General features: G+C 68.8%; 54 protein-coding genes. 25 read left to right on the forward strand and 29 right to left on the reverse strand.

Features of this window, described 5'->3' with window-relative positions; all coding sequences use genetic code 11:
• Positions 1-879: AAA family ATPase (locus ACTMTF_RS37245; protein WP_441114871.1), on the reverse strand; the 879-nt coding region annotated here is incomplete at its 3' end.
• 30 nt (positions 880-909) lie between these two features.
• On the opposite strand from ACTMTF_RS37245, the gene ACTMTF_RS37250 reads away from it, so the two are divergent.
• A complete protein-coding gene (locus ACTMTF_RS37250) occupies positions 910-1,350 on the forward strand; it encodes a glutaredoxin domain-containing protein (RefSeq protein WP_441114872.1) in 441 nt (146 codons plus the stop codon).
• A 66-nt stretch (positions 1,351-1,416) separates the two neighbouring features.
• Here ACTMTF_RS37250 and ACTMTF_RS37255 read toward each other — a convergent pair whose 3' ends face one another.
• Positions 1,417-2,064, reverse strand: a complete 648-nt coding sequence (locus ACTMTF_RS37255; RefSeq protein ID WP_441114873.1) for an NAD(P)-dependent oxidoreductase — start codon at positions 2,062-2,064, stop codon at positions 1,417-1,419.
• A gap of 88 nt (positions 2,065-2,152) precedes the next feature.
• On the opposite strand from ACTMTF_RS37255, the gene ACTMTF_RS37260 reads away from it, so the two are divergent.
• The gene (locus tag ACTMTF_RS37260; RefSeq protein ID WP_441114874.1) at positions 2,153-2,578 is read left to right on the forward strand and encodes a winged helix-turn-helix transcriptional regulator; all 426 of its coding nucleotides are present in this window, start codon (positions 2,153-2,155) and stop codon (positions 2,576-2,578) included.
• A 129-nt stretch (positions 2,579-2,707) separates the two neighbouring features.
• On the opposite strand, the gene ACTMTF_RS37265 is transcribed toward ACTMTF_RS37260, so the two are convergent.
• The 3 genes from ACTMTF_RS37265 to ACTMTF_RS37275 form a co-directional block, all read right to left on the reverse strand.
• Entirely contained in the window at positions 2,708-8,896 is a 6,189-nt protein-coding gene (locus tag ACTMTF_RS37265; protein WP_441114875.1) for an RHS repeat-associated core domain-containing protein, read from the reverse strand.
• 76 nt (positions 8,897-8,972) lie between these two features.
• The gene (locus ACTMTF_RS37270) at positions 8,973-12,230 is read right to left on the reverse strand and encodes a LamG-like jellyroll fold domain-containing protein (RefSeq protein ID WP_441114876.1); all 3,258 of its coding nucleotides are present in this window, start codon (positions 12,228-12,230) and stop codon (positions 8,973-8,975) included.
• Between the two features lie 297 nt (positions 12,231-12,527).
• Positions 12,528-13,070 carry a TIGR03086 family metal-binding protein gene (locus ACTMTF_RS37275; protein ID WP_441114877.1) on the reverse strand — a complete coding sequence of 181 codons (543 nt, stop codon included), beginning with the start codon at positions 13,068-13,070 and terminating at the stop codon, positions 12,528-12,530.
• On the opposite strand from ACTMTF_RS37275, the gene ACTMTF_RS37280 reads away from it, so the two are divergent.
• The 4 genes from ACTMTF_RS37280 (at position 13,069) to katG (ending at position 17,204) form a co-directional block, all read left to right on the forward strand.
• Complete coding sequence (locus tag ACTMTF_RS37280) at positions 13,069-13,896, forward strand: AraC family transcriptional regulator (protein WP_441114878.1); 828 nt, start codon at positions 13,069-13,071, stop codon at positions 13,894-13,896. The genes ACTMTF_RS37275 and ACTMTF_RS37280 overlap by 2 nt on opposite strands.
• A gap of 104 nt (positions 13,897-14,000) precedes the next feature.
• The gene (locus ACTMTF_RS37285) at positions 14,001-14,345 is read left to right on the forward strand and encodes a DUF5946 family protein (protein WP_441114879.1); all 345 of its coding nucleotides are present in this window, start codon (positions 14,001-14,003) and stop codon (positions 14,343-14,345) included.
• A gap of 179 nt (positions 14,346-14,524) precedes the next feature.
• Positions 14,525-14,962 carry a Fur family transcriptional regulator gene (locus ACTMTF_RS37290; RefSeq protein ID WP_397013625.1) on the forward strand — a complete coding sequence of 146 codons (438 nt, stop codon included), beginning with the start codon at positions 14,525-14,527 and terminating at the stop codon, positions 14,960-14,962.
• Positions 14,963-14,987: 25 nt separating this feature from the next.
• Entirely contained in the window at positions 14,988-17,204 is a 2,217-nt protein-coding gene (gene katG / locus ACTMTF_RS37295; RefSeq protein WP_441114880.1) for a catalase/peroxidase HPI, read from the forward strand.
• Positions 17,205-17,250: 46 nt separating this feature from the next.
• On the opposite strand, the gene ACTMTF_RS37300 is transcribed toward katG, so the two are convergent.
• Positions 17,251-17,625, reverse strand: a complete 375-nt coding sequence (locus tag ACTMTF_RS37300; protein ID WP_441114881.1) for a hypothetical protein — start codon at positions 17,623-17,625, stop codon at positions 17,251-17,253.
• 20 nt (positions 17,626-17,645) lie between these two features.
• Positions 17,646-18,122: a hypothetical protein gene (locus ACTMTF_RS37305; protein WP_441114882.1), complete on the reverse strand. Its 477-nt coding sequence runs from the start codon at positions 18,120-18,122 to the stop codon at positions 17,646-17,648.
• Between the two features lie 206 nt (positions 18,123-18,328).
• Between ACTMTF_RS37305 and ACTMTF_RS37310 the strand changes: the two genes are divergently transcribed.
• Complete coding sequence (locus ACTMTF_RS37310; protein ID WP_441114883.1) at positions 18,329-19,621, forward strand: leucine-rich repeat domain-containing protein; 1,293 nt, start codon at positions 18,329-18,331, stop codon at positions 19,619-19,621.
• Positions 19,622-19,633: 12 nt separating this feature from the next.
• On the opposite strand, the gene ACTMTF_RS37315 is transcribed toward ACTMTF_RS37310, so the two are convergent.
• Positions 19,634-20,110, reverse strand: a complete 477-nt coding sequence (locus ACTMTF_RS37315) for a hypothetical protein (RefSeq protein ID WP_441114884.1) — start codon at positions 20,108-20,110, stop codon at positions 19,634-19,636.
• 82 nt (positions 20,111-20,192) lie between these two features.
• Positions 20,193-21,122: a CPBP family glutamic-type intramembrane protease gene (locus ACTMTF_RS37320; RefSeq protein WP_441114885.1), complete on the reverse strand. Its 930-nt coding sequence runs from the start codon at positions 21,120-21,122 to the stop codon at positions 20,193-20,195.
• A 260-nt stretch (positions 21,123-21,382) separates the two neighbouring features.
• On the opposite strand from ACTMTF_RS37320, the gene ACTMTF_RS37325 reads away from it, so the two are divergent.
• The 4 genes from ACTMTF_RS37325 to ACTMTF_RS37340 are packed head-to-tail and all read left to right on the forward strand — an operon-like array spanning position 21,383 to position 24,080.
• Positions 21,383-21,739: a YciI family protein gene (locus tag ACTMTF_RS37325; RefSeq protein WP_441114886.1), complete on the forward strand. Its 357-nt coding sequence runs from the start codon at positions 21,383-21,385 to the stop codon at positions 21,737-21,739.
• Positions 21,740-21,745: 6 nt separating this feature from the next.
• A complete protein-coding gene (locus ACTMTF_RS37330) occupies positions 21,746-22,954 on the forward strand; it encodes an RNA polymerase sigma factor (protein WP_441114887.1) in 1,209 nt (402 codons plus the stop codon).
• Positions 22,955-22,961: 7 nt separating this feature from the next.
• Positions 22,962-23,483, forward strand: coding sequence for an SRPBCC family protein (locus tag ACTMTF_RS37335; RefSeq protein ID WP_441114888.1), 522 nt, complete (start codon positions 22,962-22,964; stop codon positions 23,481-23,483).
• An 18-nt stretch (positions 23,484-23,501) separates the two neighbouring features.
• Entirely contained in the window at positions 23,502-24,080 is a 579-nt protein-coding gene (locus ACTMTF_RS37340; RefSeq protein ID WP_441114889.1) for a dihydrofolate reductase family protein, read from the forward strand.
• A gap of 188 nt (positions 24,081-24,268) precedes the next feature.
• Here the strand turns inward: ACTMTF_RS37340 and ACTMTF_RS37345 are convergent, their stop codons facing one another.
• The 6 genes from ACTMTF_RS37345 to ACTMTF_RS37370 all read right to left on the reverse strand — a co-directional run bounded on the left by ACTMTF_RS37345 (position 24,269) and on the right by ACTMTF_RS37370 (position 29,583).
• The gene (locus ACTMTF_RS37345; protein WP_441114890.1) at positions 24,269-25,141 is read right to left on the reverse strand and encodes a 5'-nucleotidase C-terminal domain-containing protein; all 873 of its coding nucleotides are present in this window, start codon (positions 25,139-25,141) and stop codon (positions 24,269-24,271) included.
• 215 nt (positions 25,142-25,356) lie between these two features.
• A complete protein-coding gene (locus tag ACTMTF_RS37350; RefSeq protein ID WP_441114891.1) occupies positions 25,357-26,085 on the reverse strand; it encodes a glyoxalase in 729 nt (242 codons plus the stop codon).
• 385 nt (positions 26,086-26,470) lie between these two features.
• Positions 26,471-27,073 (reverse strand): flavoprotein, encoded by a 603-nt coding sequence (locus ACTMTF_RS37355; RefSeq protein WP_441114892.1) that lies wholly within the window; start codon positions 27,071-27,073, stop codon positions 26,471-26,473.
• Positions 27,074-27,554: 481 nt separating this feature from the next.
• Entirely contained in the window at positions 27,555-28,214 is a 660-nt protein-coding gene (locus ACTMTF_RS37360; RefSeq protein WP_397013608.1) for a response regulator, read from the reverse strand.
• Positions 28,211-29,365 (reverse strand): sensor histidine kinase, encoded by a 1,155-nt coding sequence (locus ACTMTF_RS37365; RefSeq protein WP_441114893.1) that lies wholly within the window; start codon positions 29,363-29,365, stop codon positions 28,211-28,213. Before ACTMTF_RS37365 ends, ACTMTF_RS37360 begins: the two co-directional genes overlap by 4 nt.
• Positions 29,362-29,583: a hypothetical protein gene (locus ACTMTF_RS37370; protein ID WP_441114894.1), complete on the reverse strand. Its 222-nt coding sequence runs from the start codon at positions 29,581-29,583 to the stop codon at positions 29,362-29,364. The genes ACTMTF_RS37365 and ACTMTF_RS37370 overlap by 4 nt, the downstream gene beginning before the upstream one ends.
• Positions 29,584-29,832: 249 nt before the next feature.
• On the opposite strand from ACTMTF_RS37370, the gene ACTMTF_RS37375 reads away from it, so the two are divergent.
• The gene (locus ACTMTF_RS37375; protein ID WP_441114895.1) at positions 29,833-30,675 is read left to right on the forward strand and encodes a M23 family metallopeptidase; all 843 of its coding nucleotides are present in this window, start codon (positions 29,833-29,835) and stop codon (positions 30,673-30,675) included.
• A 48-nt stretch (positions 30,676-30,723) separates the two neighbouring features.
• Here the strand turns inward: ACTMTF_RS37375 and ACTMTF_RS37380 are convergent, their stop codons facing one another.
• Positions 30,724-31,731 carry a LacI family DNA-binding transcriptional regulator gene (locus ACTMTF_RS37380; RefSeq protein WP_441114896.1) on the reverse strand — a complete coding sequence of 336 codons (1,008 nt, stop codon included), beginning with the start codon at positions 31,729-31,731 and terminating at the stop codon, positions 30,724-30,726.
• 248 nt (positions 31,732-31,979) lie between these two features.
• Here ACTMTF_RS37380 and ACTMTF_RS37385 point away from each other — a divergent pair, with 248 nt between their 5' ends.
• The 5 genes from ACTMTF_RS37385 to ACTMTF_RS37405 all read left to right on the forward strand — a co-directional run bounded on the left by ACTMTF_RS37385 (position 31,980) and on the right by ACTMTF_RS37405 (position 37,498).
• Entirely contained in the window at positions 31,980-33,257 is a 1,278-nt protein-coding gene (locus ACTMTF_RS37385) for an ABC transporter substrate-binding protein (protein ID WP_441114897.1), read from the forward strand.
• Positions 33,258-33,338: 81 nt separating this feature from the next.
• Positions 33,339-34,265: a carbohydrate ABC transporter permease gene (locus ACTMTF_RS37390; protein WP_397013599.1), complete on the forward strand. Its 927-nt coding sequence runs from the start codon at positions 33,339-33,341 to the stop codon at positions 34,263-34,265.
• Position 34,266: 1 nt separating this feature from the next.
• Positions 34,267-35,118: a carbohydrate ABC transporter permease gene (locus ACTMTF_RS37395; protein WP_441114898.1), complete on the forward strand. Its 852-nt coding sequence runs from the start codon at positions 34,267-34,269 to the stop codon at positions 35,116-35,118.
• The gene (locus ACTMTF_RS37400) at positions 35,115-36,476 is read left to right on the forward strand and encodes a GH1 family beta-glucosidase (RefSeq protein WP_441114899.1); all 1,362 of its coding nucleotides are present in this window, start codon (positions 35,115-35,117) and stop codon (positions 36,474-36,476) included. Before ACTMTF_RS37395 ends, ACTMTF_RS37400 begins: the two co-directional genes overlap by 4 nt.
• Before the next feature lie 131 nt (positions 36,477-36,607).
• The gene (locus ACTMTF_RS37405) at positions 36,608-37,498 is read left to right on the forward strand and encodes an aminoglycoside phosphotransferase family protein (RefSeq protein WP_441114900.1); all 891 of its coding nucleotides are present in this window, start codon (positions 36,608-36,610) and stop codon (positions 37,496-37,498) included.
• Positions 37,499-37,532: 34 nt separating this feature from the next.
• Here ACTMTF_RS37405 and ACTMTF_RS37410 read toward each other — a convergent pair whose 3' ends face one another.
• Together ACTMTF_RS37410 and ACTMTF_RS37415 are read right to left on the reverse strand one after the other, a co-directional pair.
• A complete protein-coding gene (locus tag ACTMTF_RS37410) occupies positions 37,533-38,708 on the reverse strand; it encodes an alpha/beta hydrolase family protein (RefSeq protein ID WP_441114901.1) in 1,176 nt (391 codons plus the stop codon).
• Between the two features lie 70 nt (positions 38,709-38,778).
• Positions 38,779-39,192 (reverse strand): hypothetical protein, encoded by a 414-nt coding sequence (locus tag ACTMTF_RS37415; RefSeq protein ID WP_441114902.1) that lies wholly within the window; start codon positions 39,190-39,192, stop codon positions 38,779-38,781.
• Positions 39,193-39,362: 170 nt separating this feature from the next.
• Between ACTMTF_RS37415 and ACTMTF_RS37420 the strand changes: the two genes are divergently transcribed.
• Entirely contained in the window at positions 39,363-40,388 is a 1,026-nt protein-coding gene (locus ACTMTF_RS37420) for an ATP-binding cassette domain-containing protein (RefSeq protein WP_441114903.1), read from the forward strand.
• Positions 40,385-41,221 carry an ABC transporter permease gene (locus tag ACTMTF_RS37425; RefSeq protein ID WP_441114904.1) on the forward strand — a complete coding sequence of 279 codons (837 nt, stop codon included), beginning with the start codon at positions 40,385-40,387 and terminating at the stop codon, positions 41,219-41,221. The genes ACTMTF_RS37420 and ACTMTF_RS37425 overlap by 4 nt, the downstream gene beginning before the upstream one ends.
• Before the next feature lie 10 nt (positions 41,222-41,231).
• Here the strand turns inward: ACTMTF_RS37425 and ACTMTF_RS37430 are convergent, their stop codons facing one another.
• From ACTMTF_RS37430 to ACTMTF_RS37440, 3 genes are all read right to left on the reverse strand, one after another.
• Positions 41,232-44,372: a BTAD domain-containing putative transcriptional regulator gene (locus tag ACTMTF_RS37430; protein WP_441114905.1), complete on the reverse strand. Its 3,141-nt coding sequence runs from the start codon at positions 44,370-44,372 to the stop codon at positions 41,232-41,234.
• A gap of 142 nt (positions 44,373-44,514) precedes the next feature.
• Positions 44,515-44,766: a hypothetical protein gene (locus ACTMTF_RS37435; protein ID WP_441114906.1), complete on the reverse strand. Its 252-nt coding sequence runs from the start codon at positions 44,764-44,766 to the stop codon at positions 44,515-44,517.
• Between the two features lie 10 nt (positions 44,767-44,776).
• On the reverse strand, positions 44,777-45,385 hold the full coding sequence (locus tag ACTMTF_RS37440; protein ID WP_441114907.1) for a TetR/AcrR family transcriptional regulator: 609 nt from the start codon (positions 45,383-45,385) through the stop codon (positions 44,777-44,779).
• A 104-nt stretch (positions 45,386-45,489) separates the two neighbouring features.
• Here ACTMTF_RS37440 and ACTMTF_RS37445 point away from each other — a divergent pair, with 104 nt between their 5' ends.
• From ACTMTF_RS37445 to ACTMTF_RS37455, 3 genes are all read left to right on the forward strand, one after another.
• Complete coding sequence (locus ACTMTF_RS37445) at positions 45,490-45,867, forward strand: DUF4267 domain-containing protein (RefSeq protein ID WP_441114908.1); 378 nt, start codon at positions 45,490-45,492, stop codon at positions 45,865-45,867.
• A 536-nt stretch (positions 45,868-46,403) separates the two neighbouring features.
• Positions 46,404-46,550: a hypothetical protein gene (locus tag ACTMTF_RS37450; RefSeq protein ID WP_441114909.1), complete on the forward strand. Its 147-nt coding sequence runs from the start codon at positions 46,404-46,406 to the stop codon at positions 46,548-46,550.
• 105 nt (positions 46,551-46,655) lie between these two features.
• The gene (locus tag ACTMTF_RS37455) at positions 46,656-47,381 is read left to right on the forward strand and encodes a uridine kinase (protein ID WP_441114910.1); all 726 of its coding nucleotides are present in this window, start codon (positions 46,656-46,658) and stop codon (positions 47,379-47,381) included.
• A 135-nt stretch (positions 47,382-47,516) separates the two neighbouring features.
• Here the strand turns inward: ACTMTF_RS37455 and ACTMTF_RS37460 are convergent, their stop codons facing one another.
• From ACTMTF_RS37460 to ACTMTF_RS37480, 5 genes are all read right to left on the reverse strand, one after another.
• Positions 47,517-47,858, reverse strand: a complete 342-nt coding sequence (locus ACTMTF_RS37460; RefSeq protein WP_441114911.1) for a DoxX family protein — start codon at positions 47,856-47,858, stop codon at positions 47,517-47,519.
• A gap of 179 nt (positions 47,859-48,037) precedes the next feature.
• Positions 48,038-48,919 carry a sigma-70 family RNA polymerase sigma factor gene (locus ACTMTF_RS37465; RefSeq protein ID WP_441114912.1) on the reverse strand — a complete coding sequence of 294 codons (882 nt, stop codon included), beginning with the start codon at positions 48,917-48,919 and terminating at the stop codon, positions 48,038-48,040.
• A gap of 638 nt (positions 48,920-49,557) precedes the next feature.
• Positions 49,558-50,100 (reverse strand): DUF6368 family protein, encoded by a 543-nt coding sequence (locus ACTMTF_RS37470; RefSeq protein ID WP_441114913.1) that lies wholly within the window; start codon positions 50,098-50,100, stop codon positions 49,558-49,560.
• Between the two features lie 790 nt (positions 50,101-50,890).
• Positions 50,891-51,208: a helix-turn-helix domain-containing protein gene (locus tag ACTMTF_RS37475; protein ID WP_441114914.1), complete on the reverse strand. Its 318-nt coding sequence runs from the start codon at positions 51,206-51,208 to the stop codon at positions 50,891-50,893.
• The gene (locus ACTMTF_RS37480; RefSeq protein WP_441114915.1) at positions 51,205-51,564 is read right to left on the reverse strand and encodes a type II toxin-antitoxin system RelE/ParE family toxin; all 360 of its coding nucleotides are present in this window, start codon (positions 51,562-51,564) and stop codon (positions 51,205-51,207) included. Before ACTMTF_RS37480 ends, ACTMTF_RS37475 begins: the two co-directional genes overlap by 4 nt.
• 502 nt (positions 51,565-52,066) lie before the next feature.
• On the opposite strand from ACTMTF_RS37480, the gene ACTMTF_RS37485 reads away from it, so the two are divergent.
• Together ACTMTF_RS37485 and ACTMTF_RS37490 are read left to right on the forward strand one after the other, a co-directional pair.
• Complete coding sequence (locus ACTMTF_RS37485) at positions 52,067-52,198, forward strand: hypothetical protein (protein WP_441114916.1); 132 nt, start codon at positions 52,067-52,069, stop codon at positions 52,196-52,198.
• Positions 52,199-52,738: 540 nt separating this feature from the next.
• Positions 52,739-53,260, forward strand: a complete 522-nt coding sequence (locus ACTMTF_RS37490) for a hypothetical protein (RefSeq protein ID WP_441114917.1) — start codon at positions 52,739-52,741, stop codon at positions 53,258-53,260.
• Positions 53,261-53,724: 464 nt separating this feature from the next.
• Here the strand turns inward: ACTMTF_RS37490 and ACTMTF_RS37495 are convergent, their stop codons facing one another.
• Genes ACTMTF_RS37495 through ACTMTF_RS37505 form a run of 3 tightly spaced genes read right to left on the reverse strand, consistent with a single transcriptional unit; the run spans position 53,725 to position 56,337 of the window.
• Positions 53,725-54,192: a deaminase gene (locus ACTMTF_RS37495; RefSeq protein ID WP_441114918.1), complete on the reverse strand. Its 468-nt coding sequence runs from the start codon at positions 54,190-54,192 to the stop codon at positions 53,725-53,727.
• Entirely contained in the window at positions 54,189-54,881 is a 693-nt protein-coding gene (locus ACTMTF_RS37500) for a RibD family protein (RefSeq protein ID WP_441114919.1), read from the reverse strand. Before ACTMTF_RS37500 ends, ACTMTF_RS37495 begins: the two co-directional genes overlap by 4 nt.
• A 22-nt stretch (positions 54,882-54,903) precedes the next feature.
• Positions 54,904-56,337: a hypothetical protein gene (locus ACTMTF_RS37505; RefSeq protein WP_441114920.1), complete on the reverse strand. Its 1,434-nt coding sequence runs from the start codon at positions 56,335-56,337 to the stop codon at positions 54,904-54,906.
• Between the two features lie 350 nt (positions 56,338-56,687).
• On the opposite strand from ACTMTF_RS37505, the gene ACTMTF_RS37510 reads away from it, so the two are divergent.
• On the forward strand, positions 56,688-56,969 hold the full coding sequence (locus ACTMTF_RS37510; protein WP_441114921.1) for a hypothetical protein: 282 nt from the start codon (positions 56,688-56,690) through the stop codon (positions 56,967-56,969).
• Positions 56,970-56,972: the final 3 nt, after the last annotated feature.

Here is a 56,972-nt window from a genome sequence, read left to right on the forward strand (position 1 = left end):
GGTGGCGCGCGCCCGGATCAACCGCTCCTTGGCCGCATCCACCTGCCCGGAGGTGATGGTGCCGGTCACTCCCATCTCGAAGGTGATCTCGTGGGCGAGGGCGTTGACCAGCCACGGTTGTCCCTGCGTCAGCTCGAAGACCCGGTCCACCGCGTCCTTGGTGAGCTCCTGCCCGGTCGCCTCGGTGTGCCGGCCGTAGAGCTCGGCGATCTGGTCGGCGGTGAAGTCTCCCAGCCGCAGCGACTCGGCGACGATGTTGAATGGGCTGGCCGGGTTGGACCGGCCAGGGTCGCCGCCTGAGGCGACCTTGTAGTCACGGACGTCGCGCAACCCGCACAGCACCACGGACGCGGGGAACGGACGGCCCCCCGGCCGCGCGTTGTGACCGTCGCGGAGCTGGCTGAGGATGCTGACCATGCTGTTGCCCTGCAGGGCGTCGATCTCGTCGAGGAACAGCCCGACCCGGCGCGGGCTGCGACGGCACCACTCGGTCAGCGCCGAACCGAACCGGCTGCCCGGTGTGACCTGCGGCCAGGGATCCGGCGGCAGCAATTCCTCTGACCATCCCGCCCACTCGGCGGCGTCGCGGAGGGAATCCAGCAGAAGTGACTCCGCGGCGGCGTAGTCGTCACCGGCCGACTTGGCCCGCTCGCAGGAGAACATCAGGGCGGCGATGTCGCCCTCGGCGGTGAGCTCGGACGCAAGGGTGCCCAGCGTGGTCGTCTTCCCGGTTTGTCGTGGTGCGTGCAGGACGAAGTATCGGTCCATCTCGATGAGGACGCGCGCCTGCGGGAGCCGCTGCGTGGGGGACAGCATGTGGTGGCGCTGAGGGTCACATGGGCCGGTGGTGTTGAAATATTTCGCTCGGGGTGGGCGCATGGTTACATAGTGTCATTATGTGCTGCGCCGGTGGCGAGGCAGCAGGAAATCCGCTCAGCAGACGGCCATCGTTGCAGGACCCTGGGATACGGTCCTTGGGTGTCGGCGGTCTCTGATGTGCTCTCCATCGCGGCGATCTGTTTCCTGGTGGCCTACGGGCTATGGATGTTGATCGCGAACCTGCCTCGCCGAGGTTACGGCCGGTCGTTCCAGGAGGCCGATCACGCAGGCGTGGTCCTCTACTGGCGGCCCGGCTGCCGCTTCTGCATGCGACTCCGTCTCCGCCTGCGCTTCACCGATGTGCGTTACCACGAGGTCAACATCTGGAAGGACCGGGAAGCGGCGCAGTTCGTGCGCTCTGTCGCCGACGGGAACGAAACGGTCCCTACGGTGACCGTGGACGGAAAGGCCCTGGTGAACCCCTCGCTCAAGCAGTTGATCGACACCGTCGAGGGCGGCGAGAAGCCGTAACGACCGCGACCGGGATCCCGCCTTGCTGGGCGCGCCCTCGATGGTCGACCCCGGAAACTTCCGGAGTCAGTGGCCGAGGTTGACCTGGGCCCTGTGGTGTTCGCCTTTCTCGATCAGGTCGACGAACCCGAGGGCGTAGTCCGCGGCGGAGATCCCGCCGCCGTCCTCGGGCTGAACCGCGACGTCGTCGCCGAGCCGATAACGGCCGAGTCGTTCGCGGGGCATCCGTGCGCCGAACCTGAGCGCCGGGCTCACAAAGACCCAGTCGAGTGTCGCGGGCGTGGCCGGGAGGTCCTCGATGATGAGCGCCGCCCCGGCGCGGATCTCGTCGTGGAGCTCTGCGGGGATGTGGCTGAGGTCGGTGACGAAGCGATCCGCCCCGGGCGCAGGACGCAGCGAGGAGTAACCGCCGACGACGAACAGGGGTACGCCTGCGGCATCGGCCAGACGCGCGATGGTGCTGTAGACGTCGCGGAAGGTGCCGGCCAGCGGGCCGCGTGGGGCGAGCGCGCCCACTACGACGTCCGCGCCCTCGATGGGTGCCGAAAGCGTTGCTTCGTCGGCGGCGTCGCCTTGGACGTAGGTCACGTTCGGGATCGGCGCGTCGGGAAGCGAGCGGCTCAGCACGGTGACCTGGTGACCGCGAGCAGCGGCCTCCGCGACGATGGCCGAACCGGCATAACCGGTGCCGCCGATGACGGTGATGCGAGACACGAGGTGCCCTTCTACGGGATGGGTGGCGTCGGGCGACGCGCTGCGATTACCGTATGAGTGCAGCTCTCTAATGGGAAGTAGGCACTTTGTGGTAACCACTCAGGCCGAGTCGGTGCTCCGCGGCAGCCCCTACCGCGCGGACTGCCCGACTCGCCGCATCCTGGATCGCATCGGCGACCGTTGGACGGTGCTCATCGTGGGCGCCCTCTGGGACGGCAGCGCCCGCTTCTCGGAGTTGCGCCGACGGATTGAGGGCATCTCGCAGAAGATGCTCACCCAGACTCTCCGCGGGCTCGAACGCGACGGGCTCGTGCGCCGCACCGTCTACCCCGAAGTTCCGGTCCGCGTGGAGTACACGCTCACCGAGGCGGGCCGTACCCTGCGCGAGCCGCTGCGCGCGCTGGAAGAATGGTCGATCGCGCACCTCGGCGACGTGTCAGCGTCGCAGGAAGCCTACGACCGTGCGGATCGAATGCCTCCTGACTCCACGGATCGTCCATCTCCTGCGTCATAGGTGGCACCATGCGGGCGTCAGCCCGCGCGCCCTCGGACTGGCAAGGGGTGGGTGGCCGGGGCTCTGTGGACGGTCCCCCAAGGGGGCCCGGTCCGGCAGGGGTGACCTGCCGGACCGGGTGGGCGTTCGTCAGTCGGGGCCGCTGCGCGGTCTGAGCACTTGCCAGATGAACCAGAGGACCGTCCTGGCTCCCTTCCCGGTGCGTGGCGTGTCCGACTGGTACCGGGTGTAGCCGGGGCTGTTCCCGGTGCCCTGGTGGGGCACGTACTCCGTCGCCGGGCGCTGGGTCCGGCTGTACGAGCTCAGCTCGCTGGAGTCGTACCGGCGCACTCCCATCTGTTCGTCGATCGAGCGTTTCTGCGAGTCGGACAGCCCTCTCCGTGGCTGGACCTGGTTGTTCGTCGAGGGATTTCGCTGGGCCTTGGGCGGGGTCGAGCGCTGTTGGGCGCGGCGGGTGGTGGGCCGGTGGTTGGGTCTGGCCCGGGCGGGTTTGGCGCGCCGGGTGACCGCGCGTTTGATCTTCGCCGCCGCTCTGGCGCGGGCTCGGGCCGCTGCCGCGCGGGCACGCGACGCGGCGGCTCTGGCTCGGGCCCGGGCCGCCGCGGCTCGGGCGCGCGCTGCTGCCGCTCTGCGGCGGACGGCGGCCTCGGCGGCCTTCTTGGCCTTCTCCATGGCCTTCTTCTTGGCCTCCGCGGCAGCCTTCTTCCTGGCCTGTTCCGCGGCCCGTTTCTTGGCCGCTTCGATGGCCTTGCGCCGGGCGATCTCGGCGGCCCGCCGGCGGGCGGCTGCCAGGGCCGCGCGCCGGGCGGCGGCCTGGGCGGCTCGTCGCGCGGCGGCCTGGGCGGCGCGCCGGACGGCGGCCCGCAGGGCGATCCGCAGCGCGATGCCGGCCGCGAACCAGAAGAGCTGCCCGTCGGGGTCGGTCATGGAGACCGGGCTGTTGTTGGCGTAGGCGTACCCGTTCATCTGCTGCGGGTCGGCCTCGTCGATGACCGGGTCCACGGACAGGAACCGGCCGATCGTCGGGTCGTACTCGCGGGCGCCCAGATGCACGAGCTTGGTGGTCGGGTCGACGGTTCCGCCGACGAAGCCCCGCTCGCCGGGCCACCATGGCGGTGGCGCGCCCCGGTCGGCGCCGAAGGGGGTCTGCCTGCGGATGGCCAGTTCGCCGGTCTGGGCGTCGATGGCGGCGTGGGCGGTGCCGTGGTGGTCGCCGGCGAAGAAGTAGACCTTGCCCGCGGAGGTGCGGACCGCGACGGCCTCGCCGTTGACCGTGTAGTAGCGGGTGCCGTCCACGACCTTCTTGGCGTGGTCCAGCCGCAGCTCCATGTCGTCCACGTACAGGGTGGTGTCCGTGGGGGTCTTGCGGAGCAGCCGGTCGCCGTCGGCGTCGTAGACGAACGAGGTGGTCGTGCCGCCTTCGGTCACCGACTCCAGGTTGCCTTCGGCGTCCCAGGCGAGCCGTTGTTCGGCGGTCCCGGTCCTGCGGGTGATCGTGTTGCCCGCCGCGTCGTACTCGTAGGAGGAGGGCTGGCCGGGCCCGGTGGGGGTGACCGAGGTGAGCGCGTGCGGGCGGGCCTGGCCGGAGTTCGGGTAGGCGTAGTCGCGGACGGTCTCCGACCGGCCGCCGAACGCGTGGTGGGTCTCCTTCGTACGGTTTCCGGTGGAGTCGTAGGCGTAGCTGGTGGCGTACGGCGCGGCGCCGCCGATCAGGTCCGAGCGAGGGGCGCCGGAGGCGCAGGCGTCGGTGGCGGTCCACGCGGCGGTGAGGCGGCGTAGCGGGTCGTAGGTGAAGCACTGAGTGTCCACGTCACGGTCGGCGATGCGGGTGATGTTGCCGACGGCGTCGTAGGTGTAGTGCAGGTCCAGGTCGGAGGAGGTGCCGATGTCCCGGTCGAGTTGCGACCTGATCAGCCTCCTGGTGCCCTCCTCGTGGGTGCGGGTCAGCCAGCTCTTGGGCCCGCCCGTGCTGAGCTCGTACTGCAGCGTCTCGCCGAGCTTGCTGTAGCGGGCGTCGGTGACGTACGTGGACAGGCCCTCGACCTTCGTGGGCTGGCGCAGCTCGTCGTAGCCGTAGGTCACGGTCTCGTCCGGGAGGCCGCCGGCCTCGGGGAACGTGATGGACTGCACCTGGTCGTCGGCCGTGAACCGGGTGTTGAAGACGTACGTGCCGGCGAGTTGGCCCTCACGCTCGGGGACCGTGACGCTCTGCCGGAGGGTGCGGTACTCCCGGTCGATGGCCTCGATCTTCGCGGCGTACGCCTGCCCGCCCACGTATCGGATGGACTCGTTCAGGTGGCCCTTGGCCAGCGCGTCGTAGCGCCATTCGGCCAGCGTGGTCGTGCCCTCGCGGGTCGAGGTCCTGCGCCCGAGGGCGTCGTAGGTGTGCGTCAGGGTGCGTCCGCGCGCGTCGGTGCTGGAGACCTCCTCGTCCAGGTCGTTGAACGCGCGGGTGGTGACGCCCTTGTCCGGGTCCTCCGTCTTGACCTCGCGGTCGCGCAGGTCGTAGTGGTGCCGCCAGGTGTTGCCCGCGGAGTCGGTCACCGAGGCGAGCCGGCCCGCCTTGTCGTAGGTGTACTTGGTGGTGGCGTACTCTCCTGCCGGGGTCGTGCCCTTGTACAGGCGCTGCTCCACCATCCGGCCCTCGGCGTCGGACAGGACGGTGGCGGCGCTCCCGCCGGGCGGCGGGGTCACGTGCGACCGGTCGGCCGCGCGCCGGACGGACGTCTTCCACTGCTCCTGGCCCTTGACGCGGTAGCTCTGGGTGACCAGCTCGCCGGTCCCGTCGAAACTGGACACGACCTGGCCGGCGACGTCGTCGTCCGCCACGCCCAGCAGCTGCGTCCCTGCGTCGCCGGTGGCGTAGTAGCCCTCGTTGGACTTGGCCACCTCGCCGATGGAGTTGTGGAAGGTGTCGGTGACGACCCGGCCGCCGCCGGGCGCGGGCTCCTGGGTCTGGCGCGGGCGCAGCAGGCCGTCGTAGAGCTCGTGGCTGACGATGTACTCGCCGGTGGTGGCGAGTGTCCTGGTGGTGACGATGTTCGGGCCGTCGGTACGGATCTGGTAGGAGTACTCGGTGTTGGGCGACTGGCCCGCCGCCTTGCTTCTGTCGTGCTGCCACACCTTGACCAGCCGCCCGAGGGCGTCGTGGTCCAGGTCGGTGCGGCGGCCGTTCTCGTCCTCCTCGGCGACCGGCTCGCCCCAGGCCGGGTCGACGTAGGTGACGTCGGCGTGGCCCAGCGGGTTGGTGGAGCGCACCTCGGTCGCCTGCGCGCCCGAGGCCGGCACGTACGCGGTGGTGGTCGAGCCGCCCGCCGCGTCGGTCTCCGACGTGACGCGGCCGTAGGCGTCGTAACCGTGTGCCACGTCCAGGACGTACCTCGGGGTAGTCCCGTCGTAGGAGGCCAGCTCCTCTTCGCGGGTCACGTCGCCGCGCACCGGCGGCTGCCCGAACGCCCGGCCGTCGAAGTGGAACCGTTCGTCCGACAGCACGTCTGCGGGCCGTTGCGGCTCGGCCGAGCACGCTCTGCCCACCGTCTCGACCCGGCTGACGAAGTCGAGCATCCACGTGCCCGTGTCACGGGTGTAGGTGTTGCGGGTGCAGATGTCGTCGGCCGGATCGGCCACGTCGCCGAGGTCGCCCACCTGGGTGATCATGCCGTGCTCGTCGTAGGCGCGCTCCTCGGCGGTGCGCCGCCAGGTGCCGTCCTCCTTCAGGTCCCGGGTGGTCATCTTCGCGGACTGCACCAGGTGTGCGGTCTTCGTCACGCCCTCGAACGTGAACTCGGCCGTCTTGCGCCACCAGGGCTCCTCGACGGTGGCCGACAGCATCTTGCCGCCGTCGCCGTCGTACACGATCGTCTCCAGGTCCGCCCCGGCGAGCTGATCGTGGTCGTCGCGCGCCTTGCCCTCGCTGTCGGTGACCTTGACGTCCTTACGGCTTCCGCTGTCCAGCCGGTCGCCGTGCATGCCCCGGTAGTAGCGGTGCTCGACCATCGTGCGCGGCCCGTCCTGGCCGTCGCCCTGCCGTACCCGGACGCGGGCGTAGCCGCGCCAGTCGGACCAGGTGCGCTCCTTGGGTTTGATCAGGATGTGCTCGGCGTACCGCCAGGCGGCCCCGTCGAGGTACTCGAAGTCGGTGACCATCCACGGGGAGCGGGCGGTCCTGTCGATCTCCACGGTCTGCGCGACGACGTACTTGTGGAACCAGTCCAGGACCTGCATCTCGTCCTGGGGCGCCCACCGCTGCGGGAAGCAGCGCTTGGTGTTGCTGTCGGCCGCGGGCGGGTTCCCCGGCGTGCACTCCTCGGGCGCGTAGTTGACCCGGATCTCCGCGCCGGCCTCGGTGTTGATCGACTGGACGCGCCACTTGTACAGCGGGGCGCGGCCCTCGTCGGTGTCCACCCGGTTCTTCAGCTGTACGCCGGCGAAGGTCACCTTCGGCAGCGTCACGGTGCCGCGGACGTGGCCGGTGTGCTGGACGGAGTTCAGCCACAACGCCGGGCTCAGGCCGTCGCCCGTGGCGGGGAAGGAGTGGGTCAGGGTCCAGGAGTCCACGTCCTGGTACCCCGTGCCGGAGCGGACCTCGGTGGTCACCTTCGCCAGCCGCTTGCGGGTCCAGAATGTCGGGGACAGCCGGTCCTTGCAGGTCTCGCCCGCGTCGCACTTGCGGTCGAAGGGGACATCCGGCCAGTGGTTGGCCGTGTCCTTGGTGAGCTGGTCCGGCTCGCAGGTGATGCTGCCGCTCGGCACGCACCGCTCGGCCACGGTGAACGCGACCCGCGCCGCCGGCGCGCCGGTGAACAGCTCGGCCGAGCGGTAGCCGTAGTCGATGCGGGTCAGGTAGCCGCCTCTTACGTAGGCGGTCCCCAGGTCGGGCTTCTCGTTGCGGCCGTAGTGGTTGGTCTCGGTGGCGTACCAGTGGGTGGCGGCGTTGCCGTGCCGGTCCACGCTGTAGTCCAGGTTCCACCGCCAGGCCTGCTGGCACCACGCGTTCGCGGGTGTGGAGTCGTGGCACGGCTCGCCGGCCTCGTTGCCGAACACCGGCACCGTCCAGGCGGACTTCGTCTCCGGCTTGCCGGAGGCCCAGCCGGGCAGCCGGTTCAGGCCGAAGTGGTACTGGGTGCCGTCGGTCGTGGTGAGCCGCCAGTATTCGCCGTTGTTGTCGCCGTTCGTGGCGCCGGTGAGCAGCTCGATCCGGGTGCCGTCGTCGCGCTTGGGCCGCCAGGCCTTCGTCGTGGCGTCCTTGACCAGCTCCACGGCCGAGCCGTTCAGCATCAGCGTGGCGTTGTCGTGGTCCCAGCACAGGTCACCGGTCTTGCGGCCGTCGGCCATGCAGGACTTGTAGCGGCGCTCGACGTAGCCGCCCGGGGTCAGGTCGAAGCCCTCGCCCACCCAGGACACCTGGTTGTTGGTGGCCGAGGTGCGGCCGTCCACGCTCTGCGAGGAGTAGTTCAGGCTGATCACGGGCTCCTCGCCGCCGATCGACGGCGGCGCCCGCATCGGGTGGTTCCAGCTGAAGTCGCCCGACTGGGGTCCGACGCTCCACTTCGACGACGGCGCCAGTGAGGTGGCGGAGTAGTCGCCCGAGGCGCCCGAGGCGGCGGCGGTCAGCGCGTACAGCCGGGAGCCGGAGGCGGCGACCTCCACGTCGGCGGTGAGGGTGCCGGCCTTGACGTCGTTCTCGGCCGGCACCGGCTTCGGCTCGGGGCAGGCCGCCCCCGTGTCCGTGAGCGCGCAGTCGGGCAGTTCGACCAGTTTCAGCCGCGCGGCGTAGTCACCGCCGAACGCCTGCCGGAAGCCCGAGTAGTCCAGCTCGACCTGGGCCCGGCCGCCTCGGCTGGCGTCCTGCCCCCGGGACAGGCGCAGCGCGACACCGTCGACGGCGGGCGTCTTGGCCCGGTCGAGGATCTCCACCTTGACCCGTTCCGGCGGCGGCTGGGCCCGTCTGGCCTCCGCGTTCTCGGGAGCGGCCAGCCTGACCGGCAGCGAGCCGGCCTTGGCGCCGCCCGGCGCCACCTCGGCCGTGCCCGGTTTCGGCCAGGCCACGGCCGGGGCCGTCTTGAGCGCACGCTCGGCCGCGGCGTCTTTCGCCTTGGGCAGCACGGGAACCGGCTTGCCGGGAACCGGCTCCTCCTTCTGCACCTCAGGCCGCACTCTTGGGGCGGCCTGGGCCGGCATGGCGTACACGAGCGGTACCACGATCAGCACCGCGATGGCCGCGCAGGCCCGGACGAACCAGCGGAACTTACGCGGGTACCACTCGAAGATCAGGAAGGTCGAACGATCGGGCTCCGGGAGGTCCTCAGGGTCGTACATCCTCACCGTCCAGGGTTCGGGCATGCGGGTGCGGCCGGTCCGGCGGAGCCAGGGCACGGCTCCGCCGGTAGGAGGGTCATTCGGCGGCGAGCCGGGCGACGTTCTCGTCGCTCAACGCGCCCTGATAGGTGCGTACGTCATCGACGATCCCGGGCCATTGCCCGGTGACCGCCCCGTCGTGCAGGGCCCGGCCGAGTTGCAGCGGCCCGGTGGAGTTCCAGTTGCTCAGGTGGTCCACTTCGGTGGTGGCGACGAGCTGCCCGCCCACATAGACGCGCAGCTTCTTGGCGAGCGCGTCGTACACGCCCGCGACGTGCGCCCATTCCATGGCGAACGGGACGCTGTCGGAGTGGGTGCGGGTCACCGGAGCGCCGTCCGCGTCGGCGTCCGCCATGCCGAAGGACCAGCGCGGCCCCTGCGCGGCGTAGCCGAGCGTGAAGCCGCTGGCCCGGTTCCCGTTCTGGGCCACCGCGGCCGCGTCGGCCGTCGGCAGCGAGTCGAGCTGCACCCACGCCGTGACGGTGAAGCTGTCGTCCGTGCGCATCGCCGGCCCCGGCGCCTGCGCGTGGCCGGTGGTTCCGTCGAGCGCGAGCGCCCCGTCGAGCCAGCCGTCCGTCCACGAGGCTCCGGTGGCGAGGGTGAGCGGGCCGGTGCGGTTCGCCGCGTCGGCGGCGGCCGTGCCGGTCTCCTCGTCCAGCCGCCAGTGGCCGGTGAGCGTGGCCGCGTGGTTGACCAGCATGACCACTTCCTCGTCGGCCAGCGCCCGGTCGTGCACCCGGACCTCGTCCACCTCGCCCGGCCACGGGTCGGTCTGCCTGCCCTGGTAGAGGGCCTGACCGAACTGCACCGCCGTCGCCGGTCCCGCCCCTCCGTGGTACGCCACCGGCCCGCCGGCGAGCCGGCCGTTCACGTACAGGAACATCGACCGGGTGGCGGAGTCGTACACGCCGGCCAGGTGGGTCCACTCGCCCGCGACGGGGACGATCGCGGGGTTGTCCACCCAGACGGTCTGGGAGGTGCCGCCGGGGTTGTTCATCATGAACGTCCACGACTTGACGCTGCCGTGATATCCGAGCCAGAAGCCGCTGTTGTCCTGCCCGGCCTGGCTCACCGCGGCGGCGTTGCCCGCCGGCAGCGACGACAGCCGCACCCACGCCGAGACCGCGACGTTCTGCTCGGTCGGCGCGACGCCCGCGGAGGTCGTGGCGTGCTGGCCGGCGCCGGCGAAGCGCAGCGCCTTGCCGGCCCGGCCCTCGCTCCAGGTGGCGCCGCCGAGCGCCGCCGGGTGGGAGCCCGCCTCGTCGCCCGCGGTCACGCCGGAGCCCTCGTCGAGCCGCCAGTAGCCCACCGGGCCGGTGCCGGGGCGCACGTTGAACACGTAGCTGCGGATCGGGCCCTGCTTGCCGGCGGCGTCCTTGCTGCGCACCGACAGCACGTTCGGGCCCTCCTCCAGCGGGGTGAGCCGGATCGTCGCGGAGCCACCGGCCGTGTCGGCGCGCACCTCGGTGGCCGGGTTGGTGTTGAGCCCGTACAGGAACGAGGTCACGTCGGGCACGCCGTTCGCGCCGAAGGTGAACTCCCCGGCGCGGCCCAGCCCCTCACCCCACAGGTTCTCCGGGTACTGCTGCGAGGTCACGGTGGCCTCGCTGCCCGGAGCGGTCATGTCCACCCCGATCTCGCAGTACGGGCTCCACGCGCTGTTCGCCTTCCCGTCCTCGCCGCGCACCCGCCACCTGATCACCGAGCCGTCGGCGAACGCCCCGGCGGGGACACTGGCGGTGAACGCGTTGCCCGAAGCCGCGGCGGCGGTGACGAACTCGCCCACCTTGGTGGTGTCCGCGTACCACTCGAAGCGGCCCTTGACCGTGTTGTCGCCGTCGCGCAGTTTGGCCCACAGCTTCGGCGTCGCCGTCCCGGCCAGCGGCCGGCCGTCGCCCGAGACGCACGGGCCGCCCGGGTCGGACCAGACGTCGGCGGTCAGGGGAGCAGTGGGGATGGTGTTGTACTCGACGACGAGCGTGGGGTTGTTGCGGAACTTCTTCCACGCGAACGTGTCGGTCTCGCTCGTGGCCCGCAGGCCCATCGTGATGTTGGACCACTTCTTGGCCGACGCCTGGGTCGCCGCCACCGTCGCGTCGAACTCCACGCCGCCCGCCGGGCAGGACGTGCTCCAGCCCTTGGCGACGTTCTCGGTGTCCAGCTTCGTGGCCCAGGACGGCTGGTTGCTCCAGGTGGTGGACTTGCTGATGGCGCCGGTCAGCCACAGCTCCACCGGCTTCTTGGTGCACGACCACGCCCACGTCTCGTACATGCGCAGGGTCGCCTTGATGATCTGCTTGCCGTGGATGGCGCTGCCGGTGTTCATCTGGAAGAACGACCGGTTCGTCCCTCCGGTGTCGTTCTCGTGCCCGACCCGGGCCACGTCGCTGGAGTTGAGGTAGTTGGTGGACGGGTACTTCTTCCAGACCGAGGTCCAGGCGCCGCGCGCCGCCGACACCGACGGGTCGAGGTAGACCGGGTACTTCGTGGCCGGGTCGGCCAGCATGGCCTTGTCAGGGGTGAGCGTCAGGTCCTCGCCGGAGATCTTCAGGCCCATCGCCTCGTGCCGGGAGCCCGGGTTCGGCCCCTCACCCGGACGGTTGGCCAGGGCGATCCGGCTGCCCTTCGCGTCGGCGGGCGAGCCCCACATCAGCGGCGTGGGCGCGGCGAACACCTGCGCGCCCGACCGGTCCACGGCCTGCATGCCGCCGCCCTGCTCCTGCTTGATGGAAACGTTTTCTGTAGTGAGCGCAAAACGAAGCCGGTCGAGGCGGCCGTTCAACGCGGCTTGTCTGTTCTTCACGACGAGCACGTGCGAGAAGCCGTCCACATCGGCCGTCACCTGCAGGTCCACGTCGGGGAGCACGTCGGCGTAGGTGGCGGTGGCGCCGTCGAGGACGGGCTCCGGCAGCCCTGCCGGCCAGCTCAGCGCCAGCGACTTGCCGCCCCGCGCGACCTTCGCCATCGGGGCGTCGCCGCCGCCGGAGAAGCTCAGGTCCACGGCGGTGGCGGCGGGCGCGACCGAGCCGTCGGGCAGGCGGTGCAGCGTGGTGTCGACCGGGGTCCACCGGCCCTGCTTGCGCACCCGGATCGGGCGGGCGTTCTGCTCCAGTACGAGGTTGCCCTCCGGGGTGGCGTAGACGGTGCGGGTCTCGGTGCGCAGGGAGCCCACCTCGACGCGGTCGCCCTGCTGTGCGGCCGCCGCCAGGGCGCCCTGCTCGGTGGCGGTGTCCGGTGGGGCCTGCTGGGCGGACGGCTCGTCGGCGAGCGCCGGGGGCGTCACCAGGCCGGACAAGAGAAAAGCAGCCGCGGCGGCGACTGCTGTCAGGGCTCTTGGGGGAAGGGGGGATAAGCCTGCGAAGCGGCGGCGTGGCGGCGTGGCCATGCGCTTGACTTGAGCCATCATGCCTCCGAGGACGCTGTGTAAACCGGAGATTCTTGCGCAAGTGTGCATGTGGCCGTCGCAGTGATCAAGGGCTAGATCACGATATGTAGAGATCTTCCAGAAAGACCCGATTTCTCGGTAAATATCGCCATAGGCCGCCCCGTGGGCTGATTGTGGGGGGTTGTCCTGTCTCGCCCGACAGGATGATCAAGGGGTCCAGGCCGGATCCCGGCCGACGATGCCGAGGAGGCGGTCGAGCTCAGGGGCGTCGTCCGGCACCGCCACCGGCGGCCCGAAAGCGCCGCGCCGCCTGCCCATCTCCGCCATCTGGCCGGTGAACTCCAGCGCCCGCGAGACCGCCCCGGGCTCCGGCTCGTACGGCTGACCCGTGGCCCTGGCCAGCTCCCAGCCGTGCACGACCAGGTCGACGAGGTACATGTGACCCAGCGCGGTCATCGGCAGGCCCATGCCGGGGCTGGTCCCCTCCCACGCCTCGGGCCGCGACCAGGTGGCGAGGGTGCGCTCCGCCCGTTCGGGGAAGTCGCCGGCGTACGGCCCCTGCTCGACGCGCAGCCCCATCCGGCCCAGCGACTCGAACAGCTCCGCCACCCATTCCAGGTGGTGGATCAGCTCCTTGACGTCGAACTTCGCGCACGGCGTCGGCGTCCCGAACTGCTCCTCACGCACCCTGCGCACCACTTGAGAGGTGCGTTCGGTGGCGCGCGCCATCAGCGGCATCATGTCATCCATGGCAGCCATGTTGTCCCGCCCGCCCGAAGGGCGGCTTGTAGAAACGCGACAGCGCGGCTGGGTCGACCCGTACGCCGGACTGGCGGCCTTCGACTACGCCCGCCACACACCCTCACCCGAGATCTCCGCATTCGTGAACCACTTCTGGGTCGTCACCTGGACCGACCTCGCCGAGCCGTACGAACAGCGCATCGTCTCCCACCCCACGGTCAACATGACCATCACGTCCGACTTCCACCGGATCGCGGGCGTGATCAGAGGCGGCTTCTCCTACACGATGCGGGCCAGCGGCCGCGCGCTCGGCACTCGCTTCCGCCCCGGCGGCTTCCGCCCGTTCCTGCGCCGCCCCGTCTCCGAGCTGACCGGCGGCTTCGTGGAGATCAGCGACATGTACGGCGCAGCGGGCGCGGCCGTGGTCGACCAGGTCCTGGCCGAGTCCGACCCCCGTGCCGCCGTCGCGCGCGTCGAGACGTTCCTGCGGAGCTTGGAGCCGGAGCCGGATCCGCTGGTCGAGGAGGCCGAGGCGCTGGTCGCGCTGGTGGAGAGCGACGTGTCCATGACCAGGGTCGACCAGCTGGCCGCCCGATCGGGACGGTCGGTGCGCTCGTTGCAGCGACTGTTCCGGGATTATGTCGGCATCGGCCCCAAGTGGGTGATCCGCCGCTTCCGGCTGTACGAGGCCGCGGAGCGGGTCTACGAGGGCCTCGACCTCGCCACGCTGGCCACCGAGCTCGGCTACACCGACCAGGCCCACCTGACCCGCGACTTCACCGCCGCCGTCGGCACGACCCCCGCGGCGTACGCCCGGCTCCGCACCCGGGCCTGACGACGCTTCGGGTGTGGCGCGGAAATGCCGTCGACAACGGGGTGAACCGCCGCCTATGTTGCGGACCATGGCAGACAGTCCCCGCGTGGATCAGTGCGACTGCGGTGCGACGGCTGCAGCATCCTGCCAGGGCTCACGAGAAGTACCTCGACGGTCAGTACCGCTGGCTGCAGTTCTACCTGGACCAGGGCCTGGACGCGCTGATCCGCATGGGGCGCCATCAGGTGGCCCGGAACAATCACAAGGCTCAGTCGGGGTACGACATGCGGCCGCTGGCGCCGTACGCGCCGCTGCCGGTCGGCGGGTCTCCTGGGCAATTCGGCGCCACGTTCTGCGAGTTGCCGTACGTCAACGACAGTTTCGTCTCTGACGGACATGCGGCGTACGGGCGCCGCATCCACGCCATCGTGGACGCGACCGTGGAATCCTGGCGAGCCGTCCCGGCCTGATCCGGGGTGCCGGCTCAAGAAGCGTGGGCGGCGGCGCTCCCGGCCAGGCCGTCAATCGCCGGCCCGAGCGAGCGATCGGCATCCAGCTCGCACCAGGACAGCCGTTGACGTAGCCTGCTCTATCCTTGGATTATTCGTTATCTTGCACTATTCACGTTTATGTAGGCAGGTGTGGCCCTATGACCGCATCCAGTACTCCGACCACCGCTGAGGAGCTGCGTGGTGCGGGCCTGCGGGTGACCGCCGCCCGTGTCGCGCTGCTCGAGACCGTCCGGAAGGGCGACCACCTCGACGTCGAGGCGCTCGCCGCCGGGGTGCGCGATCGGGTGGGCCATGTCTCCCTTCAGGCCGTCTACGAGGCCCTTCACGCACTCACCGCGGCGGGACTCGTCCGGCGCATCGAACCGGCCGGCAGCCCGGCCCGGTTCGAGGGCCGTGTCGGGGACAACCACCACCACGTCGTGTGCCGTTCGTGCGGTGTCGTCGCGGACGTCGACTGCGCGGTCGGCGAGATCCCCTGCCTGACCGCGTCCAACGACCACGGCTTCTCGATCGACGAGGCCGAGGTCATCTACTGGGGCCTGTGCCCCGCCTGTTCCACCGCCCGCAGTGCCTGAGCACCGTAAATCCCGGAAGGATTCCATGTCCGAGAACCATGATGCAATCGTCACCGACGCGAAGCAGGAGGGCGGAGGCGGCTGCCCGGTCCGCGCGCCGCACCCGACGCAGGGTGGCGGGAACCGCCAGTGGTGGCCGGAGCGGCTCAACCTGAAGGTCCTCGCCAAGAACCCGGCCGTGGCCAACCCCCTCGGTGCGGATTTCGACTACGCCGAGGCGTTCAACAGCCTGGACCTCCCCGCCGTGAAGCGGGACATCGCGGAGGTGCTGACCACCTCGCAGGACTGGTGGCCGGCCGACTACGGCCACTATGGCCCGCTCATCGTCCGGATGGCCTGGCACAGCGCGGGGACGTACCGGATCAGCGACGGCCGCGGCGGCGCAGGCGCCGGTCAGCAGCGCTTCGCCCCCCTCAACAGCTGGCCGGACAACGCGAACCTGGACAAGGCGCGCCGCCTGCTGTGGCCGGTCAAGAAGAAGTACGGCAAGAAGCTGTCCTGGGCTGACCTGCTGATTCTCTCCGGCAACGTCGCCCTGGAGACGATGGGCTTCAAGCCCTTCGGCTTCGCCGGCGGTCGTGAGGACGTCTGGGAGCCCGACGAGGACGTCTACTGGGGCCCGGAGTCCACCTGGCTCGGCGACGAGCGCTACTCCGGTGACCGGGAGCTGGAGAACCCGCTGGCCGCGGTTCAGATGGGTCTCATCTACGTGAACCCGGAGGGCCCGAACGGCAACCCGGACCCGCTCGCCTCGGCCCGCGACATCCGTGAGACGTTCCGCCGGATGGCGATGAACGACGAGGAGACGGTCGCCCTGATCGCGGGCGGTCACACGTTCGGCAAGACCCACGGCGCGGGCCCGTCGGACCACGTCGGCGACGACCCCGAGGCCGCCTCGATCGAGGAGCAGGGGCTCGGCTGGCGGAGCACGTTCGGCACCGGCAAGGGCGGCGACGCGATCACCAGCGGTCTTGAGGGCGCCTGGACGAACACCCCGGTGACCTGGGACAACAGCTTCTTCGAGATCCTGTACGGCTACGAGTGGGAGCTGTCCAAGAGCCCCGCCGGCGCGCACCAGTGGAAGCCGAAGGACGGCGCTGGGGCGGGCACCGTTCCCGACGCGCACGATGCCTCGAAGAGCCACGCGCCGACGATGCTGACGACGGACCTCGCGCTCCGCGTGGACCCGATCTACGACCAGATCTCGCGGCGTTTCCTGGCGAACCCGGACGAGTTCGCGGACGCCTTCGCCCGTGCCTGGTTCAAGCTGACCCACCGCGACATGGGCCCGGCCGTACGGTACCTCGGGCCGGAAGTGCCGGCCGAGACGCTGCTGTGGCAGGACCCGCTCCCCGAGGTGACGTACGAGCTCATCGACGCGGCGGACATCGCCTCGCTCAAGGCGCAGCTCCTCGCCTCGGGCCTGTCGGTGTCCGAGCTGGTGTCGACCGCGTGGGCGTCGGCGTACTCCTTCCGTGGCGGTGACAAGCGCGGCGGCGCCAACGGCGCGCGCATCCGCCTGGAGCCGCAGAACGGCTGGGAGATCAACGACCCCGACCGGCTGGCGCTGGCGCTGGGCACCCTGGAGGGCGTCCAGAAGGCCTTCAACGCCGCCCAGACCGGCGGCAAGCGCGTCTCGCTGGCCGACGTGATCGTGCTCGGTGGCTGCGCGGCCGTCGAGCAGGCCGCCAAGGACGCGGGCTTCGACCTTGAGGTGCCCTTCACGCCGGGCCGCGTGGACGCCTCGCAGGAGCAGACGGACGTGGAGTCGTTCGTCGCGCTGGAGCCGACCTCCGACGGGTTCCGCAACTACCTCGGTAAGGGCAACCGGCTGCCGGCCGAGTTCCTGCTGATCGACCGGGCGAACCTGCTGACCCTGAGCGCTCCCGAGATGACGGTGCTCGTCGGCGGCCTCCGCGTTCTGGGCGCCACCTACCAGCAGTCGCCGCTCGGCGTCTTCACCACGACCCCCGGGTCGCTGACCAACGACTTCTTCGTCAACCTGCTCGACCTGGGCACGACGTGGCAGGCGACGGCGGAGGACACGTTCGAGGGCCGCGACTCCGCCACCGGCGAGGTCAAGTGGACCGGCAGCCGGGTCGACCTCATCTTCGGGTCGAACTCCGAGCTGCGCGCGCTCGCGGAGGTCTACGCGAGCGACGACGCGAAGGAGAAGTTCGCCAAGGACTTCGTCGCCGCGTGGGACAAGGTGATGAACCTGGACCGGTTCGACCTCGTCTGATCATCCACTGACGTCCAGGCCGGCCGGAGCCGGTCGGCCTGGACGCTCAATAGCTTTCGCTCCACCGGTACCAGTGCCCCTGGATGTGCTCGAAGCTCGACGCCGTCGCGTCGCCGGGATCGTCGGCCGGCGGGACCTTCGGGCTCCACACGTAGCCGTAAGGGTCCACGTTGGAATGATCGCCCAGCTTGAAGTAGACCCGGTCCCCGTCTCGATAGACGTCGTCGAAGGCGAAGCCGCCGATCTCCTGCGGATTCTCCGTCGATCCGCCCCCTGGCCCGGCGATCCGCGCCGCCTGCTCCATGCTCTCCATGGAGCGCGCGAATCGCTCCTCATCGGCGATCCCGCAGGACGGCGACGACGCGAGGGCGGTGCCTATCAGCAGCGTCGTCGCCCATCGCCTGCTCGGCTTCCGCGCCATGATCAGTTGTCAGCACTCCCCTAGCCCTCGTCGATGATGGAGACCTTCACACGGACGGCGCCGTCGTTGTCGCCGAGGCAACCGTCGCCGTCGTTGATGCGCAGCTGGAGGAAGCCTTCCTCGCGTACCCGGAAGGTGGTCGCGCCGCCGACCTTGAAGACGTGCCCGTTGATCCTGCCGATCAGCGTGCCGTACGTGTGGCGGTTGAGGATCTTGCATCCCTGGAAGATCTCGCGGTCGATGTGCCAGGGGTACCCGCGCGAGGACACGTAGGGGAAACTGCGGTGGTCGACCGTCCACCTGCCGCCGACGTGGGCCACCCGCACGAGGTCGCCGGGCTCGACGAAGACGCCCGACCGCTGCCAACCGCTTTCGGAGCTGATCCATTTACGCTTGCCGACCTGGGTGTCCGAGGCCGAGGCGGGTGCGGCGGCGGCGAAAATGCAACTGCCGGCGGCCATCGTCGCGAGGAACAGCGTGGCGAGCTTCGATCGCATCTGGGGTGCCCTTTCTGGACCTGTTTCGGAGCCGTGCGTACATCTGGGTTAGATGCGACCCAAGGAAGGAAGGTTCGCGGCGCTCGAAAACGCCGCGAATCGGAGGACGGGGGGTGAGACTGGAATCGGCGCTCGGGAAGGGTGAGGGCTCCTGGCATTCGCTGATGACGAAGGGACATGTGAGGATGGGCGATACGGTTCATGAGGTGATCGCGGCCGCGCGAGCCAGTGGGGCGACGTCGCTGGATCTGTCGGGACGCGAGCTCACCCATGTGGACGATTCCGTACGGGATCTCACCGGGCTGACCCGTCTTGACCTGTCGGACAACCAGCTCACCGAGTTACCGGCCTGGCTGGGTGAGTTCACCGCGCTCACCGCGCTTTCCCTGCACGTCAACAAGTTGTCCGTGCTGCCCGGCTGGATCGGAAACCTCACCGCGCTCACCAAGCTCCGCGTGGACTGGAACCAGCTGACCGACCTGCCGGAGTCCATGGGGAACCTCACCGCGCTCACCAGACTCGACCTGGACGGCAACCACCTGACCGACCTGCCCGCATGGATCGGGAATCTCACCGCGCTCAGCGAGCTGGACCTGGACGGCAACCAGCTGACCGGCCTGCCGGAATCCATGCGGAACCTCACCGCGCTCACCGATCTCGACCTGCGCGACAACCAGCTGACCCGCCTCCCCGACTGGATCGGCACCTTCACCGGCCTCACCGGGCTCTACCTGAGCGGCAACCAGCTCACCGCCCTGCCGGAGTCCCTGGGGAACCTCACCGCGCTCACCGAGCTTTCCCTGGACGACACCCAGCTGACCGACCTGCCGGGTTGGGTGGGGAACCTCACCGCACTCACCGTGCTCGACCTCATGGGCAACGAGCTGACCCGCCTCCCCGACTGGATCGGAAACCTGACCGATCTCACCGGGCTCTACCTGAGCGACAACCAGCTCACCGCCCTGCCGCAGTCCATGCGGAACCTCACCGCACTCACCATGCTCTACCTGGGCGGCAACCCGCTGACCCACCTGCCCGACTGGATCGGGGACCTCACCGCGCTCACCGGGCTCTACCTGAACGACATCCGGCTGGCCGACCTGCCCACCTGGATGGCGAACCTCTCCGCCCTCACCGAGCTCTACCTGTGCGACAACGAGCTGACCCACCTGCCCGACTGGCTGGCGGACCTCACCACGCTCACCCGGCTCAACGTGAGCGGCAACCGGCTGACCACCCTGCCGGAATCCATGCGGAACCTCACCGCCCTCACCGAACTCGACCTGCGCGACAACCAGCTGACCGACCTGCCCGACTGGATCGGAGACCTCCCCACGCTCACCGGGCTCTACCTGAGCGGCAACCAGCTCACCAGCCTGCCGGAATCCATGGGGAACCTCACCACGCTCATCAGGCTCTACCTGGACGGCAACCAGCTCACCAGCCTGCCGAAGTCGATGGCGGACCTCACCGGCCTCGAGGTGTCCGGCGCGCCGTAGTCAGGTACGGGTTCAGTCAGGGCGGCGGGCGAGGTGCCGCTTGGAGCCTGAGGTGGTCGGTCCGAGTACGACGCCAGGCGGCAGCGGTGTCGCGGGCTTCCGGACTCTGGGGATCACCCCGACCTGATACTCGTCCTCGTAGACGAGTGTCCCGGGGTCGCTCGCGCGTACGAGATCGCACCGCACGCCGTACACCGTGAGGAGGTCGCGCAACGGCTCCAGCCGGGCGAGCATCGCGCCGGCGGTGGCGCGCTTGAACCAGGTGACCGCGCCGATGCTGTTCCCGTCCGCGTAGAACGGCGGCGCCGGTAGGTGCTCGCGGAACCAGTCGTCGATGTCGAAGTAGAGCTCCTCTTCCTCCGGCGTGAGCAGGCTCTTGCGCCGCAGGTGGTCGACGGCGACGAAGATCCCGACCTCAACCCCGACTCGGCCGATGTAGTCGGCCTGGAGTCGCAGGTAAGGAGTCCGGGCGGTAGGACCGGCGTTCAACGAGTCTCCCGTAACGGCTGTCGACGCGGAGCGGCGTGGGACCAGTATCGGTCCCACGCCCCGCGTTCCGCACGGCTGTCGGTCAGCTCTGATGGGCGACCTCCGGGGTGGGGTCCTCGGCTGGACGGTAGCCGAGTCGGCCACGGGTCGCGACGAGCACCACGAACGCTGCTGTGGCGCCCGCGAGCAGGGTGACGTGGGACGCCTGCTCGGCGCTGGCGATCGACGGGAACATGTCCGAGTAGACGACCGACATGAAGTTGTTGACGCTGACGTGCAGCAGCATGATCAGCGGCAGGCTCTGACCGGTCCGGTTGAACACCCACGTGACGACCACGCTGAAGGCGACGCAGAAGGCGACGAACTCGCCGACCCTCATCCAGGTGACGTCCGGCCAGCCGCCCCACTCGCTCAGGAACAGCGGCATGTGCCACAGGCCCCACAGCGGGCCGAGAATGAGAGTGCCGCCCAGCGGACCGAACTTACGCTGCATGCGAGGCAGGGCGAAGTCCCGCCAGCCGGGCTCTTCGGCCAGACCGGTGGTGACCATCTGGATCACCAGGCTCGGCAGATAGGCCACCAGCACCATGGTGGACGGCATGTGGACGTCTCCGTCGGACACCGCGACACCGGTGGCGATGATGGCGGCGGGAACGCCGAGCCCGGCCACGAGATACCAGACCCAGCTGACCCGCCACTTCGTCATCCGCCTGAGCCAGCGGCGGATGCCTTCCCTGCCGTCCGCGACCGCGGTCACGATGAACGCGGCGAGAATCGGGCCGAGATAGGCGCCGGGGAGAACGCCGAGCAATTGTGTGCCGCCGAGCAGCTGAGGGAAGGTGAAATCTAATACCCCCAGGCCGGTCGCCGACAGAATATAAGGCACCCAGGCGGCCCAGCTCATCACATTGGCCAGGACGAAGAAACTGATGAGCGGACGGCGGCGGATGAAGCCCCGAATCCCGGTCTGACGTGAATCCTGCTCGGCGCCCGGCGGGCTGTTGACTGTCATTTCGATTTCCCTTGGAAGGAGCGTTTGACTGACAGTGATCAGCACACCACTCGCGCCCCTCCCAGTCGCTCCCGCGTGCACTCCAATCGAGGTATAGCCAGGGGTACCGGCGTCCTGGTTCCCTCCGACTCGGAGCGGTCAGGGCGAGATTTCTGCCGTGGAGGTGTCGAATGGCGTCGAGCGCGTTCGTAGCCAAGATGAGAGGCCGCAACGGGCCGGTCACCACGCACGATGTCCGTCACTTGCTCAAGGAGTTCGCCATGAAGAAGTACCTGCTCGCCGTCCAGTTCGACGAGAGCGCGCCGTCGCCGTCCGATGAGGAGATGCAGGAGCAGCGGGAACGGACGGCCAAGGTCACCGCCGACATGCAGTCCGCCGGTTCGTGGGTGTTCGTCGGCGGCCTGCTGCCCTCGCACGCCACCACGGTCGTCCGCCCCGGCGACGGCACGACCACGATGACCGACGGCCCGTTCGCCGAGACGAAGGAGCAGCTCGGCGGGTTCTGGGTGATCCGGTGCGACGACCTGGACCAGGCGCTGTCCTGGGCCGAGAAGTGCGCGCTGGCCTGCGGGCAGCCGATCGAGGTGCGCCCGTTCGAAGACGCGCAGTGGGGATGAGCACGGATGGGACAGCTGGACCTGGACGGCGTCTACCGGGCGGAGTACGGCCGGTGCGTGGCCACGCTGACACGCCTCCTCGGTGACATCGGGCTCGCCGAGGAGGCCGTACAGGACGCGTTCGCGGTGGCCGTCCAGAAGTGGGACGAGACGCCGCCCAATCCCGGCGCGTGGATCGTGACCACCGCCCGCAACCGGGCGATCGACCGCCTGCGCCGGGAATCCACCCGCGAGGCCCGCCACGCGCAGGCGCTGCTGCTGCACCAGCCCGACGAACCAGAGGAGGTGGGAGCGGTGCGCGACGACCAGCTTCGCATGATCTTCACCTGCTGCCACCCGGCGCTGTCGCCGCTCGCGCGGACCGCGCTCACCCTGCGTCTGCTCGGCGGGCTGGAAGTGGCGGAGATCGCGCGCGCCTACCTGGTGCCGGAGGCGACCGTCTCCCAGCGGATCGTCCGCGCGAAGAAGAAGATCCGCGACGCCGGCATCCCCTACCGGGTGCCCGACGCCGCCGAGCTCCCCGATCGGCTGACCTCGGTGCTCACCGTGCTCTACCTGGTCTTCAACGAGGGATACGCCTCGACTTCCGGGGAGCTGCTGCGTACGGACCTGTGCCTGGAGGCGGTTCGCCTGGCGAGGGAGCTGGCCGGGCTGATGCCCGACGAGCCGGAGGCGATCGGGCTGCTGGCGCTGCTCCTGCTCACCGAAGCCCGGCGGCCCGCGCGGGTGGGGCCGTCGGGAGAGCTGGTGGTGCTCGCGGAGCAGGACCGCTCGCTGTGGAACCGGGAGCTGATCGCCGAGGGACATGAGCTGGTACGGCGGTGCCTGCGCCGTGATCAGCCGGGGCCGTACCAGTTGCAGGCCGCGATCAACGCCGTGCACACGGACGGGCCGGCGACCGACTGGGCGCAGGTGCTGGCGCTCTACGACCAGCTGCTACGGCACACCCCGACCCCGATCGTCGCGCTCAACCGCGCGGTCGCCGTCGCCGAGGTGTACGGACCGGCGCGGGCGCTGGCCACCGTCGACGAGCTGGACCTGCCGGGCTACCACCTGCTGCCCGCCACCCGCGCGGACCTGCTCACCCGCCTCGGCCGTACCACCGACGCCGTCGCCGCCTACGACGAGGCGATCGCCCTGGCCGGCAACGACACCGAACGAGCCTTCCTGCGGTCACGACGGGCACGCCTGGGGCGAGGAGCCGAGAAGAGATGACGACGAGATGACAAGGAGCGTGCACACCGTGGACCAGGAGAACGTGAGCGCCACCCTGACGATCGCCGCGCCCGCCGCGAAGGTGTTCGCGGTGCTGGCGGACCCCACCACCCATTCCGCGATCGACGGCACCGGCTGGGTCCAGGAATCTGTCAGCCGGACGCCGCTGACCGAGGCCGGGCAGATCTTCCGGATGGACATGCACCACGCCGGCCATCCGAACGGTGACTACCAGGTGGTCAACAAGGTCCAGGTGCTCGACCCGCCGCGCGCAATCGGCTGGCTGACGGGGTACGACAAGGGCGACGGTCACCTGGAGTTCGGCGGCTGGCTCTGGCGTTACGACCTGGCGCCGCTCGGTCCGTCCGAGACCGAGGTCACGCTCACCTACGACTGGTCGGCGGTGCCCCGGTCCATCCGGGAGTACCTCCAGTTCCCGCCGTTCGGCCCCGAGCATCTCATCAACTCGCTGCACCACCTGGCCGAGCTCGTCACTGACTTCCTCCCGCCCGCCGTCTTTCCCGTCTGAACATTCAAGGAGAGCATCATGACCGCTACCTACACCTTCGACGTCTTCACCAGCCTCGACGGCTTCGGCTCCAACGACGGCGCCTGGGGCGGCTACTGGGGCAAGCAAGGCCCCGAGCTGCTCGACCACCGCCTCGCCCTGTACGGCGAGGAGCAGCGGATGGTCTTCGGGGCCACCACGTATCGGTCGTTCGCGCAGATGCTGGCCACGAGCACCGAGGAGTCCGAGGTGCGTGACCCATGGGTCACCCGGATGAGGAACCTGCCGGCGACGGTGGTGTCGTCCACGCTGGAAGGCCCCCTCGACTGGCCGGACGCGACCGTCGTGAGCGGCGACGCGGTCGACGTCGTCGCCCGGCTCAAGGAGGAGTCGGAGGTGCCGTTGCGCTCACACGGCAGCCTGTCGATGAACCGGGCCCTGATGGCCGCCGGCCTCGTCGACCGGGTCCAGGTGACGATCTTCCCGGTGATCACCGGTCGGACCGGGCTGGACCCGATCTTCCGGGGCGCGGCCGACTTCGACCTCGAACTGATCGAGAGCCGGACACTCGACGGCCACACCCAGGAGCTCACCTACCGGCCCACCCTGCATGCCTGAGTCCGCCCAGGCACGTTGACCGCGCCTGGGCGGCCCAGGTCTACCGGCCCACCGGGCGCGGTCGGGCATGTACTCGCCCGACCGCGTCCGAGACGACAAGGCCTACTCGTCACGAGCGAGCCGACGGCATCCGCGCAATCGCGGCATCACCGCCCACCCGTCGGACAAGGGCGCGGCCTCGGTGTCAGTCATCGAATGGTGACGCGGTCCCCCTGCGGCGCCTGCACCGGCGAGTTCTTCGCGAGGTAGGACGCCAGCGCTCCCCGGTCGTCCGGTCCACCGAGGAAGACCGTGGTGCTGTCCCATGCCGGGAAGCCCTGCCCGCCGCCCATCAGGACGTAGTTGGCCGCGACCTTGATCTCCTGCGTGTCGGTCACCGGAGCGCCGTTCAGGGTGATCTCGGTGACGACCCCGCCCTCCACCGTGTAGCGAAGCCCGGCCGAGGGGGTCAGCACCCAGCCCTTGGGCCCCGGATAAGCCAGCAATCGCTTGAGTTCCGCGCCGGTCACCGCGGCCACGTCCACATGGAGCCCCGCCGGCTGGGTGTCCCTCAGTTCCTGGTACGTGACCGGCCCAGTGTCCAGCCCTCTCCACATCCCGTACCTGCTGACGAGGGCCACCTCCGCACCGGAGGCGGCCTGGACCGCGTCCAGGTAGGCGTCGGCGACCAGCTCGACCAGCGGACCTCCGGCGGCGGTCAGCGGGATGTCCTCTGCGGTCGTGCCGAACGTCTCACCCTCGCCCGGCCCACCGCACTCGAAGTAGTACAGAGCGTTGGACGTGAGGCCGTCGCCGAGCTCGATCTGGACCGAGGTCCGGCCCGTCTCATGGTCCCAGTCGAGCGTTTCCAGCACGGTGGTGAACACCCCGCCGTGGTTGGACGGCACCTTGAAGCTCTTCCACTGCTCGGTGCCGACGAGGCGGTACCGGATGACCTGCATGCCGGGCGGAAGCCCCTCGAAGGTGCCGTGGACCTTGAAGGTCAACGGGCACTTCGTCCGGGTGGTCCGCTCGAAGAAGATGGTGACCTTCCCCACGGCGGTCTGAGCCGTTTCGGACATCGAGCCATGCGTATTCGCGGCTGAAACAGCCGCTTTCGGTACGGCATGCGCCGCCGGGACAAGGGTGCCGAATGCCAAAGCCATAATGGCCACCAGCCCCCCGGTCCTGCCTGATAGACCCACAGGGTTCCTTTCTGACGTCCGCGAAAAGGAATAACGCTATTCCTTGGAGAAACAGACGCTAGCCGGGCCGACCGACAATTCCGCGAGCCCTCTCAGGGAAGCCACTCCTGGAGACCAGCGAGATGTCCGAGTTCCGACTCGATGCGCTGTCTGTCGCTGGGGCTGAGCTCCAGATCGCGCAAATCGGTCGCCCACGGGTCGGTGGGCTCGCCGAGGACCGTGGCCAGGTCGATGAGGAGGCACAGGGCGATGGCCAGCTCGGCCACCGGGGCATCCGCGCCGTGCCTGCGCACCCCGGACTTGAGCGCGCGGAAGGCCTGCAGATCATCGTTCTTGAACTCGCGCAGAATCCGGGCGTTGTCGAGCACCTTGGCCAGGCCCGTCAGCTTCTTCGAGCCGCCGTACTCCAGCTCGGCCGGCTCGTCGCGCTGGATGAAGATGATCGAATTCCCCGACGGATCGATCAGCGTGAACCGGGACGCCCCCGGCCGGTAGCGGGTGATCCGCGGCAGACCGGAGCTCAGCACCTTCCCATGCGTCCGGCGCATCGCCGCGACGAACGCCGCATGGTACGGCGCGACCGCGTCGACCATGACCAGGCAGCCCCCGGACTCCTCCCGAGCCGGATCCAGCCCCTTGGGCGCCGGGCCGAAATGCAGATGCACCCCGCTCCACTCCAGCGCCAGATAGACGTACGGCTTGCTCTGCTTGTACGTGGCCACGAAACCCAGCGCCTCATAGAACGCCAGCGTTTCCTCCACCGACGCGCACGGCATCAACGGCACCATCGTCTCGTTCGGCCGAACCCCGAGCTCACTCATGTCATCCCACCTTTCAGGTCGTCCGACGATGCTGGCAGCCTTCGGAGGAACTCGCCTATGGATCGTTCCAAGGCGATCGCCTCGCGGCAGGGCCTCGGCAGCGAGGCGGCTGAATGACTTGCATAAACCCGATGCCGTAACCGAGCACGTAACGTCATGAAGCCATAAATGAATTTGAGTGGTTGGGCTCGGAGCCATCGCTGCAGGGCGGGCACCTAATCTTTGTTGAGGCGCTCCGTGCCCGAGCAGCGCACTGGACGGATTATCACGACACCTGGCTAGCGATGTGAGATGGCGACGATCGGCTGATTGCCGGGCCTTATATCGATGACGAGAGTGTGAACCTGTCTCTCATAGGAAAATTGCAGGCCGACCAACTTCACCATCAGCTCAGCATCCTTCCCGAGATACCGAAGGGGGGTACATCACAAGAGATGGGTGGATCTTCGAGGAATCGCGGGGCCAGACACGCCAGCGCGAGATCCCAGGGAAAGGCGTCGATCTGCTCGGGGCCGGAGCTCGGCGGGTGTGGCTCGAACTCACCGGGCCCGAGCAGCACCCGTACGCCTTCTGCTCGTAGCTGGTCGACGCTGCGCTGGAAGGGGACGCGTACGGCCAGGGCGGTGTTGACGAAGGGCAGGACGACGACCGGGATGCCGAGCCCGGGCGCCTCGGAGAGAAGGCCGAGGGCGTAGGTGTCGGCGACGCCCTGGGCGAACTTGTTGATCGTGTTGTAAGTGGCCGGGGCGACGATGATGGCGTCGGCGCGGGGGGACTTGGGCTCGTGCGGTTTGCGGTACCGGCTGCGGACGGGCCGGCCGGTCCGCTGCTCCAGCTCAGGGACGTCGATGAAGTCGAGCGCGGACGGGGTGGCGACGACCTGAACGGTCCAGCCGTCGCCCTGCGCCCGCGCGACCAGCCCGCCGACGTCGGGGGCGGGGCCTGCGGCACACACGATGACGTAGAGGACCTTGCCGGATCGGGTCACGCGCTGACTCCCAAGACCTGTTGCGCAGCTTTTCGCTTGAGGGCCCTCAATGGCCCGGCGATCCGGATGGGCCCCGCGTAACTGCCATCCGCCACCGACGTACGGAGACGCGACCGCCCCAGCGCAACCCACGGAAGAGAAGCCGGACCAATCCGAAGAGGAACGCGACCTGGAACAGCACCGAGCACGTGAACAGTACTTCCTTCACCGACTGCCCACCGCCCCGAAACGGCCCTTCCAAAAGTACTGAAACAGCGATCATGCCGAGCACGTACCCGAGCATCGTCAAGGCCTCGCTGTATCCAGTTCGCACCATTTGATCTTAAACCGGCCCTGCCCTTCGCACCCGTCCATCAGCGACCTGGCCCCCTTATTCGCCGCCAGTGGCCTCACCCGGCAGCACGCTCTCAGGAAGGCGGGGCGGCCCACCCCTCGGACGGTCAACGGGTGGGAGGAATCTGAAGCCCGGAAAGATACCGCTCTAGGTCACCAAACCCCTGCGGTACGCGTACACCACTGCCTGCACCCGGTCACGCAGGTCCAGCTTGGTAAGGATGCGTGACACGTACGTCTTGACCGTTTCGTGGCTGATCACCAGCGTGGCGGCGATCTCGCTGTTGGACTGGCCGTCGGCGATGAGGCGCAGCACCTCCAGCTCGCGCGGGGTCAGCGCCGCGTCTTCAGGGGTGCCCTCCGTGGGGCGGATGCGCGCCGCGTACCTGCCGACGAGCTGTCGCGTCACCTCGGGCGCCAGCAGCGCGGCGCCTGCCGCGACGGTGCGGATGCCGTGCAGCAGTTGCGCCGGCGGGGCGTCCTTGAGCAGGAACCCGCTCGCCCCCGCGCGCAGTGCCTCGTACACGTACTCGTCCAGGTTGAACGTCGTCACCACGAGCACCTTGATGGGGTGCTCCACCCCGGCGCCGGCCAGCAGGCGGGTGGCCTTGATGCCGTCGAGCACCGGCATCCGTACGTCCATCACCACCATGTCCGGGTTGAGCTTGCGGGCGAGGTCGACCCCGGCCTGACCGTCCCCGCACTCGCCGACCACCTCGAGGTCGGGCTGCGCGTCGATGATCGTCGCGAATCCGGTACGGATCAGCGCCTGGTCGTCGCAGATCAGGACCCGTACCGGCGCGGTCACGACGGGCTCCCCGCGGGGATACTCGCCCGTACGACGAAGCCGCCGTCCGACCGGCGGCCCGCGCTGAACTCGCCGCCCAGGGCGTCGACCCGCTCGCGGAGCCCGGCGAGGCCCCGCCCGCTCCCGCCAGGAGAGCCGGCTCGCGAGCCGGAACCGTCAGTGCTGACCTCCACGGTGATCTCCTTTTCGCCATAGCGCACGTGGACCGCGGTGCGGGCGCCATGGGCGTATTTGAGGGCGTTCGTCAAGGACTCCTGCACGACCCTATAGGCCACGAACTCCGCGCTGCCCGCGGATTCCGCCTGTTCGCCCTCCTCGGTGAACTCCACCGGCTGCCCGGCCAGACCCGTCTGCTCCACGAGCGTCCGGAGCTCGCCGACGGACGGCGTCCTGACGTCGGTGTCATGGTCGGGGTTGAGCAGGTCGAGCAGGTGCCGCAGGTCGGCGATGGCCCGCCGGCCGGTGTCGGTGACGGCGCTGAGGGTCGCGTCGAGGCGTTCGGGAGCGGCGGTCAGATAGCGCGCCGACTCAGCCTGTACGACCATCGCCGTCACATGGTGGGTCACGACGTCATGGAGTTCGCGGGCGATGCGGGTGCGTTCGGCGGCGCGGGTGGCCTCGGCGATGCGGCTGCGGCGTTCGGCCTCGGCGGCACGGGTGGAGCGCAGCCAGGCCCCGATGCCCCACACGAAAACCAGTGCCAGGTAGAACAGCGCGAATTCCGTCGGCTCCTCGGTCGAGCCGAGCCGGTAGAGGGCGACCGCGAACGGAAGGTACGCCAGCGAGACGAGGATTGCGGAGACGCGCCGGTGACGTTCCAGATGGGCGCCCGCGCTCAGGACCGCGATGGGCAGCGCGACGGTCGCCACCGAGTGGTATCCGCCGATCTGGTCGAGGGCGAAGCCGAGCGACACCAGGACGAGACAGACGGACGGCCACCGCCGGCGCACGGTGAGCGGGAGGGCCTGGAGGATGGTCAGCAGCACGGCCAGTGCGTCGAAGGGACGGGTCGGCAGGCCCTCGAACTGCGTCCCGCTGCCGTGGGAGGCGGGCAGCAGTGACACGGCGGCTAACAGCAGCGCGAACGGGAGATCCCGGACGGTGACGTCACACCGACGCCACAGGTCCTGGACCCGTCGGAGATCGATCACTGGGAGAGCGTAGCGGTCGCGTCGGCCTTCCCGGCCGCCTCCACCGGGTCGGGGCGCTCTGACCGCTGGATCACCCAGGCGTCCGCGAACACCAGCAGAGCGGCGGTCGCGACGCCGAGGATCATGGTGAGGGACGCGTGCCCCTGTGCCGCGCCCACCCCCACGCTGCCGACGAAGGCGACCGCCGCGATGGCCACGAGTTGCTGCAACAGTCGCATGACGACTCCTCTGGGAGATCCTGCGGCCGGAGCATCGCGGCCACGTCGAGAACGCTACGGATTCGACGACCGGTAATCGTCACCGTGCGGTGGACACTCGCGAGTAGCTCGCACGGGGGACCGGGGCGGGGATATGCGAACGCTATGCGGATGTTATGCGGGCCCTTGATTACCGTCTGCTCCGGAATCCTGTTCAGAGAGGTGAGCATGCCCGCAACCGCTTGGCCGAAGACTCTCATTCTTACCCTGTTGGTCCCTCTCGCGGCGGCGCTGACCCCCCAGCCCGCCTCAGCCCAGAGCACCGCCGTCCTGGCCGTGTCCCACAAGAGCCCGTTCAACTGCGGGAAGACCTTCAATGCCAACAACTGGTCCCCCGGCCACAACCCCTCGGGCTCCCTCGACTGGCAGAACTACGGAAGCGACGCCATCAACGGTGAGACCGTGCGCGCCACCGCTTCGGGCACCGCGTACTTCTCCGACACGGGCAGCACCAGCTACGGCAAGTGGGTGGAGGTCCGTCACAGCGACGGCACCAGAACCCGCTATGCCCACCTCGCGACCATGGTGAGGTCGGCCGGCGGCTCCATGAGCGTCAGCCAGGGCACCGCGATCGGGACCGTCGGCTCGACGGGCGGCTCCACGGCTCCACACCTCCACTACGAGCAGCGGACCTCCGGCGGCGGGATGGACACCAGCCCGACCGTGGACGGCGTGACCGTGTCCCTGGGGCAGAAGAAGGCCGTCAAGAGCACCAACGGCTGCGGCGGGGGCGGCAGCGACTACACCCCCGAGGAGATCTGCGGCAGTGGGTACGCGGTCATCGACTCGGCCGCCCTCACCGGTGGCCGCGCCTACCTGCTCTACAACTCGGGCAGCGGCTCCAACTGCGTCACGACGGTGAAGACGAACGGCGGCACGGCGTCGGCGATGTCGGCCTTCCTCGAACCCCAAGGGGCGAGCCGGACGACAGATTCGGGCAGCTTCGCCTACTACGCGGGGCCCGTCAAGCGCACCGCACCCGGTCAGTGCGTCAAGTGGGGCGGCTCGATCGGCAGCAGCACGTACACCAGCCCCTTCGAACACTGCGATTAGGAGCGTCGGTCAGTCGCTGAAAGGTCGTCCTTTCAGCGACTGATCGCCTCAGGACCCGGTGGAGCCGCGGACGACCAGCGGGGTGGGCAGGATCCGCGGGCGAGGGGTGCCGCCTTCGTTGATCATCTTGATGACCGCCGCGGCCGCCGCCGTGCCGAACCCGGCCTTGTCCTGGGCCAGCGTCGTCAGCCCCGGGGGCACCAGCGCGGCCAGCTCGATGTCGTCGAATCCGACCAGCGCGATGTCCTCGGGCACCTTCAGCCCCGCCTCGGCCACGGCCCGCAGCGCGCCGATCGCCATCTCGTCGCCCGCGGCGAACACCGCGTCGGGCCGTTCGTCCACCTCCAGCAGGGCGCGCATCGCGGCGTAGCCGCTGGACAGGTAGAAGTCGCCCTCGACGACCAGCTCGGGCCGGTGCGGCAGGCCGAGCGCGGTCAGCTCCTCCAGGTAGCCGCGCAGCCGCTCCTCGCCCGGCCGGGTGCCGACCGGGCCGGTGATGGTGGCGATGACCCGGCGCCCGGTCGCGTGCAGGTGGCGGACCGCCTCGCGCGCCCCGCCCACGTTGTCGGAGGTCACGTAGGTGGTGCACGGTCCCTGGATCGGCCGGTCGAGGGAGACGCACGGCACTTCCGACCTTGCCAGCGGCTCGAGCGAGGGGTCGGCCCTGCCGTTGTCGATGAAGACCACGCCGTCGAGGTTGTGCCTGCGCACGGCGCGGAGAAAGCTGTCGGGCGTGCCGTCCTCGCTGGTGGCGAGCATGAGCAGGTGATAGCCGCGCTCGCTCAGCGCGGTCTTCAGCCCGATGAGGATCTCCTGGAAGAACGGGTGCCGCCAGCCGGGGCGGCGGTGGTCGGTGTCCCAGATCAGGCCGACCGTGTGGGACCTCTTGGTGGCCAGGGTGCGGGCCGACTCGTTGGGCAGGTATCCGATGCGTGCCGCGGTGCTGAGAATGAGCTCGCGGGTCTGTGAGTTCACCACCTCAGGGTTGTTGAACACGCGGGAGACAGTCGCCGGCGACACCCCGCAAAGGCGCGCCAGCTCTCGAATCGTTGCCACGGACGTACGTTATCGCATCTCGCTGAAACCGGTTTCATGTAACCGGTTTCATGAAAGTAATCTCAGCGCCCACGCCGTGTCAACCCGTCACCGTGGATTTCCGGCGCGTGACATTTCTGTGACTTGACAGAAGGTGGCGGCGGTATGTGAGATGACCCACTGACAGGCTGATGCCGCACCGTTGCCGCGGGGCTCGGCCTTTCATCGCATCTCGCAGTCACCCTTTCTCTCCTCAGAAGGAGTCCCAGGTGTCTGCTGGACGAATCCGTCTCGCCGCCGGAGTGCTGGCCGTCGGCATGCTCGCCGTCGGTTGCGGCGGCTCCCCTTCCACGAGCTCCACGCCGACCGACAGCAAGATCACCCTGACCCTCAACCTGTTCGGCAACATGGGCTTCAAGGAGCTCTACGCCAAGTACGAGGCGGCCAACCCCAACATCAAGATCGTCGAGAGGACGTCGGCGTACAACGACCACCACCGCAACCTCGCCTCGCACCTGGCCACCAACAGCGGCACCGCCGACATCGAGGCGATCGACACCGGCTTCATCGCCCAGTTCAGGAACCAGCCCCAGCACTTCGCCGACCTGCGCCAGCACGGCGCCGACCAGCTCAAGGACCGCTGGCTGCCGTGGAAGTGGGAGGCGTCGCTGGCCAAGTCGGGGGCCCAGATCGGTTACGGCACCGACGTCGGCGGCCTGGCCATGTGCTACCGCCGCGACCTGTTCAAGAAGGCCGGGCTGCCCACCGACCGTGACGAGGTCGCCAAGCTCTGGCCCGACTGGAAGTCCTACTTCGAGGCCGGCAAGCGCTACACCGCCAAGAAGCCCGAAGGCGCGGCGTTCTTCGACGGCGGCCCCCAGGTGTTCAACGCGATGATCGGCCAGGCCGAGACCGGCTACTACGACACCCAGGACAACGTCGTGGTCGGCACCAACCCGGCCGTCCGCGCCGCCTACGACGAGGTGCTCCAGGCCGTGGCCGACGGCCAGTCGGCCAAGCTCGTCGGCAGCTCGCCCGCCTGGAACACCGGCTTCGCCAAGAGCCAGTTCGCCACCATCGCCTGCCCCGCGTGGATGCTCGCCAAGATCCAGGACCAGGGCAAGGCCTTCGCCGGGCAGTGGGACGTCACCGCCATCCCCGGCGGCGGCGGCAACTGGGGCGGCTCCTACCTGACCGTCCCCGCCCAGAGCAAGCACACGAAGGAGGCCGTGGCGCTGATCGCCTGGCTGACGGCACCCGAACAGCAGATCGAGGTGTTCACCAAGCACGGCATCCTGCCCTCGACCGTCGCCACCTACGACAAGCCCGAGGTGACCGGGCTCAAGCACGAGTTCTTCAACGACGCGCCGATCGGCGAGATCTTCACCACCGCCGCCCGCAACCTCAAGCCGCAGTACCAGGGCCCGCGGGCCGGTGACATCCAGACCGCCATCCGCGACGCGATCAACCGCGTGGAGGAGGGCAAGCAGGACGGCGCCGCAGCGTGGACGCAGATGCTCGGGGACGTCGAGCGCATCAGCAAGTGACGCGCGCCGATCAGTGAGCCAGGCGACGGCAGGCCGTCAGGGGGGCCCGCCGTCGCCATCCCATCCCCCGAGGAGCCGACCATGACCTCCGTCAGATCAGGGCCACGGCGCCGCTGGGCCTACCAGCTCGACGTCAAGGGCTCGCCGTACCTCTACATCGCCCCGTTCTTCCTGCTGTTCGGCGCGGTGGGCATGTTCCCGCTGCTGTACACCGCCTACGTCTCCCTCACCGACTGGAACCTGCTCGACCCGGCCCGCGAGTGGGTGGGGCTGGCCAACTACACCGAGCTGCTGGCCGACGACTACTTCTGGAACGCGCTGTTCAACACCGTCAGCATCTGGCTGCTGTCCACCGTGCCGCAGCTGCTGGCCGCGCTGTTCATCGCGCACATGCTCAACCGCAGGCTGCGCGCTCGTACGCTGTTCCGGATGGGCGTGCTGCTGCCCAACGTGACCTCGATCGTCGCGGTCACGATCATCTTCGCCCAGCTCTTCGGCCGCGACTTCGGCATGGTCAACTGGGGCCTCGAACTGGTGGGCCTGGATCCGATCGACTGGCAGGCCGGCACGCTCTCCTCGCACATCGCGATCTCGTTGATCGTCATCTGGCGGTGGACCGGCTACAACGCCCTCATCTACCTGGCCGCCATGCAGACCATCCCCGAGGACCTGTACGAGGCGGCCCGGCTGGACGGCGCGAGCCAGTTCACCCAGTTCCGGAAGATCACCGTGCCGATGCTCCGCCCCACGATCATCTTCACCGCCGTCGTGTCCACCATCGGCGGCTTCCAGATCATCGCCGAGCCGCTGCTGTTCCAGGCCGGCACCGGCAACCCGACCGGCGGCTCGGACCGCCAGTTCCAGACCGTCGGCCTCTACCTCTACGAGCAGGGCTTCAGCATGTACGAGTTCGGCTACGCCTCGGCGATCGCCTGGACCCTCTGCGTGATCATCGTGGTCATGGCGCTCGTCAACTTCGCCATCACGCGCAGGATCAGGAGCAGCTGACATGGCAACCGCCGCCTCCCTCCGACGCAGCCTGAACCCCCAAGGGGCCGGGTTCTGGACCTACGCCGCGCTCGTCGCCGTGCTGCTCGGCTCGCTGTTCCCCATCTACTGGTCGCTGGTCGTGGCCTCCCACGACAACGACGCCATCGCCAGCGTCCCGCCGGTCCTCACCCCCGGCGGCCACCTGTTCGAGAACATCGCCCGGGTCTTCGACACCACCGCGTTCGGCCAGGCGATGCTCAACTCCGTCATCGTGTCCAGCTCGGTCACCGTCTCGGTCGTGCTGTTCTCCACGCTGGCCGGCTTCGCCTTCGCCAAGCTGCGCTTCCGCGGGCGCAACGTACTGCTCGTCATGGCCATCGCCACCACCACCGTGCCGCAGCAGCTCGGCATCATCCCGCTGTTCATCCTCATGGGGGAGCTCGGCTGGACCGGCAGGCTGGAGGCGGTGATCGTGCCCGGCCTGGTCACCGCGTTCGGCGTCTTCCTCATGACCCAGTACCTCTCCAGCGCGATTCCGGACGAGCTGCTGGAGGCCGGTCGCATCGACGGGTGCAGCACGCTGCGGCTGTTCTGGCACGTCGTGCTGCCCGCCGCCCGCCCGGCCGCCGCCGTGCTCGGCCTGTTCACCTTCATGCAGGCCTGGAACGACTTCTTCTGGCCGCTGGTCGTCCTCACGCCGGAGAACCCGACCGTCCAGGTCGCGCTCTCCAGCCTGGCCAGCGGCTACACCACCGACTACGCGCTCGTGCTCACCGGCACCGTGCTCGCGATCGTGCCGATCGTGGCCGTCTTCGCCGCGCTGGGCCGTCAGATCATTGGGGGAATCATGTCAGGGGCGATCAAGGGATGACCCGGGAACGTACGGCCTTCCCCACCGGGTTCGTGTGGGGTACGGCGACCGCGGCGTACCAGATCGAGGGCGCCGTGAACACCGACGGGCGCGGGCCGTCGATCTGGGACACGTTCTGCCGCGTCCCCGGCGCGGTGGCCAGGGGTGACAGCGGCGAGCACGCCTGCGACCACTACCACCGCTGGCAGCAGGACGTGGAGCTGATGGACCGGCTCGGCGCCGGCGCCTACCGCTTCTCGCTGGCCTGGCCCAGGATCATGCCCGACGGCGACGGCCGGGTGAACCAGCGCGGCCTCGACTTCTACCGCCGGCTCGCCGACGCCCTGCGCGAGCGCGGCATCGAGCCGTACGTCACCCTCTACCACTGGGACCTGCCCCAGGCGCTGGAGGACCGCGGCGGCTGGCGCGACCGCGACACCGCCGAGCGCTTCGCCGACTACGCCGAGATCGCGCACAAGGCGCTGAGCGACACGGTGTCCCAGTGGATCACGCTGAACGAGCCGTACTGCTCGTCCATCGTCGGCTACGCCGAGGGCCGGCACGCGCCCGGCGCGCGCGAGGGTCACGGCGCGCTCGCCGCCGCCCACCACCTGCTGGTGGGCCACGGCCTCGCGGCCGCCAGGCTACGGGCACAGGCGCGGCCGGGGCAGCAGGTCGGCATCACGCTCAACATGTCGCCCACGGTGCCCGCGACCGGCTCGGCGGCCGACGCCGACGCGGCGCGCAAGATGGACCTGCTGGTCAACCGGCAGTTCACCGACCCACTGCTGCTCGGCGCCTACGCGTCCGACATGGCGGAGACCTTCGGCGCGATCAGCGACTTCTCCTTCCGCCGCGAGGGCGACCTGGAGATCATCGGCACCCCGCTGGACTTCCTGGGAGTCAACTACTACTACCGCATCCACGCCGCCGCCGCGCCGTACGAGCAGGCTGACCCCGCGCTGCGCTCCGCCTTCGACCTCGGGGTGCGCAGCGTCACTCCCGACGGCGCGGCGACCAGCGGACTCGGCTGGCCGATGGAACCGCTGGGGCTCTACCAGACCCTCCTCGACCTGGCCCGGCGCTACCCCGCGCTGCCGCCGATCTTCATCACCGAGAACGGCTACGGCGACGACGGGACTCTCGACGACACCGGCCGCGTCGACTTCCTGCGCGACCACCTGGCCGCCATCCGCGCCGCGATGACCGACGGCGTGGACGTGCGCGGCTACTTCTGCTGGTCGCTGCTGGACAACTTCGAGTGGGCCCGGGGGTACGCCGCCCGATTCGGGCTCGTGCACGTCGACTACGAGACCCAGGCCCGTACCGAGAAGACGAGCTTCCACTGGCTGCGCGAGTTCATCGGGAAACAGCGGTGAGGCCCTGACTCCTCACCGGTCCGACCTGGCGCTGCCACCTCGAGAAATATTCGGTCGACAGGCGGGCCCACGGTGCACTGTGATGGTCGGGCCGCCCGCCGTACGGAGTGGGCCGATCGCAGGAGTTGCTCTTGGCGACCTCGGAGACCGCGGACACCCGCCCCACGATCAATGCCCCACTGGTCAGAAGGCTGGTCGATACGCAGTTTCCGCAGTGGGCCGCGTTGCCGCTGAAGCTCCTCGATCCGGCTGGCTCGGACCATGTGATCTACCGGCTGGGCGAAGAGCTGTCCGTCCGGCTGCCCCGCCACGCCGGCGCCATCGGCCAGGCCGAGAAGGAACGTGAGTGGCTGCCCCGGCTCGCCCCACGACTGCCCCTGGCCATCCCGGTGCCGGTAGGAGTGGGCGAGCCCGACTTCGGCTATCCGTGGCGGTGGGCGGTGTCCGGCTGGCTGGAGGGCGAGGTGGCGACCGTCGAGGCGCTGGCCGACTCGTCCTCGGCCGCCGTCGAACTGGCGGCGTTCCTGGCCGCCCTTCAGCGGTTCACCTCCGCGGACGTACCAGCCGTGGAGGCCCTCACCGGCCCGCCGCTGACGGACCGGGACCGCGCGACGCGGGCCGCCATCGCGGAGGTCGGCGGCGTGTTCGACGCCACCGCCATGACCGGACTGTGGAACGCGGCCGTCAGCGCCCCTGGCTGGGATCGCCCGCCGGTCTGGTTCCACGGCGACTTCCACACCGGCAACCTGCTGACCGTCGACGGCAGGCTCAGCGCGGTCATCGACTTCGGCGGGCTCGGCATCGGCGATCCGGCCTGTGACCTGACCATCGCCTTCACCCTGATGTCGGCCGGCAGCCGGGCCGCCTTCCGCGCCGCCCTCGGTGTGGACGACGCCACCTGGACCCGGGGTCGCGGCTGGGCCCTCGCCACCGGTCTGAACGCCTACACCACCTATGCCGCCGTCAACCCGAGGATCGCCGCGCAGACCACCCGTCAGATCACCGAGGCCCTCGTCGGCTAGCTCAGACCTCGGTAGGAGGCGAAACCGTACCGCCTCAGGGGTTCTGGAAGGCTACTTCGGGGTTGGCCGGGGACGGGCCGTCCAGCAGCGGCCGGCGTTCGCCACGGAGGTGCTGGTCGAAGAAGGCGCCTGCGTACGCCGCGGTGATCTCGCCCGACCGCTTGCCCGACAGCGGCGCGGCCGGGTCGGTCATCCCGGCCTGCCCGCCCAGGATGGGCAGGTCGATGAAGGTGAAATGGCCGGAGTCGGCCACGGTCAGCCAGCGCTTCCAGCCGTCCAGCCGTCGCCAGTCGCGCGGCCACGTCGTGTCGGTGGAGTCGGGCGAGTGGCCGGCCTTGGTGCCGAGCATGAGGAACGGCCGTTCGCCGAGGCCGGCGGCCGGGACCGGGGCGAAGAACGTGCCGTCCATGTTCACCCCGGCGCGGACGCGGCGGTCGGTGGCCATGACGCTCGCCGCGGCATTGCCGCCGAGCGAGTGGCCGGCGGCGCCGATCCGGCGGGGGTCGATCATCTTCCAGCGCTTCCAGGCGGGTGCGGACCCGGCAGCGCGGGTCAGCCGGTCGATCACGAAGGAGATGTCGGCCGCCCGTCCGACGGCGGCCTTGGCCAGCAGCCTCTTCTCCGCCTCGTCGGAGGGAGCCTTCTCCACCACCTCGCATGCGGCGCAGGTCAGGGTGCGGCCGCCAGGGAAGGTCGTGCCGAACGACTCGTAGGCGTGATCCACGAGTGCCACGACGTAGCCCTTCGAGCCGAGCTCCTCGGCGAGCGTGGTCAGGGTGGCACGGTTGAGGCTGAACCCAGGGGAGAGCACCACCAAGGGGTGCCGGCCATCGACGGGGCGGGCGCCGACGCGCGCGTTCGTGCGGACGCCGGCGAGTTGTTCGGCCTTGAAGGCGGTGTCGAGCTTCTGTCCCTTGAGGAGGAGCCCGGCCTCGTCAGTCGTCATGTACGGCGCGGCGCGGCCACCGGCGCGGGCCGGGTAGTACATCGACACCATCAGCTCACGTGCGCCGGCCTTGGGCACCCACGCATCACGGCGGTCGCCGTCGACGAGGTGCAGGGTGTCGCGCCCGACTTCGTACGGCCCGGTGGGGCGGGGGATCGCGAAGCGCACACCCGCGGCAGCGGGAAACGCCGTGGAGACCGACACGGGCAGGGGCAGGGTGAGGGCGAGGAGGACGGCCACGGCGGCGCGGCGGGTTCTGATCACAGGCAGAACTGTAGGAAGAACGCCACCATGCCCGACATGCCCGAAAGGCCAGCTCGCGCCCCTACTTTCGTCAGTGTTCGCGGGTGAGCCTCTCCAGGCGCCACGCGTGGTGGTCGTGGCCTCGCAGGTCGCTGCGGCTCAGTGCGGGGCAGCCGAGGATCTCGGTCAGCACCGTCCGTTGCCTGACGGTCAGCTGGTTGACGAACACAACGGCCACGGCCCGGGTCTCCGTACGGGCCTCCGCGATCTCGCGCACCTTGCCGGTGCTCATCAGTGTTCGCGATGAGTAGGGCTGATCCATGTTCGCCTGCCCGCCTGGAGCCCGGCCCTTCTTGCCGCCCGAGACGCCACGGCGTTGCACGAACCGCCGGACGACTCGCCCACCCAACTCGGTGACCTCCGCGGCGAGAGCGTCCATGAGGCCGGCGTGATCCTTCTGCTTGGCGGAGAAAAGCCCGGCGATCAGCACGTCGGCGTCCGCCACCGACGTCGTCGCGTGGGATGCCGGCGCACCACCGGATCGCCGACGCCTCCTTCTCTCCTGATGACGCCGCGGACCCATGCACGTCAGCCTAACGACGCCACACCCGCCGCCCGGCAACCGGTGAAACCGGCCGAGGGTGCCGTGAAACCGGCGCCGCCGAGAGTGGGGCCATGAGCATCACAGAACTCGGACGTCTCGGGGCCGGCCCGCCCCCCGACAGGGGTACCGACCTGGCCGTACATGCGGAAGGGCTGGTGAAGACGTTCGGCGGGCACCGTGCCGTCGACGGGATCGACCTGGACGTACACCCTGGTGAGATCTTCGGCGTCCTCGGCCCGAACGGCGCCGGAAAGACCACCACACTGAGAATGCTGGCCACCCTGTTGAAGATCGACGGGGGCCGTGCCGAGATCTTCGGGGTCGACGTGGCCGCCAGCCCGCACATGATCCGCCAGCTGGTCGGCGTCACCGGACAGTACGCGTCGGTCGACGAGAACCTGACCGCCCGCGAGAACCTCTGGCTCTTCGGGCGCCTGCAGGGCATCGCCGCGCCGCGCGCCCGGCGCGTCGCCGTCGAGCTGCTGGGCCAGTTCGGCCTGGAGGAGGCCGCCGACAGACCGATCGCGCAGTTCTCCGGTGGCATGCGCCGACGCCTCGACCTGGCGGCCAGCCTGATCACCCGGCCACCGCTGATCTTCCTCGACGAGCCGACCACCGGCCTCGATCCGCGCACGCGCGGCCAGATGTGGGACACCATCCGCGATCTGGTCGCCGATGGCTGCACCGTGCTGCTGACCACGCAGTATCTGGACGAGGCCGATCAGCTCGCCGACCGCGTCGCCGTCATCGACCACGGCCGCAAGGTCGCCGAGGGCACCCCCGACGAGTTGAAGACCGCGGTGGGCAACTCCACCCTCCAGCTGCTGCTCGCCGAGCCGGACGAGGTGCCCACCGCCGTGGAGGTCGTGCGGCGCGTCCTCGGCTCCGACCCGGTCCTCAGCCCGGAGCAGGGCCGCCTCAACGTCGCCCTCGACCAGGCCGACCTGGCCGCGGACGTACTGATCGCGCTGCGCACCGCCGGGGTGTCGATCTCTTCGGTCAGCGTGGCCAAGCCCAGCCTGGACGAGGTTTTCCTCGCCCTCACCGGCCACGAGACGGGCGCGAACGACGAGACCGGAACGGAGCAGAACCGATGAGCACCATGGTCGCACCCGCCCGCGAGGCGGTCCGGGCCGCCGATCGCGTGGCCGCCGCGCGGCCGCGCGTCTCCATGGGGGAGACGCTCGGCCAGACCCTGACGATGGCGTGGCGGGCGCTGAAGAAGATGCGCCGGAACCCGGAGCAGTTCTTCGACGTGGCGCTGCAGCCCATCCTGTTCACCGCGATGTTCGCCTTCGTCTTCGGCGGCGCCATCGCGGGCGACGTACAGAGCTACCTTCCGCTGATGATCCCCGGCATCCTCGCCCAGACCGTGCTGACGACGTGCATGGCCACGGGCACGCAACTGCGCGAGGACCTGGAGAAGGGCGTCTTCGACCGGTTCAAGTCGCTGCCGATCTCCCGGATCGCGCCGCTCGCCGGCCCCATGGTGGCCGACCTGCTGCGCTACGCGACCGCGGCCACGCTGACCTTCGGCATGGGCCTGGTGATGGGCTACCGTCCGGGCGGCGGAGTGGGCGGCGTGCTCGCCGCGATCCTGCTGGCGGTCATCACGGGCTGGTCGCTGGCCTGGGTCTTCACCTGGGTCGGCACGATCGCCAGGAGCGCCCAGGCCGTCCAGGGCATCTCCATGATGATCATGTTTCCGCTGACGTTCCTGTCGAACGCGTTCGTCCCGGTGGAGACCCTGCCCGGCTGGCTGGCCGCGTTCGTCCGGATCAACCCGGTCTCACACCTGGTCACGGCCGCCCGTGACCTCGCCAACAACGCCCTCGTCAGCGGAGAGGTGGCCTGGACGCTCCTGGCGTGCCTGATCGTCATCGCGATCTTCGCGCCGCTGTCGGTACGCAGCTACAAACGGCACATGTGACCCTCCGCCGTCACGGCCGGAGTCGCTCGAGGAGACCGCGCGCCTCGTCGAGCAGGTCGGGGCCGCGTCGATCACCGTACTCCGCCCGCACGGCGGCGATCATCCCGGGCGCGGCCCGCTCCGCGTACGGTTCGATCCGCTCGAAGGCCATGCAGGGCATGCTGCTGTTGTACGCGAACCGCTCGGCCAGCACCAGCAACCTGATCGCGTCGCGGGGGGCCATGGCTCCCCGCAGCAGCCCCCAGGCGCCGAGCGAGAAGATCATCGAGCCGCACACCGGGTAGTCGAGAACAGGGTTGTCCGGGGCCAGCGGGTCGTAACCCCGGATGGTGGCGAACAACTCCTCGCCGTACCGGACCTCTTCCGGCGGGGCGTGGTACGCGTACGCCGTCAGAGTGACCGACACCGTGATGATCGTCCACGGCGTGAGCTCCGTGCGCGGCACCCTGGGCAGGCGCCGGTCGTACGCCCGCTGGACGGCCAGGCGGTATTCCGCGAGCGCGGCGGCCGGCTCGCCACGGGCGAGGGCGAGCTCGCCCGCGCACAGCGAGACGATCGCCACCCCGCCGAGCACTGCCTCGCTGTCGTAGATCCGGGTGAGCTCGGTGAGCTCGGCCTCGGCGGTGTCGAGATCGCCGTCGGCGAGCGCGGAGACCAGCAGCAGTGCGCGGAGCTGGGTCTCGTCGTCCGTAGCGCCGAGCCGGCTCAGCACCGGGAGGGCGAACCGGGCGTGTCCGACCGCCCGCCGGCGATCGCCGAGCTGCATGACCAGGTTGGCCAGCTCGGCGTGCATGATCGCGACGACCCACGGGCCCTCGTCCTCGCCGAACATGGTCAGGGCCCGCTCGGCCGCCTCGACCGCCTCGCTCAGGTCTCCCGCGTTCTCCAGGACGTGGACGTTCGCCTGCATCGCCGCCAGGGCCAGGTCACGGTCGGCGCTCCGGCACAGCTCCGCCAGCCGGCGGCGCGCGTCGCCGCCGTCGGCCACGTCGCACGCGATGAGCACCGTGGTCATCGCCGCCAGGCGGGGATCCGTCGTGTCGCCGGTGGGCAGCGTACGGAGGAGATCGCGCAGCGGATCGTCGCGGCGGTCAGTGACGATCATGAGGTTCATGAGCAAGATCAACAGGGCGGCCCTGGTCACCTCGACGAGGTGCGGCGGCGGCACCCAGTCGTCGATCACCTGGGTGATCGCGTCCCGGTGCACGAACACCCGGGTGTGGTCGCCACGGATCGACCACAGCGCGCCGACGCCGGCCAGCAACTGGAACGTCGTGACGGGATCGGACTCGCCGAGAGCCTGCCGGAGCAGATCGGCGAGATTGCTCTCCTCGGCGCGCAGCGCGTCGGCCGCCGCGAACTGCGCCGGGGTGAACAGCCGGGAGGCGTGTTGGAGGGCGTACTCCGTCGCCCAGGCCCGCTGCGCCGCCCGGGCGGGAGCCTCCTCGCCGGCCTCCTTCAGCCGCATCCGCCCGAACTCCCTGACCGTCTCCAGCATCCGGTAGCGCAGGCCGTACGTCGTCTCGCGCACGCTGAGCATCGACTGCTCGGTCAGCGCGTCCACGACGTGCAGGGCGTCCGGGCCGAGTACGTCCTCGGCCGCGGCCAGCGTGAAACCGTCGCCGAACAGCGACAGCCACCGCAACGCCTGCCGTTCCGGCTCGTCCAGCAGATTCCACGACCAGTCGATGACCGCGAGCAGCGTCTGGTGCCGGTCGGGAGCCGTACGGTTCCCACCGCGCAGCAGGGCGAACCGGTCCGCCAGGCGGCGCGCGATCTCCTCCACCGACATCACCCGCACCTTGGCCGCGGCCAGCTCGATCGCCAGCGGCAGCCCGTCGAGGCGGCCGACGACCTCCTCGACCGCTCCCTCGTCGATCCGCACCCCCGGGCGGGCGGCCGTGGCACGCTGACGGAACAGCTCCACCGCGTCGCCCGCGGGCAGCTCGCCGAGCTGGTAGACGCGTTCGGCGGGGATCGACAAGGGAGCGCGCGAGGTGATGAGCACCCGCAGGTCGCGAGTCGTCACGGTCAGGAACGCCACCAGGTCGGCGACGGCCTCGATCACATGCTCGCAGTTGTCCAATATCAGCAACGCCGGAGCCTGGTCGAGATGCGAGGCGATCCGGGCGCGAACGTCGGAGCGCTGTTCGGCGGTCAGGACGTGCCGCCCGCTGACCGAGTCCCGAACCCCGAGCGCCGAGCCCACCTCGCCCACCACGCCCTCCGGCGAGGAGACGCCGACGAGCTCGACGAAGTACGCGATGGGCTGCGTGGCGTTCCTGCCGACGACATGGGCCAGCCGCGTCTTGCCCAGTCCGCCGGGGCCGATGATCGAGACGACCCGGTTGGTCCGCAACAGGGCGTGCACCGCACGGATGTCGCCGTCGCGGCCGAGCAGCGAGGAGCCGTCGAACAGGATGCCCTCACGTACCGGCCGATCGGCGACGAGGAGTCCGGCGTACACACGGGCGAGCTCAGGCCCCGGTTCGGTGCCGAGCCGCGCGACCAGGCCCGCGCGATACCGCCCGTAGCGCTCCAGCGCGGCGGCGGCACCTCGTACGGCGGCCTCGCTGCGCAGCAGGCAGGCGAGCAGTTCCTCGTCGTACGGCCGATCGGCCGCGACCTCCTCCAGCAGCGGCAACGCGCCCTCGTGAGCGCCGCTCCGGCCCCGCGCGATCGCCGCCACCCGTCGCGCCTCGGCCACCCACCCTGCGGCGACGTCTCTCAGCTCAGCGAGCGGGCCGGTGGCGCCGTCCAGGCCGCCGGCCACGAGGCCCATGGCCTCTTCGGCGCGGCGGCACGCGAGCACCATGTCGTCCTCGCCCAGCGCGGCCCGTGCCTGCTCCACCAGCGTGCCGACCAGCAGCGCGTCCACCTGGCCGGCGGGCAGTCCCAGCCGGTAACCGCGCGGGATCCGCACCACGACGTCCGCGCAGGTCACCGCCCTGGTCCGCGAGACGACCACCTGCAGCGCCTTCGTCGGGTTGGCCGGCGCCTCGTCCGGCCACAGCGCCTCGACCAGCCGCTCGTCACCGACCCCTGCGCGGCCGTGCAGGGCGAGCACGGCCAGCAGGGTATGCGCGCGATCGCCGACCACGCGCGCACCCTGCCAGCGAACGCCATCGAGCAGGACCAGTGCGGGGGACACACCTTCAGCTTATGGTCGGGGACGAGCTGCGCCTCGCCCGTCCCAGGACGGAAACTCCGCCCCCACCCGGCGACCGTCCGAGGGGCGGGCGTTCGCTGCCTTCAGAGGCGGATCGTCTACACCTGTCCGAGCAAGAAGGCGATCAACACAATGATCGCCCATGCGCGAGCATGTGGGCCTGCTCTTCGCCGCCCCTTCCGAACGCTTTTCCGGAGCGCCGGAACAGCACCTCATGCGTGAAGCCGGACCGACGGCCCAGGCCGGCCCGGTCCAGAGCTTCGGCGAGCGCCGGCCACGAGCTGATGTCCGGGCAGTAGCCAGTCGAGTGGTTGCTGATCTCGGCCCGCACGTCGGCCGGCCCCACGTATCCATAGCGCCGCCGCCGATCCTGCACGCGAGCCGACCTAGTGGCTCGGCTCAGATCCTTGGGCCGGTCCATCTGGTGTGCCGGCGATCTGGGTGACAAGGAAGTCGAGCCGCTCCGTTTGGCCGTTCGGGGGGATTCGGCCGCTGTCCGACAGGGCGGCCAGGCCGTGCAACGCGCTCCAGGTGACTTCGGCGGACAGTTCGCGTCGCAGGTTGTCCGGGTGGAAGCAGCTCACGAACTCGGCGAAAGCGGCGCGCAGTGGAGGCGGCGTCTCGGCGTGCGCGAACTTCACATCGGTCGGCAGGACGAACATGGCCTGGTAAAGGGCGGGCTGCTCGGTCGCGAACTCCAGGTAGGCGCGGCAGACGGCGTGCAGTGACTCCGGCGGCTCGGGGGTGGCCAGCCGGGCGCTGCGCAGGCGGGCCGCGAGTTCACCGAAGCCTTCGATGGCAACGGCGCGCAGGATGGCGTCCTTCCCGTTGAAGTGGCTGTAGAGCACGGGCTGGCTGTACTCGACGCGCTCAGCCAGCCTTCGCGTTGTCACTGCCTCCCACCCCTCGGCCTCGGCCAGCTCACGGGCGGCCGTGATGATCAGCTGATGACGTTGGGCGCGTTCACGTTCGCGGCGTTCGGTGATGGCGGACATGGCCGCATCATAGCAACGCTAGACAAAATGTCCACGCTAGTAATATCGTCGCTATCATTACTAGCGTCGCTAGATAGAGGCGCTGCCATCGAGGGGACAACCGCATGCTCAGCGACATCGCCACTGTGCTCGCCGGACTGATCGGCGCGGGCATCATCTTCATAGGCGCCCGCGTCTTCTGGGCACCGCAGGCCGCGGTCGGCTTCGGGATCCCCGACACGCCGACCGAGGACCGGAACTTTCAGGCCTGGCTCGCCGTCAAGGGCGTACGCGACATGGCCTCAGGGCTCTTCGTCTTCCTTTTGATGGTCGGCGGGACAACCCACCTGCTGGGCTGGTTCATGCTGGCCGCCAGCGTCATACCCGTCGGCGACGCGCTGATCGTGCTGCGCAGCAACGGGCCCAAGATGGCCGTCTACGGCATCCACGGCGCTACCGCGGTGGTGATGCTGGCGATCAGCGCGCTCCTGCTCATCGCGTAACTACTCCTCAAGCCACCTTGGCCGGGTATCTGCAGGAGGCGTTCTGGACCGTACGCGACGGCTCGGCCACGATGAGGGCATGACGAAGAACCGACCAGGGCAGCCGCCGACGGCAGGCCGAGGAGCCGGCTTTCGCCTGGACTGGGCGGCAGTGAGCGGTCTTACGGGTGCGGCCGCCGTCGTGATCGCGCTGGTCGCCTACCTGGCGCCGCCTCCACCGTCCGAACCCGAGGGAAAGATCACCACCCCCACCTCCCAGTCATCGTCACCAGATCCGGTCATCATCCGGACCACACCGCCGGCCTTGACTCCGTCGCCTGAGTCCAGCACCCCCCGGCGACCAGTGCCAAGTACCACGCGGGAGGGCCCGGATTCCTTCTCACCGCTGCCGGCGGTCCGGCCCGGCGGCTGCGACGCAGCTATGACAGCGCTGACCGCATACCGCCGGAACGCCGGGACCAGCCGCGGCAGCCAGGCAGCCGCGGCTCGCCAGACGTACCAGGAGCTGATGGGCGCAGGCCGACGCGCAGGGAGTCGTGCAGACGACGATCAGCCAGCTGGCCAGGAAGTTCCAGGAGCTGAACTTCCGCTTGACCGGCATGATCCTTGCCGATCCCGACCCGGTGATCGCGGATATCAACACAGACTTGAAGGAGCTCCAAAGGCTATGCGGATCCACCTGACCTGACGACACGTCCCGGCCCGGATCGGCACGCGATGACTGCAGTGCAGCGGGGCCACTGGTCCGCGCTGAAGCGCCGTTACCGCGTGCCCATAGGCTCCCGTTCATGACCTCCCGTCGAGTCGGCATCCAAACCTCGGTCTCCACATGGCGACAGCCCTGCCCCACCCCCGCTTCACCCGAGCGCACCGCGCTGGTCAAGCAGGTGGCCGACCGAATCCTGGCGATCGGCGACGGACGGCTGCGAGTGGGCATCGACGGACCCACCGCGGCGGGCAAGACGAGCTTCGGCCACGAGCTCGCCGAGCACCTCAGCCGAGCAGGGCGCCCGGTGCTGCGGGCGAGCCTGGACGACTTCAAGAAGCCGTGGCGGGACCGTCATCTCTATGACCGGGAGTCGGGTGAGGGCTACTACCGCAACGCCTACGACTACACCGCCGTAACCACCCTCCTGCTGGAACCCTGCGATCCGCACGGCTCCGGGCAGGCAGTGCTGTGCAGCATCGATCCCTTGACGCAGGTGGACCACTCCTCGGTGGTGACGGCCGCCGCTGCGGATGCCCTCCTTGTCGTCGACGGCGTCTTCGCGTTCCGTCCGGAGATCAACAAGTACTGGAACTTCCGCATCCGGCTAGAGGTGTCCCCGGAGACCACAGCTCGCCGCGGGGCTGAGCGCGACCAGGATTGGGCCAGCTCGGAAGCCGAGACACTCCACCGCGAGCGCTACCTGCCGGCCGAGGGTCTCTACGTCGCCGAGGTCGACCCGCTGCGCCTTGCGGACGTGGTCGTCGACAACACGGCTTTCAGCCAACCGCAGATCATGCGAGGCTGACGGGCCCTTCGCGACGGCGAGGCGGGCAACTCCCCAGACGGTCAGCAGGCGGGTAACCCCGGTTCTCCTCGCGCGCGGCGAGGGGAACCGGGGTGGGTTCTGGGTGGACAGTCGGCCCGGCCTCTGGCTGTGCTGTCAGGCGGCCGATCCCAGCAGGAGCGCGGCGACAACCGGCACGAGGTACAGCATCGGGTAGGCGACCGTCGCGTAGGACCGGGCGCGCAGCACCGTGATGACGGCCCCGACGAAGTACAGAACCAGGCCGATTCCGGCCAGCAGGCCGATCACCGGCACGAACAGGCCGACCAGCAGCCCCGCCGCACCTGCGGCCTTGGCGGCACCCAGCCAGGGCCACCATGACTGCGGGACACCGTACGATGCCAGCGGCTGAACGACCCACGCGGCGCGCGTGAGGACGGCGTAGGCGGAGAAAGCCACCCAGGCGGCGGCAAGAACGGTGACGATGATGTGAACCATCGGAGTGCCCCTTGCTTCGGTGGACGCTGGGCCGGGCCGCAGCGACGTGATCGGTGAGTCCGTCGCTGCCTTGACCCGGCGCCACAGGGCGATGTGACCGATGGCGAATGTGACGTGCGCCACACCTGACGAGCCCGGCGTCGGGAGGTGAATCCGGGCGATCCACCTCCCGACCGTTGTCAATCGGGGACTGTCAGGTTGAGTCGATCGAGACGTTCGGGCTCCGCGATGACGTCGATGTCGGTGATGAGCCCATCGACGAGTGTGAACGTGATTGCCACACGCAGGTGGCCGTAAGGAGCCATCACCAGACCGACGGCACCGTCGAGGAGAGCGGGTCCGGTGAACTGGGCCCGCTGCATGGCGGCCATCGCGCCCTTGGCGACGGCCTCGGCTCCGTGGACCACGACGGGCGCGGCGGTCAGCATGACGGCCTTGTCCGCCCGGAGCAGGACATCGGGGTGAAGCAGCGTGATCAGAGCTTGGAAGTCCTGGCTGCGGGTGGCGGACAGGAACGCTGCCACGATCTCCCGCTGGCGGATCAGATCGACGCGCGGCGCGGGTGCCGCTCCCTTGACACGACGGCGGGCGCGGCTGGCCAGTTGCCGGGTCGCCTCCGGCGAACGCTCCAGCATGGGGGCGATCTCCTCGAACGGCACAGCGAACAGATCGTGCAGCACGAAGGCGACCCGCTCGGCCGGGCTCAAGGTATCGAGCACCACCAGCAGCGCCACCCCGACCGAGTCGGCCATCTCCACTTCTTGCTCGGGATTGCCCATGGACGCAGCGCCCAGCAGCGGATCAGCCGCCTGGATGTCCAGTGGTTCCTCGCGGCGACTGCCGCGCGAACGCAGCATGTTCAGGCACACCCGGGCAACCACCGTGGTCAGCCATCCGGCGAGGTTCTGCACCTGCCTGACATCGGCGCGGCTGGCGCGCAGCCAGGCGTCCTGCAGCGCGTCATCGGCCTCACTCAGCGAGCCGAGCATCCGAAAGGCCACTGCGCGCAGATGCGGGCGATGCTCGACAAACCGCTCTGTCAGCCCATGATGTTCGTCCACGTCATATTCCTCCTGTTAACCAGGCCATCCGTTAACCGGGTCAAGGGAGAAGGATACGTACGACATGTCGGGATATTTCGGAGGGAGTCATGACGTCCGAGTGAACTGCCCTGGTGGCTCGCTCTCACAGCGGATTCACCTGCTGGATCGAACAGCGTCTCCTTCGCGAGGACCCCGACGACCTCACCGAGGCGATCGGGTTCCTCGCCCGCACCGAAGGCCCTCTCACCCGAGGTAGCAGACCACGTCGCGGCCATGAGCGGCACCACGACCAAGGACGTCATCACCACCTGCCAAGGCGACGACACCGAGTGTGCCAGCGCTCAAGGGACCTTCGATCGCCCCGACCTGACCTGTCCACCCCGGATCTCGACACGATCGTGTACTGCCACCCGCCCTGACGAGTGTCCATCTGGCCGCGGGACGGAGTCAGAGCTCCGGCTCGCGCACGAGTCACCTCGGGCTCCCCGGAACAGTGCCGACGGTTTTACAGGGGGTCGAGGATACAGGCGCTTCGCGACCCCTAACCTGGTGTTTCTTCCTTGCTTGGATGCCTTCCGTCGTTGATCGTTCCGGACATGATCCGGATCATGGAGCGAGCGCACACCCTCATTGACATCCTCGTCCGACACGGGAGTTCATTTGACGAGGCGGAAGCTCGGATGCGTGGCCCATGCCCGCAGAAAAACCGACGTGCCGAAGGCCACCTCCCAGCGATCGGGGACCAGTCTGACAAGGCCCTGGAGGCCAGCAACGATCGGTATCTGATCCTCATGCAATTCCACGTGGGCGATGCCCCCGATCACATCCATGATGGCGGCGGTCAGGAGAGCCGTGGCGATGTGGTCGTTCTGGCTGTTGCACATCGCGATCACGTTGACGGCGTGCGTCGGTTCAAAGCCGATGAACGGTTTCAGATCCGGTTCGCCTGCGTGCTCGGCCTCGAAGATCTCCACGTCTCCGATGCCCGGTCCCATCACGGAGACGATGAACGGCCGATGCCCGGCCCGCGTTTCGTCTTCCCCGGCCCCTAGTTGCTTAGCGGAAACACTGATGTCGTACTCGCCGACACGCCTTTCCTCGAACCTAGGGGACAGATGGGACAACAGTCGGTGCAGGTCGCCCAGCGCCGCGTCTGACACTCGCTCCGGCAACTCAATCACCAACACAGGACCAGCCACGCCACCGAGCGTAGCGAGCCGGATTGATCAGCCACATTTCCCGGTGAGCCGGGGTGGGGAACGAACCCCGGACCTTCGATCGCCCCCGGCCACGATTGACATCGGCCACCCCGTGGCGATCGTAGGGCTGCATTGGGGCGGCGGCGCGACCAGAGGCCGGCGGATGGCGTGGGTACGGCGCGGCGGGCGTGCGGTGACGGCCCGAAGTCCTGCTCGCGCGCCGGGACCGGCCCCCAGGCCGCATGCCCGGCGTGCGCCGCAGGCGCAGGGCCGGGCGACGGCGCGCAGCGCCGCCGCCCCTTGATACCTACAAAAACAATTCGGCAGTGTGAGCGTCAAGCATCAAGTGAGACTAAGCGGGCCGCGCGTTTCTGCGTCACCGAGACGGCTTCGTCGAGCAGGTCGGCGCAGTCGGCCGGGTCGACGGAAGAAGGCGAAGAAGCCCAAGAAGGGAGATGACGACGGCAGCGCGGGCGTGCTGGTCCCCGCTGGCTAATGGCACGCTAATGGCACGAACACCCCCGTCACAAGATCAGTGGCGGGGTGTTCTACCTGGTGGAGCCTAGGAGATTCGAACTCCTGACTTCCTGCTTGCAAACGGGAGCCGGTCTCCCCGTGGAGAGGCCTTCGTCCTGGTCACACGGCAGGTACGGGCTGATGGCATGTGATCACGTAAGCCGATGTTGCTGTACCTGCTGCTGTACACAGCTCCCCGGCCGACGGCCTACCTTGGTCATTCCGAGGACGCGTGAACTGCTACCGCAGGATTGCTCAGCGTCTCGCCCACATCTCAGGCAATGGCTGCGATGTCCCCATCGTCGAAGTAGATCGACTGATGGAGCTGACCGCCGAGAGCAGTGGCGTATCGGGCGAGAACGTCCTGTCCGGAGATCTTGCCTTGCTCGATCTGCGAAACGCGGCCCTTGGTGACCCCCATGCGCTGTGCGATGTCCTGCTGGGTCATCCCACGACTACGGCGGATCTCGGCAAGCCGGTGTCCTTGCACCTTGGCAAGGAGTCCCTGCTTGCCCGCCTCCACGGCTTCCTCGCCGCCGGCACGTTCGACGTGCTCAGCACGGATGTCCTTCCAGCGCGCATATTTCGTCACGATCCGCCCTCCTCCGTCTGCCGTTCCTTCATGTAGACCTCGTAGCGCTGCTCAGCGATCGGGATGGCCTGCCTGTACCAGGCGTTCCACCGCCCGGCCTTATCACCCGCAACCAGCAGGATGCTGGATCGCCATGGATCGAAGGCGAACAAGATCCGCACCGTCCCCGGCCGCAGCTCCTTCAAGTTCTGCAGACGTGAAGCGGTGATTGTATCTACCAACGGCCGCCCCAGACCTGGCCCTCCTTCAGCAAGCAGATCGATCGCTTCCACGACACGCTTATGTGTCACGTTGTCGAGTTGCTCGATCCATTCGCGCACCTCGTCGACGATGTAAACGTCCCACTCGTCGGCCACATACCGCAGTATAGCGAATAGTATACCTCGCTACCCGGAAACCAGCGCACCAGGGCTGCCGCCCTGCGCCGCACGACAGCTCATCGGCTTCTTCAGCACACTCCCCGTCAGCGTGCGGGCAAGATTCTTAATAGACGCGCCTCGACCTGCGTGTCGGACGCTCCATGCATACCCGTGAGTGACCGCTGTTGGCCCTCTTGCCGGCCCGTTGATGGCCCGACGATCCGTCCACCCGGCAAGGACCTACCGCCAACAGGCACGTGGGTCCGGGAACTTCTCATGCTGTGCGGCGGCGCGGAGCCGAAGGTGCTGTTTGTACTACCGTCGAGCCCATGCACGCTACCGTTGATCTTGCCCATCGCATGGCATGCCTGCCTCTAGGCAATTCGAATTCTGTGTGAGCTAACGTGAAGCTCCGCGACTTGGACGCGATGAGCGTCCTTGTCGTGCTTGGAGTACCCAAATGTCGCTTGTCACCCTTGGATCCATCACGGTCCTCTTGGTGCTTCTCCCGATCCCCATCGCCGCCTTCGTGGCGATCTTCTCCGACCGGAAGCACCGTCACGCAGTGGCGGTGCTTCGTCTGCTCGTCCAGGCGCTCACGGAGATCGTCCGTCGTAAGCAGACGCCGTAGTCACTCAGTTAGTCACGCACCCTCGCCAACGATCTTCGGCGAGGGTGCGTTTTTGCTGGTGGAGCCTAGGAGATTCGAACTCCTGACTTCCTGCTTGCAAATCGGCCCGACCTTGTGCCGTATGGGCCGTGAACTGGGAAAATGTGGGTCCGTGAGTGACCATGAATGACTCCTGTTGGCCGGGGTTAATGGCCCGCTAATGGCCCAGCGGGGACGGCCGCTGAAGACTCCCACGATGCCCGGTGAGCCGGGGCTGAGGAACGAAGCCCCGGACCTTCGATCACCCCCGCCCATGTGCTGACCTGAGCCATCGCAAGGCGATCGTGAGAGCGGTATTGGGTCCAACGTAGGCTGTCAGCTTGGGAATTGCAGGGATCTTGGCTCGTAGAGGCGTTGACCTGGGATTGAGGCCGGTCGTGAGTGACCGTGGTTGACTCCTCGTAACCGCCTCTAATGGCACTGCGATCAAGGCTCTGAGCTGGACCCAGCGGCGATGGCGCGGGGCTGATGCTCGATCCAGCTATCGTAAGCTGCGTACCCATGTTCGAATGGTGGACTGTGCTGCCCGAGAGTGAGCGGCAGCAGTGGACGCTGGATCCGTTCGTGAGTGTGGGTCCACTGCACTTCGGGATGAGTCCCAGTGAGGTGACTGCCGCGCTCGGTGGCATCACGACCCACCCGCGGTACGGGGACGGTCTTGTGAAGATGGCCAAGTACCGGGAGACCGGCCTGACGCTCTACTACAGCTCAGATGAGAAGCTCAAGGCCGTTTCGGTTGACGCTCTTCGAGGGCCGCAGGTCTTCGCGGACGGCACCGCCCTGGTCGGCCGTGTTCCCTCGAAGATTGAGCAATGGATGCAGGAGCGTGCCGCGAGCCGCGAACCCTATGAGGAACTCGCCTACATGAACGCAGGCGAACCAGGCTCAATTTCCCTCGGTGTAGTCGTTGGCGTGCAGCGGGCAGGCGACCATCTGCTCACACGACCAGTCTTCCTACCGACTGAGGCGATGGACGACCCATCTCACTGGCTTCCTCGGGAAGCATGGGCGATCCAGGATTAGCTGTCATGATCCCGGTTCCGCCGAACCGGGTATCAAAGCGGCATGGATGGCGTGCATATGGTCACGTGACCGACACCGATGCCTCCATACGCGGGAGACGACCAGCGACGTTTGCTCGGTGAGCCAGGGTGAGGAACGAACCCTGGATCGCCGATCGCCCCCAACAATCTACGGTGGCCGGCCATCCAGTGGCGATCGTAGGGCTGCATCTGTGCGGCGGCGCGGCAACCCCGGTCGGGGCGTTCGGCTGGTACGGCGGGGCAGGCGTGCGGTGCCCGGCCCGGTGTCCCGCCGCCGTCCGGGACCGGCCCCCAGGCCGCACGCCCGGACGGCGGGCGGGCGGAGGGCCGGGGTACGGCGGCGCGCCGCGCCGCCGCTTGATACCTAAGAGATCAATTCGGCAAGTTTTCCAGGCCCTCAACACCACCTCGGTAACACGTCGTGTCGGCCGTTGGCTGGGCCCTTCAGGCTGAGGGTGGGTCGATCAGATGTGTGTTAGCCGATTGGGCTGCTTCGGCCAGTTCAGGAAGCGTGATCACAGCGACGCCGTGAGCGGTGAGGACTTCTGTCCCATTGGCATCAGTGACAAAGGTGGGAGGTTCTGTCCAGGCGATCACTACGCGAGGAATGCCTGCTCGGAGGATCAGTTGGGTGCAGGTCTTCGGACGTGATCGTCGTTTGTTGCAGGGCTCCAGAGTGCTGTAGATGGTGGCCTTCTTGAGGCGGGGATCGCCGGCAGGGAGTTTGGCCAGGGCGGCCTCTTCAGCGTGCACGTGCTCGTCAGTCTCGCGGGAGTAGCCGCGGCTAAGTTCGTTGCCGTACTCGTCCACGATCACTGCGCCGACGGAGAAGGCCGTGTCCGAGGGTGGGCAGAGGCGAGACAGATCGATCGCGGTGAGCAGCCATCGGCGGTCGTCTGGGGTGGCGGTCATGAGGTGGTACTACCCGATGGCTGTTTGGGGAGGTAGCGCAGTAGTACGACGTCGTCCACGGTGCGGGCTTCGGCGAGTGTCATGCGGTGGCCGGTGCCTCCGGGGAAGTCGCCGGGGTTGACGAAGCGTGGGGCGTCGGCGTCGCCGACGAAGATGGGCGCGATGGCGAGGTGGATCTCGTCGGCGAGTCCCTGGGTGAGGAACTGGGTGTGGATGGTGCCGCCGCCTTCGACCATGAGGCGTTGGATGCCGCGCCGGCCGAGATCGTCCAGCATCTGTGCGAGGTCCGTAGTGGGGCCGAGGCCGACGATGGTGGCCAGGTCGCGCAGTGACTCGCGGAGCTTGGAGACGACCGGGTCGGGGCAGTAGACGATCTTTTCGCCGCCGTGGTGCCAGAACTTCAGGTCCGGGTCGAGGTCTCCGCTGTTGGTGACGGTGACCTTGAGCGGGTACGGGGGCAGGCCTTGGGCAGCTCGTTGGGCTCGCCGGGTTTCGGAGTTGACCAGAAGGCGGGGGTTGTCTCGGCGCATCGTGGTGGCGCCGATGAGGATGGCGTCGCTGTCGGCTCTGACCTGGTCGACGCGGTCGAAGTCGGGGGCGTTGGAGAGCAGGAGCCGTTCCGGCGTGGTGTCGTCGATGTAGCCGTCAACGGACATCGCGCAGCTCAGCAGGACGTAGGGGCGTCGCATGAGACCTTCCAGGGAACCGTGATCATGCTTGCCGCAACACCGTACCTCTCAGCGCGGTGCGCAGCTCGGCAACGAGGGGTGCGCTGCGCCAGGGCTGGAGCTGCTGGTCCAGCTTGAGGAGTTCGTTGATGATGCGGGCTGATCCAGTGTCCTCGGCGATGCACAGTGCGGACATGGCGACGCTGGCAGCATGTTCGGGCTCTCCCGCTCCCGCGTGGGCGATCGATTCCCGTGACAGGTAGACGCCGAGATCACGGCGGAAGGACGGCGGGACGGCGGCTGTCGCGTACCGGAAACCTTCGACCGCTTCGCTGAACCTGCCGAGTTCGGCGTTGCTCCGTGCGCGCTGGGCTTGTAGGTATGGCTCGTCCAGCCATAGGCCCCATGGAGAGTTGGGATCGTCGGCGACGTTGAGGAGGAGTTCGTGGGCGCGGTCGAGTTCGCGCCTGGCGGTGTTGCCGTCGTTGCGCAGGGCGTGCCCGTATCCGCCGTAGGTGGGGGCGAGTGCTTCGAGTTTGCTGCCTGGGCGGGCGAGGGTGCTTGCGGCCTCGGCCAGGTCGATGGCGGTGACCGCGTCTCCCATGTCGCCGGCGAGCTGGCTCTTGCGCGCCAGGATGAACGTGGTCATGTCTCGATCGGCGACGGCGTGCGACAGTTCAAGCGCGCGGTCTGCCCAGTACTGGGCGGCCTGGAAGTCGCCCGCGTCGTGGTAGAGCCATCCGCAGAACTCACAGTATTCGGCCTGCAGTCTGAGCAACTGGTGCCGGTCGGTGCCTCGCGCCGCCTGGCGGAGTTGATGTATGGCGGTGATCTGCTGTTGGACGGCGGGGATCGTGTTCAGGGGGCCGAGCAGATTGTCATTGTCGATCAGGACTTTGCGTACCTGCTGCAAGTGCTCGACGGGGCTGAGGTCACCTGTGGCCGTGGCAAGTCGTCGCGCTGGTGAAACGGGAAGCGACGTGTTCTCTGACGGCATGATTCCCGCGAGGCCGACGCCCAGGCCCTGAAGGAATGTGCGGCGGGATACAGACAAGAAGATGATCCTCCCATCGGGAGCGCGGCCCGGCACGACAAGTGTCCCCTCGTCCGCAGGTGCTGACAACTGCCGCTCGAAGTCTGCTTTGTCCCGCAGCGCTGCGAGGTTGGTGCCAATATTCGCCAAAGACGAGCTATGTGGCAATTGCTCGTTTTCCGCCTTGGCGGGACCTCGCTTGACGGGGACGAACCCCAGATCCTCCGGGTCAAGGTGGGTGACCTCGGCCAACGCCAGCCGGTACGGCTCTCGCGGCCACGCGACCTCGCCCGCCTCCCAGCGGCGTAGGCGTTCCTCGTCGCAGGTCAGCTTGTATTTGATCCCGCTTTTGCTGAGATTGATCATTTTTGCCATTTCGGCCCGCGTCAAATCGGCCTTCTGGCGCCACTCGCGAAGGCGAACATTCATCCCCATTTTGGGCATATCCGGCCTTCTTTCGAATGAGAGCGGCTAAAGGGGGCTACTGGGGGACCTGGAAAGGAGGTCCCCCCATTCTGCATTGCCGGTGGACTTGCCATCAATCAACAAGGTAAGTGCAGCGGACTTCCGCCGTAGGGAGTACCGGAAACGACTCGCGAGGAGATGGCGACGGTGACCCGGCCAGAGAAGAACTGCGAGACAGGCCCCTGCCCGGCGTGCCGGGGACGCGGTTACAAGCTCCAAGGCTCGTGCCGCGCCCTCCTGATCGGCACTGGCGGAGAGGGGGCGGAAGAGATCGAGGAGCGTAAGTGTCTCGACTGCCTCGGCGAAGGCCAGGCCGAAAGGAACGAGAAATGAATCCGATCATGCTGGCGGCCACGAACGGGCTCGGGCACCAGAGGGACGGGCGCGCCCTGGCCCAGTTGCGCGAGCGGCTCACGAGTCTCGGCGTCGAGGCCGAGTTGCTACCGGACAACAGTGCGCTCATCGTGCGCCGACCCGAGCCGGGGCTGCCGGTGTGGGTGTTCGTCGGGTACGGCGGTGCGTACTTCTCCTGGCAGAGCGCCGAGAGGCGGCATCCGGTCGGCGATGTGGAGGGGGCGGCAAGCGTCTTGGCGGAGTGTGTCGCCAAGTAAGAG

The organism is Nonomuraea sp. ZG12, assembly GCF_052068115.1.
Lineage (GTDB): Bacteria > Actinomycetota > Actinomycetes > Streptosporangiales > Streptosporangiaceae > Nonomuraea.

Excerpts from the sequence above, each read along its gene's own strand:
- ACTMTF_RS37350 (WP_441114891.1), bottom strand. The coding sequence starts at position 26,085 with ATGAGTGAGCTCGGGGTTCGGCCGAACGAGACGATGGTGCCGTTGATG.
- ACTMTF_RS37290 (WP_397013625.1), top strand. The coding sequence starts at position 14,525 with ATGACCGCATCCAGTACTCCGACCACCGCTGAGGAGCTGCGTGGTGCG.
- ACTMTF_RS37335 (WP_441114888.1), top strand. The coding sequence starts at position 22,962 with ATGACAAGGAGCGTGCACACCGTGGACCAGGAGAACGTGAGCGCCACC.
- ACTMTF_RS37280 (WP_441114878.1), top strand. The coding sequence starts at position 13,069 with ATGGCAGCCATGTTGTCCCGCCCGCCCGAAGGGCGGCTTGTAGAAACG.
- ACTMTF_RS37460 (WP_441114911.1), bottom strand. The coding sequence starts at position 47,858 with ATGGTTCACATCATCGTCACCGTTCTTGCCGCCGCCTGGGTGGCTTTC.
- ACTMTF_RS37305 (WP_441114882.1), bottom strand. The coding sequence starts at position 18,122 with ATGCGATCGAAGCTCGCCACGCTGTTCCTCGCGACGATGGCCGCCGGC.
- ACTMTF_RS37320 (WP_441114885.1), bottom strand. The coding sequence starts at position 21,122 with ATGACAGTCAACAGCCCGCCGGGCGCCGAGCAGGATTCACGTCAGACC.
- ACTMTF_RS37425 (WP_441114904.1), top strand. The coding sequence starts at position 40,385 with ATGAGCACCATGGTCGCACCCGCCCGCGAGGCGGTCCGGGCCGCCGAT.
- ACTMTF_RS37345 (WP_441114890.1), bottom strand. The coding sequence starts at position 25,141 with ATGTCCGAAACGGCTCAGACCGCCGTGGGGAAGGTCACCATCTTCTTC.
- ACTMTF_RS37505 (WP_441114920.1), bottom strand. The coding sequence starts at position 56,337 with ATGCCCAAAATGGGGATGAATGTTCGCCTTCGCGAGTGGCGCCAGAAG.
- ACTMTF_RS37395 (WP_441114898.1), top strand. The coding sequence starts at position 34,267 with ATGGCAACCGCCGCCTCCCTCCGACGCAGCCTGAACCCCCAAGGGGCC.
- ACTMTF_RS37420 (WP_441114903.1), top strand. The coding sequence starts at position 39,363 with ATGAGCATCACAGAACTCGGACGTCTCGGGGCCGGCCCGCCCCCCGAC.
- ACTMTF_RS37455 (WP_441114910.1), top strand. The coding sequence starts at position 46,656 with ATGACCTCCCGTCGAGTCGGCATCCAAACCTCGGTCTCCACATGGCGA.
- ACTMTF_RS37370 (WP_441114894.1), bottom strand. The coding sequence starts at position 29,583 with ATGCGACTGTTGCAGCAACTCGTGGCCATCGCGGCGGTCGCCTTCGTC.
- ACTMTF_RS37445 (WP_441114908.1), top strand. The coding sequence starts at position 45,490 with ATGCTCAGCGACATCGCCACTGTGCTCGCCGGACTGATCGGCGCGGGC.
- ACTMTF_RS37300 (WP_441114881.1), bottom strand. The coding sequence starts at position 17,625 with ATGGCGCGGAAGCCGAGCAGGCGATGGGCGACGACGCTGCTGATAGGC.
- ACTMTF_RS37340 (WP_441114889.1), top strand. The coding sequence starts at position 23,502 with ATGACCGCTACCTACACCTTCGACGTCTTCACCAGCCTCGACGGCTTC.
- ACTMTF_RS37510 (WP_441114921.1), top strand. The coding sequence starts at position 56,688 with ATGAATCCGATCATGCTGGCGGCCACGAACGGGCTCGGGCACCAGAGG.
- ACTMTF_RS37400 (WP_441114899.1), top strand. The coding sequence starts at position 35,115 with ATGACCCGGGAACGTACGGCCTTCCCCACCGGGTTCGTGTGGGGTACG.
- ACTMTF_RS37325 (WP_441114886.1), top strand. The coding sequence starts at position 21,383 with ATGAAGAAGTACCTGCTCGCCGTCCAGTTCGACGAGAGCGCGCCGTCG.
- ACTMTF_RS37390 (WP_397013599.1), top strand. The coding sequence starts at position 33,339 with ATGACCTCCGTCAGATCAGGGCCACGGCGCCGCTGGGCCTACCAGCTC.
- ACTMTF_RS37500 (WP_441114919.1), bottom strand. The coding sequence starts at position 54,881 with ATGCGACGCCCCTACGTCCTGCTGAGCTGCGCGATGTCCGTTGACGGC.
- ACTMTF_RS37275 (WP_441114877.1), bottom strand. The coding sequence starts at position 13,070 with ATGGATGACATGATGCCGCTGATGGCGCGCGCCACCGAACGCACCTCT.
- ACTMTF_RS37495 (WP_441114918.1), bottom strand. The coding sequence starts at position 54,192 with ATGACCGCCACCCCAGACGACCGCCGATGGCTGCTCACCGCGATCGAT.
- ACTMTF_RS37440 (WP_441114907.1), bottom strand. The coding sequence starts at position 45,385 with ATGTCCGCCATCACCGAACGCCGCGAACGTGAACGCGCCCAACGTCAT.
- ACTMTF_RS37490 (WP_441114917.1), top strand. The coding sequence starts at position 52,739 with ATGTTCGAATGGTGGACTGTGCTGCCCGAGAGTGAGCGGCAGCAGTGG.
- ACTMTF_RS37265 (WP_441114875.1), bottom strand. The coding sequence starts at position 8,896 with ATGTACGACCCTGAGGACCTCCCGGAGCCCGATCGTTCGACCTTCCTG.
- katG (WP_441114880.1), top strand. The coding sequence starts at position 14,988 with ATGTCCGAGAACCATGATGCAATCGTCACCGACGCGAAGCAGGAGGGC.
- ACTMTF_RS37330 (WP_441114887.1), top strand. The coding sequence starts at position 21,746 with ATGGGACAGCTGGACCTGGACGGCGTCTACCGGGCGGAGTACGGCCGG.